The organism is Paenibacillus thermotolerans (assembly GCF_028745515.1).
GTDB lineage: Bacteria > Bacillota > Bacilli > Paenibacillales > YIM-B00363 > Paenibacillus_AE > Paenibacillus_AE thermotolerans.
Genome location: NZ_JAQZSG010000019.1, coordinates 57,672 through 102,268, shown reverse-complemented (window position 1 = coordinate 102,268; position 44,597 = coordinate 57,672). Strand labels below are relative to the sequence as shown.

General features: G+C 53.1%; 44 protein-coding genes. 37 read left to right on the top strand and 7 right to left on the bottom strand.

Annotated elements, in window-relative coordinates; translation table 11 throughout:
• The first annotated feature begins 331 nt into the window (after positions 1–331).
• The 6 genes from PT964_RS16255 to PT964_RS16230 all read left to right on the top strand — a co-directional run bounded on the left by PT964_RS16255 (position 332) and on the right by PT964_RS16230 (position 6,355).
• On the top strand, positions 332–1,516 hold the full coding sequence (locus PT964_RS16255; RefSeq protein ID WP_274364415.1) for an MFS transporter: 1,185 nt from the start codon (positions 332–334) through the stop codon (positions 1,514–1,516).
• A gap of 131 nt (positions 1,517–1,647) precedes the next feature.
• Entirely contained in the window at positions 1,648–3,072 is a 1,425-nt protein-coding gene (locus PT964_RS16250) for a DUF7125 family protein (protein ID WP_274364414.1), read from the top strand.
• Between the two features lie 15 nt (positions 3,073–3,087).
• Positions 3,088–3,324 (top strand): hypothetical protein, encoded by a 237-nt coding sequence (locus PT964_RS16245; RefSeq protein WP_274364413.1) that lies wholly within the window; start codon positions 3,088–3,090, stop codon positions 3,322–3,324.
• Positions 3,324–5,396, top strand: coding sequence for a LuxR C-terminal-related transcriptional regulator (locus PT964_RS16240; protein ID WP_274364412.1), 2,073 nt, complete (start codon positions 3,324–3,326; stop codon positions 5,394–5,396). Before PT964_RS16245 ends, PT964_RS16240 begins: the two co-directional genes overlap by 1 nt.
• A 141-nt stretch (positions 5,397–5,537) precedes the next feature.
• The gene (locus PT964_RS16235) at positions 5,538–6,197 is read left to right on the top strand and encodes an HD-GYP domain-containing protein (RefSeq protein ID WP_274364411.1); all 660 of its coding nucleotides are present in this window, start codon (positions 5,538–5,540) and stop codon (positions 6,195–6,197) included.
• Positions 6,197–6,355 (top strand): Spo0E family sporulation regulatory protein-aspartic acid phosphatase, encoded by a 159-nt coding sequence (locus tag PT964_RS16230; RefSeq protein ID WP_274364410.1) that lies wholly within the window; start codon positions 6,197–6,199, stop codon positions 6,353–6,355. Before PT964_RS16235 ends, PT964_RS16230 begins: the two co-directional genes overlap by 1 nt.
• A gap of 56 nt (positions 6,356–6,411) precedes the next feature.
• Here PT964_RS16230 and PT964_RS16225 read toward each other — a convergent pair whose 3' ends face one another.
• The gene (locus PT964_RS16225; protein WP_274364409.1) at positions 6,412–7,320 is read right to left on the bottom strand and encodes an ArsR/SmtB family transcription factor; all 909 of its coding nucleotides are present in this window, start codon (positions 7,318–7,320) and stop codon (positions 6,412–6,414) included.
• A 375-nt stretch (positions 7,321–7,695) separates the two neighbouring features.
• Here PT964_RS16225 and PT964_RS16220 point away from each other — a divergent pair, with 375 nt between their 5' ends.
• The gene (locus tag PT964_RS16220) at positions 7,696–8,277 is read left to right on the top strand and encodes a hypothetical protein (RefSeq protein ID WP_274364408.1); all 582 of its coding nucleotides are present in this window, start codon (positions 7,696–7,698) and stop codon (positions 8,275–8,277) included.
• 118 nt (positions 8,278–8,395) lie between these two features.
• Positions 8,396–8,749 (top strand): carboxymuconolactone decarboxylase family protein, encoded by a 354-nt coding sequence (locus tag PT964_RS16215; RefSeq protein ID WP_274364407.1) that lies wholly within the window; start codon positions 8,396–8,398, stop codon positions 8,747–8,749.
• 41 nt (positions 8,750–8,790) lie between these two features.
• On the opposite strand, the gene PT964_RS16210 is transcribed toward PT964_RS16215, so the two are convergent.
• On the bottom strand, positions 8,791–9,141 hold the full coding sequence (locus PT964_RS16210) for a LapA family protein (RefSeq protein WP_274364406.1): 351 nt from the start codon (positions 9,139–9,141) through the stop codon (positions 8,791–8,793).
• 125 nt (positions 9,142–9,266) lie between these two features.
• On the opposite strand from PT964_RS16210, the gene PT964_RS16205 reads away from it, so the two are divergent.
• The 4 genes from PT964_RS16205 (at position 9,267) to PT964_RS16190 (ending at position 12,880) form a co-directional block, all read left to right on the top strand.
• Positions 9,267–9,635 carry a VOC family protein gene (locus tag PT964_RS16205; RefSeq protein WP_274364405.1) on the top strand — a complete coding sequence of 123 codons (369 nt, stop codon included), beginning with the start codon at positions 9,267–9,269 and terminating at the stop codon, positions 9,633–9,635.
• Complete coding sequence (locus tag PT964_RS16200) at positions 9,632–10,909, top strand: MFS transporter (protein WP_274364404.1); 1,278 nt, start codon at positions 9,632–9,634, stop codon at positions 10,907–10,909. Before PT964_RS16205 ends, PT964_RS16200 begins: the two co-directional genes overlap by 4 nt.
• Before the next feature lie 55 nt (positions 10,910–10,964).
• Entirely contained in the window at positions 10,965–11,849 is an 885-nt protein-coding gene (locus tag PT964_RS16195) for an MBL fold metallo-hydrolase (RefSeq protein ID WP_274364421.1), read from the top strand.
• A 65-nt stretch (positions 11,850–11,914) separates the two neighbouring features.
• Positions 11,915–12,880: an aldolase catalytic domain-containing protein gene (locus PT964_RS16190; RefSeq protein ID WP_274364403.1), complete on the top strand. Its 966-nt coding sequence runs from the start codon at positions 11,915–11,917 to the stop codon at positions 12,878–12,880.
• Between the two features lie 825 nt (positions 12,881–13,705).
• Here PT964_RS16190 and PT964_RS16185 read toward each other — a convergent pair.
• Positions 13,706–14,479 (bottom strand): PDDEXK family nuclease, encoded by a 774-nt coding sequence (locus tag PT964_RS16185; RefSeq protein ID WP_274364402.1) that lies wholly within the window; start codon positions 14,477–14,479, stop codon positions 13,706–13,708.
• Positions 14,480–14,638: 159 nt separating this feature from the next.
• Positions 14,639–15,829: a conserved virulence factor C family protein gene (locus PT964_RS16180; RefSeq protein WP_274364401.1), complete on the bottom strand. Its 1,191-nt coding sequence runs from the start codon at positions 15,827–15,829 to the stop codon at positions 14,639–14,641.
• A gap of 189 nt (positions 15,830–16,018) precedes the next feature.
• Between PT964_RS16180 and PT964_RS16175 the strand changes: the two genes are divergently transcribed.
• From PT964_RS16175 to PT964_RS16085, 19 genes are all read left to right on the top strand, one after another.
• Entirely contained in the window at positions 16,019–17,644 is a 1,626-nt protein-coding gene (locus PT964_RS16175; RefSeq protein ID WP_274364400.1) for an ABC-F family ATP-binding cassette domain-containing protein, read from the top strand.
• A 247-nt stretch (positions 17,645–17,891) separates the two neighbouring features.
• Positions 17,892–18,905, top strand: a complete 1,014-nt coding sequence (gene coxB / locus PT964_RS16170; protein WP_274364399.1) for a cytochrome c oxidase subunit II — start codon at positions 17,892–17,894, stop codon at positions 18,903–18,905.
• 33 nt (positions 18,906–18,938) lie between these two features.
• Positions 18,939–20,816 carry a cytochrome c oxidase subunit I gene (gene ctaD, locus PT964_RS16165; RefSeq protein ID WP_425262756.1) on the top strand — a complete coding sequence of 626 codons (1,878 nt, stop codon included), beginning with the start codon at positions 18,939–18,941 and terminating at the stop codon, positions 20,814–20,816.
• Entirely contained in the window at positions 20,813–21,454 is a 642-nt protein-coding gene (locus PT964_RS16160; protein ID WP_274364397.1) for a cytochrome (ubi)quinol oxidase subunit III, read from the top strand. The genes ctaD and PT964_RS16160 overlap by 4 nt, the downstream gene beginning before the upstream one ends.
• Before the next feature lie 8 nt (positions 21,455–21,462).
• Positions 21,463–21,780: a cytochrome C oxidase subunit IV family protein gene (locus PT964_RS16155; RefSeq protein ID WP_274364396.1), complete on the top strand. Its 318-nt coding sequence runs from the start codon at positions 21,463–21,465 to the stop codon at positions 21,778–21,780.
• A gap of 102 nt (positions 21,781–21,882) precedes the next feature.
• Positions 21,883–22,824: a cytochrome c oxidase assembly factor CtaG gene (gene ctaG, locus PT964_RS16150; RefSeq protein ID WP_274364395.1), complete on the top strand. Its 942-nt coding sequence runs from the start codon at positions 21,883–21,885 to the stop codon at positions 22,822–22,824.
• Between the two features lie 139 nt (positions 22,825–22,963).
• Entirely contained in the window at positions 22,964–24,544 is a 1,581-nt protein-coding gene (locus PT964_RS16145; RefSeq protein ID WP_274364394.1) for a spore germination protein, read from the top strand.
• A 4-nt stretch (positions 24,545–24,548) separates the two neighbouring features.
• A complete protein-coding gene (locus PT964_RS16140) occupies positions 24,549–25,667 on the top strand; it encodes a GerAB/ArcD/ProY family transporter (RefSeq protein ID WP_274364393.1) in 1,119 nt (372 codons plus the stop codon).
• Positions 25,648–26,862, top strand: coding sequence for a Ger(x)C family spore germination protein (locus PT964_RS16135; protein WP_274364392.1), 1,215 nt, complete (start codon positions 25,648–25,650; stop codon positions 26,860–26,862). Before PT964_RS16140 ends, PT964_RS16135 begins: the two co-directional genes overlap by 20 nt.
• Positions 26,859–27,002 carry a hypothetical protein gene (locus PT964_RS16130; RefSeq protein WP_274364391.1) on the top strand — a complete coding sequence of 48 codons (144 nt, stop codon included), beginning with the start codon at positions 26,859–26,861 and terminating at the stop codon, positions 27,000–27,002. The genes PT964_RS16135 and PT964_RS16130 overlap by 4 nt, the downstream gene beginning before the upstream one ends.
• Before the next feature lie 140 nt (positions 27,003–27,142).
• On the top strand, positions 27,143–27,880 hold the full coding sequence (locus PT964_RS16125) for a hypothetical protein (protein ID WP_274364390.1): 738 nt from the start codon (positions 27,143–27,145) through the stop codon (positions 27,878–27,880).
• Between the two features lie 20 nt (positions 27,881–27,900).
• Complete coding sequence (locus tag PT964_RS16120; protein WP_274364389.1) at positions 27,901–28,299, top strand: GntR family transcriptional regulator; 399 nt, start codon at positions 27,901–27,903, stop codon at positions 28,297–28,299.
• Positions 28,296–29,171, top strand: coding sequence for an ABC transporter ATP-binding protein (locus PT964_RS16115; RefSeq protein WP_274364388.1), 876 nt, complete (start codon positions 28,296–28,298; stop codon positions 29,169–29,171). The genes PT964_RS16120 and PT964_RS16115 overlap by 4 nt, the downstream gene beginning before the upstream one ends.
• Positions 29,172–29,193: 22 nt before the next feature.
• Positions 29,194–30,096: an ABC transporter ATP-binding protein gene (locus tag PT964_RS16110; protein ID WP_274364387.1), complete on the top strand. Its 903-nt coding sequence runs from the start codon at positions 29,194–29,196 to the stop codon at positions 30,094–30,096.
• The gene (locus tag PT964_RS16105) at positions 30,089–31,360 is read left to right on the top strand and encodes an ABC transporter permease (protein ID WP_274364386.1); all 1,272 of its coding nucleotides are present in this window, start codon (positions 30,089–30,091) and stop codon (positions 31,358–31,360) included. Before PT964_RS16110 ends, PT964_RS16105 begins: the two co-directional genes overlap by 8 nt.
• Before the next feature lie 395 nt (positions 31,361–31,755).
• Positions 31,756–31,977 carry a GTP-binding protein gene (locus PT964_RS16100; RefSeq protein WP_274364385.1) on the top strand — a complete coding sequence of 74 codons (222 nt, stop codon included), beginning with the start codon at positions 31,756–31,758 and terminating at the stop codon, positions 31,975–31,977.
• A 154-nt stretch (positions 31,978–32,131) separates the two neighbouring features.
• Positions 32,132–32,782, top strand: coding sequence for an SGNH/GDSL hydrolase family protein (locus PT964_RS16095; RefSeq protein ID WP_274364384.1), 651 nt, complete (start codon positions 32,132–32,134; stop codon positions 32,780–32,782).
• A 97-nt stretch (positions 32,783–32,879) separates the two neighbouring features.
• Entirely contained in the window at positions 32,880–34,745 is a 1,866-nt protein-coding gene (gene shc / locus PT964_RS16090; RefSeq protein ID WP_274364383.1) for a squalene--hopene cyclase, read from the top strand.
• A 50-nt stretch (positions 34,746–34,795) separates the two neighbouring features.
• Positions 34,796–36,211 (top strand): LysM peptidoglycan-binding domain-containing protein, encoded by a 1,416-nt coding sequence (locus PT964_RS16085; protein WP_274364382.1) that lies wholly within the window; start codon positions 34,796–34,798, stop codon positions 36,209–36,211.
• A gap of 95 nt (positions 36,212–36,306) precedes the next feature.
• Here the strand turns inward: PT964_RS16085 and PT964_RS16080 are convergent, their stop codons facing one another.
• On the bottom strand, positions 36,307–36,660 hold the full coding sequence (locus PT964_RS16080; RefSeq protein ID WP_274364381.1) for a helix-turn-helix transcriptional regulator: 354 nt from the start codon (positions 36,658–36,660) through the stop codon (positions 36,307–36,309).
• A gap of 560 nt (positions 36,661–37,220) precedes the next feature.
• Here PT964_RS16080 and PT964_RS16075 point away from each other — a divergent pair.
• Positions 37,221–38,666 (top strand): sulfatase family protein, encoded by a 1,446-nt coding sequence (locus PT964_RS16075; protein ID WP_274364380.1) that lies wholly within the window; start codon positions 37,221–37,223, stop codon positions 38,664–38,666.
• An 85-nt stretch (positions 38,667–38,751) separates the two neighbouring features.
• Here the strand turns inward: PT964_RS16075 and PT964_RS16070 are convergent, their stop codons facing one another.
• Positions 38,752–38,886 (bottom strand): hypothetical protein, encoded by a 135-nt coding sequence (locus PT964_RS16070; protein ID WP_274364379.1) that lies wholly within the window; start codon positions 38,884–38,886, stop codon positions 38,752–38,754.
• Positions 38,887–38,983: 97 nt separating this feature from the next.
• On the opposite strand from PT964_RS16070, the gene PT964_RS16065 reads away from it, so the two are divergent.
• From PT964_RS16065 to PT964_RS16050, 4 genes are all read left to right on the top strand, one after another.
• Positions 38,984–39,772, top strand: a complete 789-nt coding sequence (locus tag PT964_RS16065) for a sensor histidine kinase (RefSeq protein WP_274364420.1) — start codon at positions 38,984–38,986, stop codon at positions 39,770–39,772.
• A 5-nt stretch (positions 39,773–39,777) separates the two neighbouring features.
• Positions 39,778–40,449, top strand: a complete 672-nt coding sequence (locus PT964_RS16060; RefSeq protein ID WP_274364378.1) for a response regulator — start codon at positions 39,778–39,780, stop codon at positions 40,447–40,449.
• A gap of 69 nt (positions 40,450–40,518) precedes the next feature.
• Positions 40,519–42,111: a copper resistance CopC/CopD family protein gene (locus PT964_RS16055; RefSeq protein WP_274364377.1), complete on the top strand. Its 1,593-nt coding sequence runs from the start codon at positions 40,519–40,521 to the stop codon at positions 42,109–42,111.
• Positions 42,112–42,145: 34 nt separating this feature from the next.
• Complete coding sequence (locus tag PT964_RS16050) at positions 42,146–42,766, top strand: YcnI family copper-binding membrane protein (RefSeq protein ID WP_274364376.1); 621 nt, start codon at positions 42,146–42,148, stop codon at positions 42,764–42,766.
• A gap of 117 nt (positions 42,767–42,883) precedes the next feature.
• Here PT964_RS16050 and PT964_RS16045 read toward each other — a convergent pair whose 3' ends face one another.
• Positions 42,884–44,086 (bottom strand): MFS transporter, encoded by a 1,203-nt coding sequence (locus PT964_RS16045; protein WP_274364375.1) that lies wholly within the window; start codon positions 44,084–44,086, stop codon positions 42,884–42,886.
• A 97-nt stretch (positions 44,087–44,183) separates the two neighbouring features.
• Between PT964_RS16045 and PT964_RS16040 the strand changes: the two genes are divergently transcribed.
• Positions 44,184–44,495, top strand: coding sequence for an ArsR/SmtB family transcription factor (locus PT964_RS16040; RefSeq protein WP_274364374.1), 312 nt, complete (start codon positions 44,184–44,186; stop codon positions 44,493–44,495).
• The last annotated feature ends 102 nt before the right edge of the window (positions 44,496–44,597 follow it).

Sequence of the window (44,597 nt, the reverse complement as noted above, 5' to 3'; positions counted from 1 at the left end):
GAGTATTCGAGAGCATTCCCCTTAAATACGAGGGACGGACACCACAGACGCTAATCCCCGATTTTTAGCTCTGATTCTTGCATTTTCGAGGCAATAACTGCAGTGACGTCCGTTACATCTTCAATCGTCATTCAAATCGCCGAATAACTGCATGCCTGTCCGTTAGAGCGAGCCGACATGGGGAAACGTATCCAGAGTGGAACGGGTGAAGGTGCGGGAGACGCGTCAGGCGGTTTTCTTTGCGTTTCCTGTATTGACTTAAACGTCAATATCGCCGACTATTTGTGATATTAGAAATAAACGAGATAAACCATGGGAGATGGAGCATCCGATGAATCGCTTGTTGAACGTCACGGGCTGGACATACTTGTTGAACGGCTGCTTGAACGTGCTGCTTGGCGCGTTGCTGATCAATTTGCTGGGGCATTACGGCAGAGGCTATTCGGAAGGCGGAGCGCTTGTGACGCTGCAATTTCTCGGCTTCCTGACGGGCGTGCTGACGATGCCTTGGTGGAACCGCAGGTTCGGAAGAAGAAGAACGCTGACCGCGGCCGCGGCGGCCATATGCGCTGCCGAGGCCGTAATCGGGCTGCTCCCGCCGTGGATTGCGCTCTTTGCGCTGGCGCCGGTTGCGGGACTCGGCTTCGGCCTGCTGGAATCGACCGCAGGGACGATGCTTCTGGATGCCGCAGGGGACAAAAAAGCGTCGGCCATGAGCAAAATCGAAGTGTTTTTCGGCGTCGGGTCGTTCGCGATGCCGTTCGCGGTATCGTTCTTTATCGCGAAGCAAATATGGACCGCTTCCTTCTTTCTCATGGCGGCGGCGGCGCTCGTATTGGCGCTCGTCTGGGGCTTGCTGTCGTTCCGGGAATTCAACGGCCTGCTGGAACGGCGGCCGTCCGGTGAGGAAGCGCCGCCGGCGAAATACACGGGATCGGAGCGGGGCGTGCTGGCCGTCATGGCATTGCTGTTTTTCGTCTATGTCGGCGTGGAAGTTTGCGTCATTAGCTTTTTTCCTTCCGTGTTTACAGAGTCTTACCGGTGGGACAGCGCCTCCGCGGCGCTCACGGTCACGGGCTTTTGGGGAACGATGGTGCTCGGCCGCGTCTTAATGAGCATTGCCGGGGCGAAGGTTCGCTATCTTCCCTTCTTGTACGCGACGAGCGGCATCGGCGCCGTTTCGTTCGGATTGCTCGCGGCGGGGGTTCCGGCTTGGGGGGCGTATGCGGTAGTGCTGCTGCTCGGCCTCGTGCTGGCCGGAATTTTCGCAATCGCGCTCATTTACGCGAATGAATTGCTTCCCGGCCGAACGGAGCGAACGTCCAGTCTGTGCATCGCGGCCGGCGGGCTCGGCGGATCGGTCATGCCTTCGGTGGCCGGCTTTTTGATTGAGGACGGCTCGCCGGCCATCATGCTGGCGTTTCTAGCCGTCTGCTCCGTATTGATGGTGCTGCTTGCCGCGGCGGCCAAACGAATTCACGCGGCGGTAACTCGGGAGGCGAACTCTCCCGCGTAAAACACGGCACGCTCCGATGTCGGGCAACGGACAATCGGTGCGTGCTTTTTTCTTGAAAACGGTTGCCAACCCCTAATTTTTCCTTAATACTTAATGTTATATCCATTCCATACATAATAAGGAGGCAGATGATGGATTACACAAAGACCGGCATTTCGGGTCTGGACGACATATTGCATGGAGGCATACCTTCCGGCAACACCGTCATCCTGGAAGGGGCGCCCGGCACCGGCAAAACGACGATCGGCGTCCAGTTTTTGGTCCATGGCGCAACGCACGCCAACGAACCGGGAATCTACATTACGTTCGAGGAGCTCCCGGATCAAATATATGCCGATATGCAGACGGCTTTCGGTTGGGATTTGCGCGCATTGGAGAGGCAAAATTTGCTTCGGATCGTCTGTCTGTCGCCGGAAACGTTTCTTCGCCAGATGACCGAGCCGAACGGGCTGATCGAGCAGCTGATCGGCCAAATCGGCAGCAAGCGGCTGGTGATCGACAGCATCAGCTTATTCAGACTCGTTGCGCCGACCGGCGACCAGCTCAGGAAAAGCTTCTATACCGTGCGGAACATCATGCGAAAATATGCGCAAACCGCTTTGCTGCTGCAGGAGAGGGGCGGCGGCGATTCGGGGGACATTCCGTTTGAAAATTATGTCGCCGACGGCGTGATCCGGTTGTCCTTAAAGGAGCACATGCAAAAATACCGGGTCAGAGCGCTCGAGGTGCTGAAGATGAGAGGAACGCGAATTGTCGAAGGAGAGCACCTGTATAAATTTCTGGACCATGGAATCCATCTCATTCCGGCTTTGTCCATGGTTGAAGACAAGGCGGTGCCTGCGGGGAATCGAACGTCGACCGGCATTGCTAGATTGGATCGCATTTTGCAGGGAGGAATTCCGGATGGGGTGTCCTTCCTGGTGGATACGAACAGCAAGGCGAATCACAAATATTTAATTGCGAGCATTTTCGCCCAACAAATTTATTCCGGCAAAAGGGTGATATCGCTCAACTCCAGCCTAAGCACCGTTCGAGACACGATCCTGAACTTGTCGCTGTTCGGCGTCCCGGTGGACGAGCATCTTCGGAATCATGAATTTTTTATTATAGAGCACTATAAGAGACCTTACCCTCAGGAGTTCGAGCATGCGATCATCGATGTGAGCGATTTGGATAACGACGATTACCGGAAAGCTTTGCGCGAAAAGCTGGGTCCGATCATGCAGGAAAGTTTGCTGAAAGGCGAGAAGTGGTTTATTTATTACGATTTGAATACGATATTTTCCCAGCGCGGCTCCAAGTTCGTCAGCCGTTTTTTTGCGGAGGAAGTGGCGCGGGCGAAGGCGTATGGCCTTACGATGCTCGTATTGTGCAACTTTGCCGAGATGGATCCGGAAATTGCGTCCTATTTGGAAAGATCGAGCCAAGGCGCCATAAAAACTTGGGTGGACGGAAACTACCAATATTTGCAGGTGACGAAATCGTCCGACGGATTCGTATCCGAGCCGTTGATCGTTGAAAGCACGAACCAATTGCCTTACATTCATTTGGTTTAAGGAGGCAAGGTACGTATGAATGAGAACGAGCTGTTGTCATTAAGACTTGAGTGTACCCTGTTCTTCCAGGGGAACCCATATGCATTCGAAACGGAGGAAGGTTTGGCCGTCCGGCTCGGTCGAAGGGTCGAGCATATCAAGCCCGTGCTGATTGAGCTGGTGAATTCATCGATTTTGGAGAAGACGGGCGACGGCGATTTGGCGATCTACCGTTATGTCGAGCCGTACTTCGCGAGCGGGATGGAAGTGTGATGCTTAGGACTGTCCCCGGCTTGCTGCCCGGACTTCTGGAACTGCTGGCTTCAGCTTATTCCACGGCGCTGCAGATGACGGACGAGACCGGCCAACCTTGCTCGGAGCCCATCTACAACGGAGAACTGTCCCGTCTTTTATTCGCACAGATCAAGAAGCTTCATGAAGCGGCGGCGCTTCGGCTCCGGGAAGCGGAAGGAAGGGCGGTGCTGATCGACTCTTCCATTCCGGGGATTCGGGCAGCCGCGGTGTCCGTGCACGCTTCCGCTCGGGAAGCATATACATTATTTTGCGGTCCGATCGCCGAATCGGAAAGCATGCAGTCCCACGAGACGGAAAGACTGCTTCAAGGAATGGAGCGGTTTGCCCAAGTCGTTACGTATATGGCGGCATCGGGTCGGGACGTGCCCCTGTACCGCAGCCTGGCCGACTGGATTGCGCAAGCCCGATTACCGGACGATGCGGCGGCCGGCCGAATGGTGGAGGCGATATGCAATATGTCCGCGCACGTCGATTTTGCGGGCTATGCGGTTTCGGCGGGGCCGCATCGATACCGGATCGTGGAATACAGCGGTCCGAACCGGGACGAATGGCTGCATGCGGCGTTCGATTACGGCGAAGGCTTTCTGGGGCAAGCCTGCATGCTTGGACAAGCCAGAACCTGGAAAAACATAGAAGGCGATCCCCGCGCGGATTATTTCCAGAGGAGAGGTCTTCCCATTCATCAGCTGTTCGGTTACCCGATCGTAGCGGATTCGGAAACGCCGGCGCTCCTATTCGGAGGGTCGTTGTCCGGTCACGAATTGGGCGAAGACTTTGGCGTATTCCTGCAAATTTTGTCTTATTTACTGAGCATGCGGCTGCGGCTGAGGAAGCTTTCAATGAAAGAGCAGCGTCACAATACGCAGCTTGCCGCTTTAGTCGAAATATCCAAAATTATGAATACGGCGGCCGATTTGAAGAAGGTGCTTTATGTATTTGTCGACGTAAGCCTGATTTTGATAAACGGAGCTTCCTCCAGCCATCTTCTGCTGCAGCTTCCGGGAACGTCGAAGGCGCATATCGTCTCCAGAGGGATCAAACAGGAGCAGGTGCAGCATTTCAGCAAAACGATCGTCGAGCGATTTTTTGCTAAGGGAGGCGGCGTGCAGATCGATCCGGCTTTGGAGCAAACCGCGGACGGAGACTATGTTCTGAGCTGCCCGATCCGTGTCGCATCCGAGCTGGGCGGCGTTCTGAGCTTGCGGCTGAAGCATTCGGAGCCGTACGAAGAAATGAAGGACATCTTTTCGACGTTTCTTGTGCTGGCCGGCATTACGCTGGAGCGCATCTTGCACTCCGGCGGTCCGGAGAGCCATTCCGGAAAGGCCGAGCTTCTGCACCAAGCGGCCAAGGTGTGGAATCGGGAGGCTTATGAGCGCGGGGAAACCGTCAAACGGCTTGCGCTTGAGTTTGCGGATTATATAAGTATGCCTCCGCAGGAAAAGGCTCGCCTTGCCGCTGCAGGTCCGTTGTGCATTTATCCGGTATCGTTCCTTCATGAGCAATTGGCGGGAGATCCGCTGCTTACGATCATCGAACGGTTTCATGCATTGAAAGGCGGAAGCGCTCCGCCGCTGGCGGAAGATCAATCGGAGGCCGGCCTGATGTTAAGCCAAATCCTGCTGTTAGTCCATGGCTACGCGGAAAGCGGCGGCCAGCCGCCTTCGGCGAACGGGCCGGTTTCCGTTGATGAGCGGCTTCGAACCGAGTTTTCCTCCTTTGCTTTGCAAAAGCTAACCGTCGAGATGGAAATCGAGATGAAGCCCGGAGGCGGGGAGGAGAGAGCGTCTTTAGGCGGCGGCAGGCTGGATTTCGATCGAGTCGGGAATAGCATGAACATCTCCCCCAGAGAGCGCGACGTATTGAGACTGATGATGAAAGGCTCGAACAACCGCGAAATTGCCGATGAGCTGTTCATCAGCGAGCATACGGTGAAAAATCACGTGACGAGCCTGTTTCATAAGCTTGAAGTGAGCGACCGCGCGCAAGCCATCGCCAAAATCTATAGCTTAGTAGGAAACCAATCCTAACGGTTACTAACCCCCTTCTTGCCGGAGGGGGTTTTCCTAATGGCTAGGAGCCCATTCCTATTTTCGGACAAACCGGGGCGAATGGGAGTGCAGGGCGATACGCTTCCCCGTTTCCATCATGCACAATGGCAGTAATAAGACATGAATGGAAACGAAAGGGAACGCGATATGACTCCTGTTCAATTGATGGACTTCAAAACCGTCCTGTATCAGGACGTTGTGGATTTTATCGGCAGCGACATTTGCTCCTTCTTCATGAAACGGTTGTCGGCATACCATTTGCCGACCTTCCAGCATTCCGTCAGGGTGGCGCTTTACAGTATGACGATTGCGGATCGCATGGGGATCGTTCCCGCGGAGGGCATCGTATTTTTACGATCGATGCTGCTTCACGATATTGGGAAGCTTTCCGTCCCGAAAGCCGTGTTGGACAAGCAAAGCCCGCTTGCCTCCGAAGAGTGGGACATGATCGGCAGACACACGGTTACGGGGTTTGAGATGTTGAAGGATTTTATCAAAAAAGGGTGGGTTGATCCGGAGATTATCCTCTATCACCATGAAAATATGGACGGTACCGGGTATCCGTTCGGTTTGATGGCTAAAGATCTCACTTTGTTTGTTCGGATCCTGAGGGTAGCGGACAGCTACGATGCGATGACCGGGGGGAGAGGGTACCGGCCGGCGATCTCGCACGATGAAGCCATGGAGGAGCTATACCGCTGGAGCGGCGTCACTTACGATTCCGAAATTGTCGACTGCTTCCATACGGCGTTATCTTTGACCGGAGGGGGGGAGCATTGATGAAATCGGAGGAAATGAGAGAGCTGCAGGCGCTGCTGGCGTCTCTTTATGAAAAATATAAAGTGTTGACCCACCCCTGCGTCGTAGCGGCAAGCAAATTGTTGGACCAAAAAATTGCGGAATATTATGCGCAGCAGCATAAAGTGCGGAAAATATAGCAAACGAAAAAGCACGCCCGATGTCGATGCACCGACATGCGGAGCGTGCTTTTTTGCTAAAAGCCTGCGTATTCGCGTAAAAATGCGGTAAATTCGCTCACTCCGTCGGGACGAATGCTGAACCGCTCATGGCTTTGCTGCCCCCGATTGATATGCGTTCGAATGAGGCCGGCAGCCCTTAGCGCCATCATGTGATGATGAACGGTGCCCTTGGACAGCTTCGTATGGGCGACGACCTCCGTAAAGCTGCGGGGAGACGGAGCGAGGTAGCGCAGAATGCGGATTCTGCTCTCGTCCGACAGCGCTCTCGTTACCCGCATGAGCTGAACGGGAGGATTGTCGCCGTGCTCGGGCGGGTCGACGGGATACAGAATGATGCCGAGCGTTTTATAAAGAGCATACGTATTCAAGGGCCGGAAGTGAACGACCGGCGCGAGCACGATGTCAATCAGTCCTTCCGCCTCGAGCACGACACCGCCGGTGGCGGCCTCGATCAGCTTCAGCGGATCGGACACCGATTGGACGGCTTGTCTTTGTGCCGCATCGTTCCGGGCGATCGCCAGCCACTCTCGATTTACCCCGTTGAAATAAATATCGTTCCATGTCGACAACAACCGCCCGGCTTCCTGCATCGTATCTCCGAGATCGCTCGGAAGAGATCCGGCCGTCTGCTGCGAGAGAAGCTCGTAAAGCCGCCCCGGGCTTTGCGCTCCCAGCCACTGAAGGAATTCCGGTATTTCCTTACTGTTGGGGCTTACATAGGTAAGCAGGAACAAATATTCGAACGTATCCTCTCCGAATTTGCCGGAGTCCGTACGAAACTTGGGAGATGCGGCTTCGTCCACCTTCTTTAGCCAGGCGCTCCCGATGTCGAGATTGCGGGTCCATTTGCGCCGGCTGTAAATCATGAAGCTGAGAATAAGCTCGTACACCGGAGAATGGTCAAAATGTACGCGAAACGACATACCGTTTGCCTCCGTCCATAGATTCCTTCCTATCATAAACGAACCCGAACGCTGCAATCAAATTCCGAATGGGCCGGAGTTCACAAACTGTCCATATTTTGTTCGGAAAAACATGTAACTTTAGAAACGGCTGATCCGTTTTTAGAGGAAGGAAATGGTTGCGGACGAGCCGGACGTCTATTATAATTAACAAATGCAGAACGTTCTGTATTTATAAAATATTCTGTTGTCATTTAACCAACGGATAATTATAATAGGGACTTGTGAGCTGTTTGACATCGATGAAGCATAGAGAAAAGGCCGTGTCGGCATAACATGTTCGGTTCGGACAGCCCATTTCCAATATATATATAAGCATGGGGGAGTAGGAGAACTATGTTGAAAAAATGGTTGATCGGTTTCTTTGCGCTTAGCATGGCATTGAGTATGGCTGCTTGCGGCCAAACGAATAACGACGATGCGGACAAGGCTGCCGTATCGGGCTCCGTTTCCGAGGAAGCCCCGGCGGATGAGCCGGCGGAAGAAGCCTCTGCCGAGGATCCGGCTCTGGAATTGCAAAAAGCGTTTAACGCTGCGGCAATGGCGGAAGGCAAAGTGCACACGCTGTTTGCAAAAGACACGTACGAAGACGAAGCGACGGGGGAAACGACGCCTCTGTTGAATCTCACGACAGGCACGCCGGAAGCGGCTCGCGAATTGCTGCTCAAGTACTTTGACGCGGCGCTTGCAGACCAAATCATGACGCACTACATTACCGACAAAACGATCGATGCCGGTATCGTCGTGAACGCGGAACCGTTCTTCACGTCCACGCTTCAAGGCTTGAAGTTTGAGGACGTTACGGTGGAAGGCACGAAGGAAGCTGCGACAATCACTACGAAAGACAACGTTGTATACACGGTTAGCTGGAACGAGGAAGCCGGCAAATACATCGTGATGAGCGTTGAGAAGAAATAATCGGTTATTATCGGAAAGCACCGTCGATTCATTCGGCGGTGCTTTTTTCGCTTCGAATACGGCATGCGGAGGGAGGGAAGTCTAACGAACGAAATAAATGGAAGGGATGGGTCAAGCAATGGTTACCGGAATAGCGGACAGCAAAGTGGATGCATATAAGCTTGGTGTCGGGGTCATGACGGATTCGATGCCCGGAATCGTTGAGGCGTATCACCGGTTTACCGGGGAATGCTTCGCGGATGGGGCGTTAAGCGCAAAGGAAAAACAGCTCATTGCACTGGGGATCGCGCTAGCCGCAAACAACGAGGTATGCACGTTCTACCACGTCAGCGAGGCGCAGGCGAAGGGGGCAAGCGCACAGGAGATCGCGGAGGCGTGCGCGGTTGCCGCTGCGGTCGGCGCGGGACACGCCATGAGCCAGGGCGTCACGCGCGTGCAGCAGGCGCTCCAAGGGAAGATGCCGGTGTCGTAACCGGAAGAGGAAGGCCGGGACTAAAGATAAAGTCCCGGTCTTTATTGTTTGTCCTCGCCGGCGGCTTGTTCTTGCGGGTCGGCTGCGGAGGAGGCGCTTGGGGCTTCGGACGGATCGGGGCTCGCTTTGGCGTCCGCGGCTTCTTCTTTGGCCGCTTGCAGCTCTTTCTGCAGTCCGCGAATTTGGCGGGACATCCGCACCATGCGGAACGTGCCGAATAACGACGCGGCTAGGCCTCCTGCCAGCGCGGAGCCGAGGATGACCATAATAAGCGGAAACTGGGCCTCTCCGAACACGAAATCGACAGGCACGGACTCTACGTTCACAACGGAAAAGATGGCGATGACGATCGCAAATACCAATGAAAAGATCAATGTCCACTGCTGCTTCATTTTTATTTTCACTCCTAAACTTCAACCTGATGAAATGATAACATACATAAATTGCGTCTCACCACATATCTATTTCAACCGCAATTATAGTAATATAAGTATTCGTAAAGCTTGGTCATAAAGGAATGGTGAAACTAGTGTATCGCGTCGTTCATTTTGAATTGTTGTCGGAGCATCCCGAGCGGACGGCGGCCTTTTACAGCGAAGTGTTCGGCTGGCGCGCGGAGCGGGGCGAAGGCGGCTATTATCGTTTGGTGACGGGCGGCGCCGGGGAGAAGGGCATTAATGGGGCGACGGTCAGGCCGCTCAACGATTCGCTGCCTCGCCAGGCGGTGAATACGGTGCAGGTGCCGGATGTGGAGCAGGCGCTTGCCAAGGTGCTTTCCTGCGGAGGAAAGACTCTGTCGGAGCCGATCGAGCTGCCGGGCGCCGGCACGTTCGTATATTGCGCCGATCCGGAGGGCATTCCGTTCGGAATGATCGAATACCGATGAAACGCCCTTTTTCGTTGCTGCTGCTGAATCATACGGCCGGGCATTTGGGGGACATTTTATATATAGCGGTAGTTGTTTTATATATTTATCGCTCCACCGGCTCTGTGCTGGCATCCGCGTTGTTTCCTTTCGTTCGCGTCATCGGGTTGTTTTTGAGCTCGGCAGCGTCCCCGCTGCTGATTGAACGTATGCCTTTGCGGAGAATGATGCTGCTGACTCGAGCCGGGGAAATGCTGGCTATGGTTGCCTTGGCGTTGTTTATGTATTTCGGCGGGACGTCGGTCGTTCTGATCCTGTTCCTTGTGTTCGCCGTTTCCTTCATACAAGGCTGGACCGATCCGGTGACGTACTCGCTTGTGCCGCGGCTGGTGGAACCTTCGGGACTGTCCAAGGCGAACGGGGCGCTCGGCACCGCGCGCGAGCTGACCGGCGTCGTCGGCTGGCTGGTCGGCGGGGTCGGCGCTTTGTCGTTCGGCGTGCCCGTCATGCTGGCGTGCTCGGCGGCGCTGTTTGCCGCAGGCGTTGCGGCGATGAGGCTGCTTCGCGGTGCGGACCTCGGGAAGGCGGCCGCGGAGGGAGGGGTTGATGGCGGAGAGACCGGGACCAAGACAAGTAAGTGGGCCGCGATCCGTTTAGGTTGGATGGAGCTGATCCGTAACCGAACGGCACGTTTCATTACGATAATGGACGTGATCGAAGGCTGGGGCTACTCGATTTATCTCGGCTCGTTCACCATTTTGTTCGTTGAGACGCAGCTGAAGCGGGGGCCGGAATGGTGGGGCTACATTAACGCTTCCTACTTTATCGGAATGATTGCGGGCGGCTTGCTCGTGACGGCGGCGTCGCGCCGGCTGAACGGGCGGCTTCCTTCAGCCATGGCTTTGGGCTCGCTGGGCTACGGCGGGGCGACGCTTGCTTATGCGTACACGGAATCCGCCCTGGCGGCGCTGCTGCTTGTGCTGATCATGGGCATACCGATGATGGTCAGAGATACGGCGCAGCGTACGCTGTTTCAGCTGAATGTGGATGCGGAGAAGCTTCCCAACACGTTGGTGGCTCACGGCGCGCTCAATTCGGCGGTGTTTGCGCTCTCGATCGTGCTCGTCGGGTGGCTGGCGGAGCGGTTTGGGCCTTCCGCGATTTATGTATTCGGCGGCGGACTCAGCTGCATGTCCGCTGTCGTCGGCATTGTCATGTTTGTGCGGTTCCGCGGAGATGTGAAGCTTCCGGAATCCGCGGAGAAGAGCGGCAAGGAGAGTGTGCGAATTGAGTAAGCGGCGGCGCTTTGATAATCCGGACGGGCCATTTGTTGCGAAAACGTTCGGCGATATGCGGAAATGGATGAAGGAGCGGCGAAGCAAGACGAAGGATTTGTCGTTTCGCGTGCCTCGGGCGGAGCCGAATTTGGAGCTGCTTCGGGGGAACCGTATCGAATGTACGGTGACTGCGGTCGGCCATTCGACGTTCTTGATTCAAGCGGGCGGTTTGAACATTGTGACCGACCCGGTTTGGGCGGAACGGATGGGCTTTGGCCGGCGTTTGTCGGCCCCCGGGCTGCGGATCGAGGATGTGCCGCCCGTAGATGTTGTGCTGATTTCGCACGGACATTACGATCATTTGGACGCCGGGAGCTTGCGCAGGCTGCCTGGGGATTGGACCGCACTTGTGCCGGAAGGGCTCGGGCGCTGGTTTCGGCGGCGCGGCTATCGGCGCGTGACGGAACTGTCCTGGTGGGAGGAGACGGCGATCGGGGGCGTGCGGTTTGCCTTTGTCCCGGCGAAGCATTGGACCAGACGCACTCCTTGGGATACGAATACGTCGCATTGGGGCGGATGGGTCGTTAGTCCGGAGACGGGCGGCCGGTTATATTTTGCGGGGGATAGCGGCTATTGGCCGGGCTTTGGCGAAATCGGGGAACGTTATCCCGGGATTGACGTCGCGCTGCTGCCGATCGGCGCGTATGAGCCCGAGTGGTTTATGAGCTCCTCGCATATGACGCCTGAGGAAGCGGTTCGCGTCTTTACGGAGATCGGGGCTGCGACTTTCGTGCCGATGCATTACGATACGTTTCATCTTGCGGACGATACCCCTCGGGAGGCGCTTGACCGGTTGTTTGCGGAATGGGCGCGGCGCGGGCTGGCTTCCGAACGGCTAAAGGTTCCGGCGCTTGGAGAAACCCTGTTGTGGTATTCGCGCGATGAATCTATAATGTAGTGAAAAATATAAAAATTTGGACATGCTGAATGTGCTGTGTGCCCGGTAGGAGGAGTTACGTTTTGATGAAGAACGCAAATTGCAAAATTCTCGATTGTACGGTTCGTGACGGCGGCTTGGTGAACAATTGGGAGTTCAGCGTTGATTTCGTGCGGGACCTGTACTACGGATTAAGCGAGGCCGGCGTAGAGTATATGGAAGTCGGCTACAAAAACTCTCCGAAGCTGCTGAAGGGCGCCGATGCGGGGCCGTGGCGGTTTTTGGACGAAGGGTTTTTGCGGGAAGTCATCCCTCATAAGACGGAGACGAAGCTTTCGGCGCTTGTAGATATCGGGCGGGTGGACGAGAACGATATTTTGCCGCGTGAGCAAAGCATGCTGGACTTGATCCGCGTGGCTTGCTACATAAAGGATGTAGATAAAGCGATCGAGCTTGTAAACAAGTTTCATTCGCTCGGCTATGAGACGTCGATCAACATTATGGCGTTGTCGCACGTCATCGAGACGGACTTGATCGAGGCGCTGAATGCCATCGGCCAAAGCCCGGTGGATGTTGTTTACGTCGTCGACTCGTACGGCAGCTTGGACAGCAAGGATATTTCCTATATGACGCAGAAGTTCGCGCGGCAGCTGCCTGAAAAGATGCTCGGCATCCATACGCACAACAACATGCAGCTGGCGTTCTCGAACACGATCTCGGCAATCGAGAACGGCGTGACGTTCCTTGATTCGTCGTTGTACGGCATGGGGCGCGCCGCCGGCAACTGCACGACGGAGCTGCTGGTCAGCTACCTGCAAAATCCGCGCTACGAGGTGCGGCCGCTGCTCGGCGTGATTGAGCGCCACATGGTCGCGATGCGCGAGAAGTGGGAATGGGGCTACAACATTCCTTACATGATTACGGGCTTGCTCAACGAGCATCCGCGTTCCGCGATGGCGCTGCGCGCAAGCGACGATCGGGACAAGTACGTCGACTACTACGACCGTTTGACGACACCCGAGACCGTTATTGGCCCCGGCAAGGGCGAGTAAGGTCGTTCGGGCCTGGAGAGCTTGTCACACACTGCAGTGTGTGAGAGTGCTTGACCCCCCGACTCACACTACAGTGTGTGAGCCGGGGGTTTTTGTTTGTTTGGGGTGTGGGGGAGAAAACTCCCATTGTTGCGTCTGAGAGTGTGGGAGCGCCGAAGTAAGTGGAGAAACTCCATTAGTTGCGCCTGAGGTGTGTGGCGAATGGTAGAGTAAGTGGAGAAACTCCATTAGTTGCGCCTGAAGTGTGTGGCCAGTGGCTGAGTAAGTGGAGAAACTCCATTAGTTGCGCCTAAAGTGTGTGGCCAATGGCTGAGTAAGTGTAGAAACTCCATTTGTTGAGCCTGAAGTGTGTGGTCAGTGGCTGAGTAAGTGGAGAAACTCCATTAGTTGCGCCTGAAGTGTGTGGTCAGTGGCTGAGTAAGTGGAGAAACTCCAGTTGTTGCGCCTGGGGAGCGTGGCACGTGGCTGAGTAAGTGGAGAAACTCCATGAGTTGCGCCTGAAGTGTGTGGTCAGTGGCTGAGTAAGTGGAGACACTCCAGTTGTTGCGCCTGGGGAGCGTGGCAGGTGGCTGAGTCAGTGGAGAAACTCCAGTTGTTGCGCCTGGGGAGCGTGGCAAGTGGTTGAGTAAGTGGAGAAACTCCAGTTGTTGCGCCTGAAGTGTGTGGCCAATGGCTGAGTAAGTGGAGAAACTCCATTAATTGCGCCTAAAGTGTTTGGTGGGTGGCTGAGTAAGTGCAGAAACTCCCTCCATTGTGAGACCTTAAATAAGTGGGGAGAGGCTGACGTAAGAATGTAATTCCTTTCGGTCAGCCTGAGGCAGCGCGTTAAAGAATAAACTTCTCCTTTGTAAGCATTTTGCTTGATGTCTGCAGGGACTCTTCGCGTGATCGATTCATTTGGAGTAATTCATTAACGGGAATATTGCGATTGACCTTATAGGAAAAAATCCGTGACTGTCCGCCTGACGCAGGTACAAGGATATTGGAAGCAACTAATTGGGATAAAAGAGATTTGGCAGGCTTGAACGTAATGTTAAGCAGATTGGTTACATCTTTAATACGTATTGGCGCATTTGAAGCTACTGCGAGCTTTACAATCTCGTAAAGCTGCAACTCCACCGATGTTCGAGGTGCACTGCCGCTCCAACGCCGCAACCAGTGACGCAGGATATGCTGGCAATCGCGAGGGTTATTTTTCACGTCATCATAGGAGAAACGGATCACGTTCCAACCCAAAATTTCGAGGCACGGATCCCGGCGGCGTTCATCGCTGCAGGCTCGCCGCGATATGTCCCTAAGATGGGAGCCGTAGCCGTCAACTTCAAGGTTACAAAGAAGCGGAACCGGGCGGTATGCTATGTCCAGGAAACGAGTTCGACCCATAAAGTCGACGACTTCATATTCAGGATATAGATGATCCAAATTTCCGAACAACGGCCACCACACATTGCGGAGAAGCAGCTTAGCAGGGCAATCCTCCCCGTCCTCTTCCGATTTCTTTCGCTGCTCCTCCAGCATACGCCTGCGTTCGCCCTTGCTCTCCGCTAAATGCTTCCGAAACCAAGCCTCATAAGCTTCTTCAAACGTAACCATAACCAAAAACCATCCTCCCATACATCAAGCGCCGAAAAACAAAAGCGCCGCCCAACCCGGCAATATAAGGGTGAGCGGCGCATGCTTTGCGCTTAAGATTTAGTTAGTTTCACGATAACACGGCTTCGGCGGATCTGACAATATGCGGATGGAGGATCAAAGCGATCAACCGTCCCGGCGGCGGGCGGCCATCTGCTGCCAGACGGTGCCGGCGGCCTCTTCGCCGGAGGCGATCCGCTCGACGGCCATGCGGGCTTGCAGCGCGACCTCGAACTCGGGATCGTCCGAGGCGGCCCGCAGCGCATCCAGAGCGGCCTCGTCGCCGCAATCGTAGAGGAAGCGAGCCGCCCGCCAGCGGACGATCTTGCTCGGGTCGCGCAGCGCATCGATCATGGCCGGCTGCGCCGACGGGTCGCCGATGTCCGACAGCGCATCCCCGGCGGTGCGTCGAACCGGAGGCGAGGAGTCCTTCAATGCGCGGCACAACAGCTCGACAGCCTCCGGCCCTTTGATGTCGCCCAAATATACGACGGCCAACCGGCGCACGGAGAAATTCACATCGGCAAGAGCCTTCTTAATTACCGGAAGCAGCTCCGGCGATGGCTTCAGCTGATCCATCACGGCGTACCGTTTTTTCCAATCCGGGGAATCCAGCTCCGCTAAGAGCTCGTCAACCGGAACGATCTCGTCGGGAGCTTTGGTAACGGTTGCTTCCGCGGATGCGGCATCCCCCTCCATCGCCATCGCCTGCTTCACAAGCTCCTCCAGCCGGGCGCCATCGAACGCCGCGTCCAGCTCCGCCGCCACCTGCGCCGCAATCTCGGGCAGCTCGCCGTACCGTACGCCGTGCTCCACCAGCCGCCGCTCCATGATCAGGTTCGGCGAAGCGGAGCCTGCCGTGACCGCCGCTGCAGCAAACTTCTCAGGCAGCGCCACCCGGGACTCCTCGTCCCCGGCACGGACCCGCACCTGCATCGGAATGCCTCGGAAATACTGCACAAAAACAGTCGCCTCACCGAAACCGGATCCGTTCGAATGCTCTTCCGCCGCCGCCCCGCGGGACACTGCCCCGCCGCCGGCCTCGCCTTCGCTGCTTCCGACCGCTTCCCGAACCGCCGCCAAAATCGAGCGCCAATCCGCGCCGTTCTCACGCTCGACGGAAATAAAGTCAGCCGCTTGATACACGCCTTTCACGCCTTCAATCGCAAGCAGCCTACGCAAATAATCGGGCATAATACGGCCGGCCGGCGCATCCCCCGCGCTAAACGAATATTTCACGCCCGGCGCCAATTTCTCGTTCATGTTCAGCTTCATGGCGTTCGGGCTCGGCGTCGGTTCTATCGATAATATTTTCATATTTCATGTCCCCTCCGTTCAAAGATTGTTGCTTACGCAGTTACCTTTATCATATCAGTTCGCGGCATAAGGTAAAAATAGTTGCGGCAAACCTCACAACTTCCGCGTATTCCCCCACAAAACAATGGCAAATATGCTATAATGGCTCAGTTGCATTTAATGCAAGGAAAGGTAGGTTGAGCATTACTCATGATCAGCACGACGGATATAACGCTTCGATTCGGCAAAAGAGCGCTGTTCGAGGACGTTAACATCAAATTTACTCCGGGCAATTGCTATGGTCTCATCGGAGCGAACGGGGCGGGCAAATCCACCTTCCTCAAAATTCTTTCCGGAGATGTGGAGCCCTCCAAGGGAGAGGTTCATATTACTCCGGGGGAACGGCTTGCGGTGCTCAAGCAGAACCATTTTGAGTATGATCAATTCCCGGTGCTTGAAACCGTTATTATGGGCCATAAGCGGCTCTATGACATTATGCAGGAAAAGAACGCAATCTACGCAAAGCCCGATTTTTCGGACGAGGACGGCATGCGCGCGGCGGAGCTTGAAGGGGAGTTCGGCGAGCTGAACGGCTGGGAAGCGGAATCGGAAGCGGCGGAGCTGTTGATCGGCCTCGGCATTCCGACGGATCTTCACGACAAACAGATGGCGGAGCTTGAAGGCAACCAGAAGGTGCGCGTACTTCTCGCCCAAGCGTTGTTCGGCAACCCGAACATTCTGCTGCTTGACGAGCCTACGAACCACTTGGACATCGAATCGATTCGCTGGTTGATCAATTTCCTCGGCAGATTCCAAGGAACCGTTATCGTCGTTTCTCACGACCGTCACTTTTTAAATGAAGTTTGCACGCATATTGCGGATATAGACTTTGGCAAAATACAATTATACGTCGGCAACTACGATTTCTGGTACGAGTCGAGCCAGCTGGCGCAAAAGTTGATGAGAGACGCCAATAAGAAGAAGGAAGACAGAATTAAAGAGCTCCAAGAGTTCATTCAGCGCTTCTCTGCGAACAAGTCGAAGTCGAAGCAGGCTACTTCCCGCAAGAAGCTGCTGGAGAAAATTACGCTCGACGACATTCGCCCGTCCAACCGCAAATATCCGTACATTCACTTCAAGCCGGAGCGCGAGGCGGGCAAGCAAATGCTGTCGATCGAAGGCCTGAGCAAGACGATCGACGGCGAGCAGGTGCTCAAGGATTTGAACCTGATGATCAATACGGGCGACAAGATCGCCTTCGTCGGACCGAACTCGCTAGCCAAAACGACGCTCTTCAACATCGTTTCGGGCAACATGGAGGCGGACAGCGGCGAGTATACTTGGGGCATTACGACGACGCAGGCGTACTTCCCGAAGGATAACTCCTCGTTCTTCGACGGGGTTGAATTGTCCTTGGTCGACTGGCTTCGCCAATATTCGAAGGATCAGGACGAGTCGTTCATTCGCGGCTTCCTGGGCCGCATGCTGTTCTCGGGCGACGAGGCGCTGAAGAAGGCGAGCGTGCTTTCCGGGGGCGAGAAGGTGCGCTGCATGCTCTCCCGCATGATGCTGGCCGGCGCGAACGTGCTCATTCTAGACGAGCCTACGAACCACCTCGATTTGGAATCGATCACGGCGCTGAACAACGGGCTGACCGATTTCGACGGCACGATCCTATTCACGTCCCATGACCATCAGTTCGTGAACACGATCGCCAACCGGATTATCGAGATTACGCCGAACGGCATTATCGACCGGCAGATGACTTACGACGAATATTTGGATAATGAAGATGTCAAACGATTGCAAGCAGAAATGTACCCGGTAACCGTATAAGGTGCCTAGGGGAGCGTCCGGTTTACTTAGGATGCTCCCCATACATTTGACTCGAAATCAAGGCGCTGTGACACAAATGGCTTGCGAACGATTCCGTTTTAGAACATTTTGTGAAGCTTTCGTGACTAAATTGACAACGCGCGTTGCCGAAATTATAGTTGAATAAGGCATTTAACGCCCAAAAATGTTGTATTTACGCGGTTTTAAGCCGCGGAAATTAATAAAAAAAGCGGGGTTGATTAACCAGATGTTGCAGCAACTGTTGAAGGGGAAGCGAATTCTTCTCTTGATTGCGGCGCTTGCGCTTATGCTTTCGGGATGCTCCGAAGTAGCGTCTCCGCTCAACCCGAAAGGCGTCGAGGGTCAAGAGCAGCTTAACCTGATGATTTTGTCGATCGTGATCATGGTCGTAGTCGTCATTGTCGTATTTGCGATTTCGATCTACGTATTGGTTCGTTTTCGCAAACGTCCAGGCGACAACAGTATTCCGAAGCAGGTGGAAGGAAATCATAAGCTTGAGATCATTTGGACGGTTATTCCAATTATCTTGCTTACGATTTTGGCCGTACCTACGGTAGGGTACACCTTTAAACACGATCAAGTAAACGCTTGGAACGATCCGAATACGGTGAAGGTTCAAGTCGTCGCTCATCAATTCTGGTGGGAGTTCAACTACCCGGACCTCGGCATCGCCTCTTCTCAGGATTTGGTCATGCCGGTCGGTAAAAAAATCGCGTTCGAGCTTTCGTCCGCGGACGTCAACCACTCCTTCTGGATCCCCGGCATCGGCGGCAAGAAGGACACGAACCCGGGTCAAAAAACATACTATCAATTGGAACCTACAGAGGTTGGTACTTATAAAGGGAAGTGTGCGGAGCTTTGCGGACAATCCCACGCATATATGGACTTTAAAGCAATCGTTAAGTCGGAAGACGATTTTAACGCATGGGTAGCCGATATGAAGGAGCCGGTTACGGTTTCCGGCGATGCGGCTGCGGGTGCGGAAGTATTTAAGAACAATTGTATTCAGTGCCACGCGGTTGACCCTGAAGCGAAGAGCTTTGCGGCGCCTCATTTGAACGGCTTTGCCGACCGCGAGCTTATCGCCGGCATTCTTCCGCATAACGAGCAGCAACTGAAAGAGTGGATCCGCGATCCGCAAAGCAAGAAGCCCGGGACGCTGATGCCGAAGTTCGCCGAGAACAAAATTTCCGAGGAAGAGCTCGATCAGCTTACGAAATACTTGCTTGAATTGAAATAACGCTCACAGTGAATGAATGAGGAGGAAAGATCGGTGGCTAACGCACATGCACACGGGCACGCCCCCAAACGCTACAGCGGACTGCTCGATTGGTTGACTACGGTAGACCATAAGAAAATCGGCATTCTGTATTTGATGGGCGGCGGCTTGTTCTTCTTGATCGGCGGCATCGAAGCGATTCTGATTCGCCTTCAGCTGATGGCGCCGGGATTGGCTACGCTCGACGCACAAACTTACAACGAAATGATTACGATGCACGGCACGACGATGATCTTTATCGCGGTAATGCCGGTAATCTTCGGATTTATGAACGCCATCGTGCCGCTGCAAATCGGGGCGCGCGACGTCGCGTTCCCGTTCCTTAACGCGCTTGGATTTTGGACGTTCTTCCTGGGAGCCTTGCTCCTGAACCTGAGCTGGATTTTCGGCGAGGTTCCGGACGCAGGCTGGACGGCTTACGTGCCGCTCTCCGGCGAAACGTTCAGCATGCACCGCGGTGTCGACTTTTACTTGATGGGCTTGCAGATCGCCGGTATCGGTACGCTGATCGGCGGCATCAACTTCCTGGTAACGATCATCAATATGCGTGCGCCGGGGATGTCCTTCATGCGCCTGCCGATGTTCACATGGACGTCTTTCATTACGTCGGCGCTTATTTTGTTCGCGTTTCCGGCGTTGACGGTCGGTCTCGTATTACTCACATTCGACCGTTTGTTCGGCGGCAACATCTTTGACCCGAACGGCGGCGGAAACCCGGTATTGTGGCAGCACATTTTCTGGATTTTCGGTCACCCCGAGGTTTACATTCTTGTGCTTCCGGCCTTCGGTATTATTTCCGAAGTCATCCCGACCTTCTCGCGCAAGCGGCTGTTCGGTTACAGCGCGATGGTATTTGCGACCGTGCTGATCGGTTTCTTGGGCTTCATGGTTTGGGTTCACCACATGTTTACGACGGGTATGGGGCCGGTAGTTAACGCGTTGTTTGCAATTGCGACAATGTTGATTGCGATCCCGACCGGTATTAAGATCTTTAACTGGCTCTTCACGATGTGGGGCGGGCAAATTACGTTCAACACCGCCAGCTTGTTCTCGATCGGCTTCGTGCCAACGTTCGTCATGGGCGGCGTAACCGGCGTCATGCTGGCCGTACCGCCGGCCGACTTCCAGTTCCACGATTCGTATTTCGTAGTCGCGCACTTCCACTACATTATCGTGGGCGGTATCGCATTCGGCTTGCTGTCGGGTCTTTTCTACTGGTGGCCGAAGATGTTCGGACGCCAGCTGAACGAAACGCTCGGCAAATGGTTTTTCTGGCTGTTCATGATCGGTTTCCACCTTACGTTCTTCATTCAGCACTTCCTTGGCTTGCTGGGCATGCCGCGCCGCGTATTTACGTACCTCGGCGAAGAGCAAAACCCCGGCTGGGGCTGGATGAACATGGTTTCCACAATCGGTGCGCTGTTGATGGGCGTTGCGGTTCTTCTGCTGCTGATCAATATCGTTATTACGCAGTCGAAGCCGAAGAAAATGGCGAACGACCCGTGGGACGGCCGTACGCTGGAGTGGTCCATTTCCTCTCCTGCGCCTGAGTACAACTTCGCGCAAACGCCGCTTGTCCGCGGATTGGATGCGTTCTGGATCGAAAAGATGCAAGGCAATAAAGAGATGACGCCGGCGGAGCCGCTCGGACCGATTCATATGCCTTCGCCGTCGATTCTGCCGCTGGTCATGTCGATCGGATTGTTTATCGCCGCGTTCGGCTTTATGTATCACGATAAGTTCGATACGTTCCTGGTGGCGATCGCAGGCTTGGCCATCACATTCATATGCATGATCTTGCGTTCGGTCTTTGACGATCACGGCTTCCATATCGACCCGAACGACTCGTCCGATAAGGGGGTTCAAGCATGAGTAGCCACGCTGACGTTCATGCGCACCACGGACACGGTGTGGGCGCGCTGCCGCACGACCCGGAGAAAGCAACGCTTGAGGGTCGCAATAAAATATTAGGTTTCTGGCTGTTCCTCGGCGGAGAGTGCGTTCTGTTCGGCACGTTGTTCGCGACGTTCCTTACGCTACGCAACAGCACCTTGGGCGGTCCGACCGGCACGGAATTGTTCGATTTGAAGCTTGTTGCGTGGGCGACGTTCCTGCTTCTTACCAGCTCCTTGACAAGCGTATTCGCGGTTCAAGCTATGCATATTAAGAAGAGCGTGCCGCAGATGGCGCTCTGGCTGGGAATTACGGTACTGCTGGGCGCAGGTTTCTTGGCCCTTGAAATTTACGAGTTCATGCACTACGTGCACGAAGGCCACCGCTTCAACTCGAGCGCCTTCGGAACGTCGTTCTACTCGCTCGTCGGTTTCCACGGCGCGCACGTCGCACTCGGCATTTGCTGGATTACGCTGCTCATCCTTCAGCTGTTCAAGAAGGGACTTACGGTCGTAACCGCGCCGAAAGTAATGGTAGCCTCGTTGTACTGGCACTTTATTGACGTCGTGTGGGTATTCATCTTCACGTTCGTATATCTCATGGGGAAAATGGGGTGAGGAGCGAAATGTCGAATATGGAACACTCCAATGCGGAACAACCGAGAAAGCACCGTCATGAAGGTCCGCGCAACCATTTGCTGGCCTTCGCGCTTTCGATTTTGCTGACGGCATTCGCCTTCATTGCGGTAATGAACACGGAAATCGAACCGTGGTGGGTCATCGTATTTATATTGACGCTCGCTATTTTCCAAGCGGTCATCCAATTGGCGTACTGGATGCATATGAAGGATCGGGGACACTTCCTGCCGATTATCGGCATCGCCTTCGGTTTTATCGTAGCGTTGACAGCCGTAGCATCCGGCTTGTTGATGTCCTGGCTGTAAGGTGAAATAACAAAGGTTTTGTCGTTTATGGGGGAGGCAGGCACGTCGTCGACGGGGTGTCTGCCCCTTTTGCTTTAGTTCATCATTAAGGAGGCTTGCGATATGTTCGGGTTGAACGGCTTTTCTTGGGCGGCGATGTGGAGCCCTTGGGCCATCTTGTCGTTTGCCGCAGTCGCGGTGCTTTACTTATATATTACCGGCCCGGGGCGGAAATTTTTCCCGTCGTCGGAACCGGTTCCCGTTTTAAAGAAGGCATGGTTCGTGTCGGGGGTATTTTTCCTTTACGTCGCCTTCGGCAGCCCGATCGATCTGCTCGGTCACCTGATGTTTACGTTTCATATGCTGGGCATGGCGTTCGCTTATATTATTGCGACGCCGATGCTGCTGGCGGGCACACCGGGGTGGCTGCTTGAGCCGATTGCCCGCATTCCTGGGATAAAGCACGCCAAATGGCTGATGAAACCGATCGTGACGATTCTGCTCTTCAACGCCGCTTTTTCGGTCTATCACATCCCTGTCGTACATGACTATGTCATGACTCACTATACGGTCCATACCTTGTACTACATCTTGCTCATGATTACTAGTTTGCTCATGTGGTTTCCGATTATTTGTCCGATCAAATCGATGGACCGGCTGGAAGGCTTTAAAAAGATGGGGTATATATTCGCCGACAGCGTGCTGCTCATGCCCGCATGCGCCTTAATCATTTTCTCGGGAACGGCAATGTATTCCACCTACACCGATCCGAAGCTTTGGGCCATCGCAATGGGTTACTGCTTGCCGCAAAATTCCACGATCATTCTCGACATGTTCCAAGGGCCCGGCTTGCTGCAATGGATGGACCCTCTTGAAGATCAGCAAACGGGCGGCGTCGTTATGAAGCTGATCCAAGAGGTTGTTTACGGATCCATCTTGATATACGTATTTCTTCAGTGGTATCGCAAAGAAAATCCGAAAGATTCGGATTTGTCCCACGAACCGTCCGAAGCGGTGCTGGAACAGCTTCGGCGCAGCGCCTCCGAGCCGCTTCCGACCAAATAAAATACCGATCGAAACGAAAGCCTCCCGTTGAAGTCATCTCGGATGACTTCAACGGGAGGCTTTTTTTGTTTTGGCATATTTTCCATGAACTGTGGGGAAAGTATGTGAGTAACTATTCAGCAAACGAGTTGAAGCTTATATGAGAAAGCCGTGGTACAAGCGAATTCAAAAACAGGCGGCGGTTCCGCTAAAGAAGTCTGCGGTTCAGCAAAAGCAGCACATACCGATTCCGTTAACGGAAAGCTTATCGGAAAATATTGACCATATCAAAAAGGTGCTGAATAACCCGGGCGATCTTCTCATCCGCAATTTTGTCGTCGGGCCGAATCAGCATCCGTGCGCCATCGTATGCATTGACGGACTAGTGGAAAAAGCGGTCATTAACGATCAAATCCTGCGAAATCTGCTTCATCTATCGGAAACGATCAAGCAGTCCGATCCGGCGCTGTCTTCTCCGGATTCCCTTTTATCGTTTATCAGGAGCGAGGCGCTTCCTGTTAACGAGCTTAAAGCGATTCAAGGGCTGGACGAGCTGTTGTTTGAAATATTGGCGGGGGAAACCGCTTTACTTGTGGACGGCTGTGCTCAAGCGCTGATCGGCGGAACGAGAGGCTGGAAGTCGAGACAAGTCGGCGAACCGACGTCGGAGCAGGTCGTGCGCGGACCGAAGGAAAGCTTCACCGAAGATATCCGCACAAACACGGCGCTTATCCGCAGAAGAATCCGCGATCCGAACTTAAGATTCGATACGTATTTGATCGGGCGAAGATCGAGGAAGGAGGTTGTCTGCGCATACATTGAAGGGATCGCTCATCCCGCGCTTGTCGAAGAAGTGAAGCGAAGGCTGAGCTCCATCGATATTGACGATATCGAAGGATCGGGTCCGATCGAGCATTGGATTTCGGACAGCGCCATGTCGCCGTTTCCGCAAATATTAAGCACGGAAAGACCGGATCGTGTGTCTTCATCCTTGCTCCAAGGAAGAATCGCCGTCATTGTGGACGGGACTCCCTTTCAAATCGTCATGCCGCTTACGCTGGCAGCGGCGTTCCAGTCGCCGGAGGATTATTATCAAAACTGGCTGATCGCGACGCTGATTCGATTGCTGCGATTGACGGCTGCCTTCTTCGCAACATTTTTGCCCGCGCTTTATATTGCTCTCGTCGAATATCATCACGGGATGATCCCGTCCAAGCTGGCGTTCTCGATCGCCGGTTCCCGGGAAGGCGTGCCGTTTCCTGCCGTAGTCGAGGCGCTTATGATGGAAGCGACGCTGGAGCTGCTGCGGGAGGCGGGAATCCGGCTGCCGAAGCCGATTGGCCAGACGATCGGCATCGTAGGAGGCTTAGTCATCGGGGAAGCGGCGGTGCAGGCGGGAATAGTGAGCCCGATTATGGTTATCGTCGTTGCCATTACGGCCATTTCTTCTTTCGCTCTGCCTTCTTATTCGTTCGCCGTATCGCTTCGCATCATTCGATTCGGGATTATGATCTCAACCGCCGTGTTCGGCCTGTACGGCCTTGTCATGGTGTACATCATGATCAATATTCACATCGTGAATTTGCGAAGCTTCGGAATTCCGTACTCCGCTCCGTTCTCACCCGGACTGGGCAACGATTGGAAAGACCTCATTCTCCGCGCACCGATAACGATGATGGACGAAAGGCCGCGCATCTTGCAACCGGTCGATAAAGACCGCATGCCTGGATCAGGGGGGTAGAGGAATGAAGTATTTCGAATACGGCGACCAAGAAATCGGCTTAAGAGAGATGATATTTACCGTCACAACTATGATCGTCGGGGTCGGCATATTAACGCTGCCGCGGACGCTCGCCGAATCGGTCAATTATTCGGACGGCTGGATGTCTATCCTCCTGGCCGGCGGATTCGCCTGCATATTGGCATGGATGCTTGGAAAGCTAGCCGTAAAAGCGGGCAAAAGAAGTACGATCGATTATTTCGCGTATTTGACGACGAAGCCGGTCGCACTTGCTTTAACTGCGGTCATAGGCTTGTATTATTTGAGTTTTACGGCATTTGAAATTATGATGCTGGCTGCAATAGCAAAGCAGTATTTATTTTATCGGACGCCTATCGAATACATAGCGCTGTTTTTTCAGCTGGTGGTCATTTATGCGGTGTTTGGGCAGAGAGTCGGTCTTCTAAGGTTGAATGTACTTTTTTTGCCCCTGGTTATCGTGATTGTGCTGACGGTATTGTCTTTTACATCCCAGTTGCTTGTCCCGGCAGACCTCCTGCCGGTGTTTACAACGGATTGGACTAAGGTTCTCAAAGGGTCGAACGATACGATCTTAGCGCTGCTTGGGTTCGATGTGATTTTGTTTTACACAAGCTTCATGAATAAACCGAAGGATGCGCCGAAGGCTGCCATAATCGGCGTCGCCGCGTCCACGATCCTGTATTTGATTATTTATTTGTTTGCAATTGGAGTTTTCACGTCCGTTGCAACGAAACAGATTATGTTTCCGACGGTCGAGCTTGCCAAAGAGGTGCAAATTCCGGGAGAATTTTTCGAACGGTTCGAATCGATATTTTTCATCGTGTGGATCATGACGATTTTCAATACGACGTGTATGGGCATGGATATCGCGGTCACGCTGGTCAATTCATTGAAGGGCTCCATGAAGAGGGATACCGCCATCTATATACTGAGTCCGATCATTTTTTTCATAGCCATGACGCCGAGAGATTTGGACGAGCTTTTTACATTTTCCAGTATTGTCAGTTACCTCGGACTCGCGATAAGCGTATCGGTCCCCACCGTCATGCTGCTGCTGTCGTTCATAAAGGAAGGGAAAAAGAATGCTGCGCAGAGGGGTTAAGCTCATTTGCTGTATGACGGTTCTTGCGGTTGCCAGCGGGTGTTGGGATCGCATTGAAATCGATGAGAGAGGGTTCGTGGTGGGGATTGCCATAGATGCCGCTACTTCAAAGGAGTCCGCGAAACGGGAGCAAGAAGAGGCCGGAAAGAAGGAAGGCGGCAAGAACAACTTCGAGGTCACCTATCAAATTGTGAATGTGGAAGGCTTTTCGGGAAATAACGGTGGAGGAACGGCCAACCAGAAAGCATTCCTGAACGTCACCTCTGTGGAGGATTCGATGTTTACCGTTTCGGCCCAGATGACAACCAAGCTAAGCCGCGGCCCGTTCTTCGAGCATTTGAAGGTGATCGTCATATCGGAGGAAGTTGCCGAAAAAAATTTCGGAAAGGTGCTCGATTTTTTTTTACGGGACAGCGAAACGCGGCGCAACGTGAAAATCATGGTCGCTAAGGGAAAGGCGCGCAAAGCGCTGGAAATCTTGCCATATAACGAAAAAATGCCCGCCATTCATTTAAATACGCTGGCTGAAAATATTATACGAAGCGCGAGGATGACGCCTGCCTCCAGGATGGGGGACGTGCACGAAAAGCTGCTGAAGCATGAAAGCTTCGTCATTCAGCATATTAAAGTGAATAATAAGGAAGCCTCAATCGCTGGGGCTGCGGTATTCGACGGGAATACGAATAAAATCGCAGGCTTCTTAAATGAAGTGGAAACCGAGGGCTTGAACTTCATTACCGGCAATATCCAAGGAGGGATGGTGGAATTTCAGGCGGGGAAAGAAAAGGTCGGCTTTGAAATCGAGGAATCGAAAAAACGGTTGAAGCTTGATTACGGCGACGAACACTTTGTGAAGATCACCGTCTATATCGAGGCAGCCGGTATCATTGCGGAAACTTTTAAGCAACGGGATTTCCTGAAGGAGAGTACTTTTACGCAATTAGAGCCTTTAGTGGCGAAAAAAATAGAGGAGGATGCGAGGGCTTGCATCGAAAAGCTCCAGAACGATTACAAAAAGGATGTGCTAGGTATAAATTCCTATTTAAACCAAAGCCATTACAGGTTATGGAAGAAAATAATTCGGAATTGGGAAAAGGGGGAACATGTTTTTTCAAAAAGTAAAATTGAAGTGAAGGCAAAGGTTACGATTAAAAGAACGGGAACGATTAACGAATCCAGGAGGGAGTTTCGATGATCTATGAGATCATGAACCGGATTCCGTCCGCAAGCGTGTTTTTCGGTGCGTTTTTAAGCTTCGCCATCCCATTCGCCGTTAACACCATCAACCGAAAAATTCATCAAGTATCGGATCCGCCTTGGAAAAGACAGCAATGAGCGGAGCAATCCCCGTCAACGAAGCTATTTGTTCGTTACAGGGGATTTTTTGTTTTTAGGTCCGTTGACATGGTTCGCAGGTGTGATTATACTGTGTATATAAATATATACAGAATCACACTGATCGGAGGTCTGTTGGCGTGAAGAGCGACGCGGCATGGCTGGCAAGGGAAGAACTGCGAAGAAGTAAATTTTCCATAGCTTTTACGGCGGTATTTTTTCTGATTTATGGGGGGATTACCGGATTCATAACCGGCGAAATTCCCGCAGAAGAGCTTCAAGGTGAGAGCGCGGAAAGTATGAAGTTTGTTGTCGACTTCATCCTTTTGGCCTTGATCTCGTGTATCGGCTTCGGAATGTCGAAGGGGTACTTATCGACGCCGTACTGGCGAACCGATTATTTTACCGTTCGGTTATCCATCTTGCGATCGCTTCCGATCCCGGTCCATACGGTCGTAAAGCAGCGGCTTTTGCAAATGGTTTTTTACACCGCAATGTCCGTCATTTGCTTCTTCGCTATTTTTTATACGGTGAGCGGGTGGTCGCGCGATACGTTTTCTTTGCCCGAATACTTGTTGTTCGTCCTGTGCTGGGCGTCCTACGGATTTACGGCGGGCATACTGTTTCTTTGCTTGGAGTGGGGGGGCAGCGGCAAAAGATATTTAGCTTTAAGCTTTGTTGCGCTCTTGATACTTATAGCTGTGGTGGCCTTGATTTATTTCATTGCCGGTATACATATTACTTTCTGGCTGGCAGAGACGATTACCGGCCCGATCGGGTGGGCGTTCACATTGCTTTGCATGGTTGTTGCGGCATGTACGGTCCGGTTCGGATACAAGCGGTTACTTTATATTGTCCAAAACCGCGACTTTCGTTGATAGAGAAAGCAGGTGAAAGCATGCAGCTGCCGATTCGAGTGTCTCAGGAAAGCGCCGAACCGATGTACCATCAAATTGAAACCCAACTGAGAGCATTGATCCTTAGCGGTCAGTTGGCGGAGGGCACGCTTCTGCCTTCCATTCGCGAGTTTGCGCAAGGGGTGTCATGCAGCGTGATTACGATTCGGAGAGTATATCAGGATTTAGAGAACGAAGGGCTGCTTCGTACCCGCCAAGGTACGGGGACGTTCGTGGCGAAGGTGGACATCGAGGATCAGTCGAAATTTCGCAATCAGGCCGTATATGAGGCATTGAAAGATGCGGTGTCCCGCGGGAAGGCGGTTAACTGCGGAAGCGGGCTTCTGCGCGAGCTGTTTGAGAAGGCGCTTATCGAAGTATACGGGGAGGGAAAGCGATGAACGCGGTATTGCAGACGGCGGGGCTTGTGAAACGGTCGGGGAACTTTCAGCTTGGGCCGATCGACTTGGTCCTGGAGCCGGGGCTCGTCGTGGCGCTGGTCGGCCCGAACGGGGCGGGGAAGAGCACACTGTTCTCTCTTCTTGTAAACCAGCTCCATCCCGATCAAGGGGAAGTGCAATGGTTCGGCGGATTGACGCATTCGGCCGACGAGGTGGAAGTGAAGCGGCGGGTCGGGTACGTGCCGGAGGAGTTCCGCGCCTATGACGCTTCGATGACGGCAGGCGAGTGGCTGAGCTTTGCAGCCCGTTGGTACCCTTCCTGGAATGAGGGGCAATGCAAGCTTCGGCTGGAGAAGTACAACGTTGCACCGGAGAAGAAGCTGAAGGAGCTGTCCAAAGGGATGCAGCGCAAATTGTCGTTCATTCAAGCGGTATCCGCCGAGCCGGATGTGCTGCTGCTGGACGAACCGTCGTCGGGACTGGATCCGTTCGCTTGGAAAGCGATGACGGAAGACATTCGAGCCTTTATGGAAGAGAGAGAACGAACGGTTTTCTTTGCGACGCATGTGATGGATGAGGTAAGGAAGCTGGCGGATTGCATCGCATTTTTGAATGAGGGGAAGCTGCTCGGCTTTTATGAGAAGGACCGTCTGCTCGACGATTGGAAGACGTTCTGGGTGGAGACGGACCCGGAGGCTGCGGCGGCGACGGCCGGAGTCGTTCACTCGGTTGGAGGGGAAGGCCGCGCGATGCGGCTCGTTTCCAGTAACGCTGCAGCTACGGAGCAAGCTCTGAAGCAAGCGGGCTGCCGCATCGTCAGCGTCGCGGCGGTCGAGCTCGAGGATATTCTTATGTATTTAATGAAGCGTTAAAGGATTACGAGGAGGAGCGGGCATGGGAGTTTTGCAATTAGAACATGTGACGAAACGGTTCGGGGACAAGACGGCGGTGAACGGCATCGGCTTTAGCGTGGGGAAGGGCGAAATTTTCGGATTAATCGGAGCGAACGGCGCCGGCAAGACGACGACGATGCGGATGGTGCTCGGTCTCATTTATCCCGATGAAGGAACGATTTTGTACAGCGGCAAGCGGTATTCGAAAGACGTGAAAAGCTTGTTCGGCTATTTGCCGGAGGAGCGGGGGCTGTATCCGAAAGTAAAGGTCAGCGATCAATTGCTCTATTTGGCGGAGCTTCGCGGCATGAAGCGCACCGCCGCGGACCGCGAATTGAAAGCTTGGCTCGAGCGTTTCGGCGTGCCGGAGAACTACGGCAAGAAGGTGGAGGAGCTGTCCAAGGGGAACCAGCAAAAAATCCAATTCATCGCGGCCGTTCTCCATAAACCGGAATATTTGATTCTTGACGAGGTGTTCAGCGGCTTGGACCCCGTCAATGTCGAACTGCTGAAGGAGACGATCCTGTCGCTTCGGGACGAAGGCACGACGATTTTGTTTTCCAGCCACCGGATGGAGCATATCGAGGAGCTGTGCCAGCACGTTTGCATTTTGCAGCGGTCGAATGCGGTGCTTCAGGGCAACCTTCGCGAAATTAAGCGGCGTTTCCCGAGGGAGCAAGTGCTGCTCGAAACCGAAACGCCTGTAGACGGGTTGGAGAATGTGCCCGGGGTCGTGTCGGTGAAGAAGCGGGAGAACGGCTACGAAATCGCGATCAAGGAAGAGGCGGCGGCGCAGCGTCTGCTGCAAACGGCTATGGGGCAATCGGCGGTAAACCGGTTTGCATTGAAGGAGCCGACGCTTCACGATATTTTTATTCGAACGGTGGGTGGGGCCAATGAGTAAATTGTGGACTGTCATTCGTTTTACGTACGGCAATCGGCTGAAGCAGAAATCGTTTTTAATTACGACGCTTATTTTCGCGTTATTATTGTCCGTTATGATTCATTTGCCGACGATTATTTCTTCGTTTACCTCGGACGGTCCGGACAAGGTCGGTGTTTTGGGTGCGCCGCCGGAGGTTGCGCAGTCGCTGAAGCAGTATTACGGCGCGCAGCCGGAGCCCAAGCTGGAAGTGATTGTGCTCGAAGGCGATGAGGAAGCGGCGAGGTCGATGGTGAAGGAAGGCGCCTTGAAAGGTTACCTCGTGCCGGCGGAGGGCGGCTCCTCGGCCGATGCTGCGGGCTCGTTCCCGGCTCTCGAATACCGGTCAAAGGATTCTATGCCTATGGGCGTCATGTCCGAGCTTGAGACGGGGCTGCGGACGATCAGCCAACAGATGGCCAAGGAGGAAATCGGTCTGACCGCCGAGCAGGCGCAGCGTCTGTTTGCGCCGATCCGGCTCGTGCCGGTGCAAATTACCGACGCGAAGGAAGGCAAGAGCGAAGCGGACATTCAGCTTGCATTCGCGCTCGTATACGTGCTGTTGTTTATGCTGTATATCGGCGTCATCGGATACGGTAACATGGTCGCGACGGAAATTACGTCGGAGAAAAGCTCGCGCGTCATGGAGGTGCTCGTATCCAGCGTGTCCCCATTGACGCAAATGTTCGGCAAAATTATCGGCATCTGCCTGCTCGGGTTGACGCAAATTGCGGTGTTCATTACCGTAGGCGCCGTCAATATCGCGAACTCGAAGGGCAACGCGATCGTCGAGCAGTTCCATTTGAATTTGAACGATGTCGATCCGATGCTGCTGGTATACTTCGTCGTGTTTTATTTGCTCGGCTATTTCATCTATGGCACGATCTTCGCGGCGGTCGGCTCGCTCGTCAGCCGCACGGAGGAGGTCGGGCAGGTCATTATGCCCGTGACGCTGCTGATCGTCGCCGCGTTCATGCTCGCCATGTACGGCCTTACGAACCCGAACGCGCCGATCGTCGTAGCGATGTCGTTCGTGCCGTTCTTCTCGCCGATGCTCATGTTCCTCCGCATCGGGATGACGAGCCCGGCCGTATGGGAGATTGCGCTGTCGCTGGCGATTCTGGTTGCGTCGATTTTCGCGCTCGGCTGGCTGGCGGCGAAAATTTACCGCACCGGCGTGCTGCTGTACGGCAAGCGCCCGTCCTTCCGCGAGCTGCGCAAGGCGATGAAGGCGTATGACGTGTAGTGGTGTTTGGTAAGTTTCAGCTTTTGCAGACTTGATATCCTCCGAATACACCTTACCCAAGTAAAAAAGGGGCTGTCCCCAAAAGTCATCATAGATGACTTTTAGGGGCAACCCTTTTTTGCAATGATACCGAATGTTACAGGGGGCTGAGGTGTTAACGGACACCACAGACGTTATATAGTCGATTTGCCCGCCGCCAAGCCGCTAACGGACACCAAAGACGCTAAACCTTTATTTTTGGCGCTAATTCCTGCTTTTTCGAGCCAATAACTGCGGTGGTGTCCGTTAAAACGGAAACCTCCGTTAAAAACGCCGAATAACTGCAGCCATGTCCGTTAGAAACGGTTAGAGCGAGCTGCAAGCGATCCGTGACGCAGGTGGTCATTATAAAGGACATGTCCAGGCAAAACTCGGCGAACTTCCTGTTGCTACTCGCTGCGGGGTGGGATGAGTCGTGGGGAGACCGTTCTACGAAAATTGTGTTTATCGGCATTGAAATGGATAAAGAACAAATTGTTCAAGCTTTGGACGATTGTCTTTTGACCGGGGAAGAAATGAACGCGGATTGGCGGCAGTTTCGAGACACGTTGCCTGCTATTCAAACGGATGAAATATAATGTTTCCCCATAAAAGAGATAGCCTTGGTTCGCAAGAAATGTCGCGGATCAAGGCTTTTTTTAGGTCTTCGTCCACACAACATGTACATTCGTGCCGTACTATTTCTATAAGTTCATGAGAAAGTCAACCTATCCGGAGGAGTTGATCGGACCGGTGATTTATACAGCGCTCGGGGATTCCATTACGTTCGGAGAAAACGCCTCCTCTTGGGAGAAGGCTTATCCGCAGCTTGTCGTATCTTCTTTCAATGCCGGCTCTCACACCCGGAAGGTTCGCGGGTATGTGTTGGCTCATCCCGGCTGGAGCAGCGCCGATCTGCTGGATGCCGTCATCTGGAAGGGGGGCGCTTTCATAAGTCGCTCTGACGTTGTATCCGTATGGATCGGAGGCGTGGATATAGCGAACGCGGCGCTGGTTTCCTTGCGAAACCGTCAACCGTTCGCAGCCGACCAAGTTATAGCAAACTACAGAAGAAACTTAGACGCCATTCTCGCTCGAATAAAGAAGGGAGGCCGAGCCCGAATCGTTTGCTGCACGCAGTACAACCCATTTCCGAATAGCCCTGTGTCATACGGATGGATCGACAAACTAAACCGTACGACGAGCGAGCTGGCACAAAGCCGCAACGTCATTGTCGCTCCCGTCCATACTTGGTTTGAAGGCAAGCAAGCCGAATGGATTTATGGCTATCGAAATGGAAAGCTCGAGGATGCATTGAGCGGTTTTCTTCCGATTCACCCGAACGATCGGGGGCATCGGGCGATTGTTTCGCGGCTGGCCCCGTATCTTTTTCCTCGGGAATAATCTCATATAAGGCAGCAACAATCCTTTTCGCATTCAACCGTCCGCCATGGAGTATGTATAAAGAAATTGTACGTTCACCGGAAGGGGATGGTTGCCCATGATCGATACGACGGCAGGAACGGAGTGGATCATAAATAGGCTTAGAGCGGATCAATCTCCCGACGGCTCATGGAATTATCCGTTTGAAGCCGGCATTACAACGGATGCTTATACGATCGTTTTGTTGAGAACCTTGGAGATCGATCATGAACCGTTAATAAGGGGACTTGCGGCCAAAATGTTATCGAAACAGGAACCGAACGGGGCGTGGAAGCTTTTTTACGACGAGGAAGAGGGGAATCTTTCTGCCACGGTTGATGCCTACTATGCATTGCTTTACTCAGGGTATTATCGGAACGACGATGCGCGGATATTAAAGGCGAAACGGTTTATTACGGCCAACGGAGGATTGGAGGAAGCAGGCATATTTACGAAAATCGTGCTGGCGATCACGGGACAATTGCCTTATCCGCGGTCCTCCCCCCTGCCGATCGAAATCATGCTGCTCCCGCCGCATTTTCCCATCAATATTTATATGTTCTCCGTATATGGTAGAGTGAATCTGATTCCGATTATGCTGTTAGCGGATAAAGCCTATTCCGTTAGAACCGCTAAAAGCCCCGATCTTTCGGATATTAGGGCAATGCGGAAGCAAGAGGTTTTCTGGTTTAAAACAAAGCGGTCGCAGCCATCGGTTTCAATGCTGCTAAGCGGTATTCGCGGCCTGCCGGGTTTACCCGAACAGCTCCACCGTTCGGCGGTCGAACGAGCCGTAACATATATGCTGGACCATCTGGAAGCGGACGGAACGTTTTACAGCTATTTCAGCAGTACGTTCTTTATGATTTTCGCGCTCCTGTCCCTCGGATACCGGAAGACGGACCCGATTATTGTGAACGCTATTTCCGGATTGTTGTCGATGAAAACGGAAATCAAAGGTTTGCCCCATATGCAATACACAACGGCGGACGTGTGGAACACTTCGTTAATCGGCTATGCGCTGCAGTCTGCAGGAGTATCGGCGCAAGACCCGATGATCCGGAGGGCGAATCGGTATTTGCTTGGAAGACAGCAATACAAGTTCGGAGATTGGGCGATTCATAATCGGCATCCGCTGCCCGGCGGCTGGGGCTTTTCCGACGTCAACACCTTTAATCCGGATATCGACGATACTTGCGCCGCGCTCCGTTCGATTTCAACCATCGCGTTTTCCCATTCCGATGCTTGGAATAGGGGAGTCGGGTGGCTGTTGTCCATGCAAAACGACGACGGAGGCTGGGCGGCGTTCGAAAAAAATACTAACTCGGAACTGTTGGAGCTGCTGCCGATTGAAAAGAGCGGATTTATTTTGACGGACCCATCCTGCGCGGATATTACGGGACGAACGTTAGAGCTGCTGGGAAACTTCACTACGCTGAAGGCGGATCGGGAATCGGTGCGGAAGGCTGTGAGTTGGCTTGCAAAGCATCAGGAGCCGGACGGTTCATGGTATGGAAGATGGGGTATCTGTTATGTGTACGGAACGTGGGCGGCGGTTACGGGATTGCGGGCCGTCGGAATCTCAAACCGCGACGTCGCTATAGCGAGAGCCGTCGATTGGTTAAAGCGCATCCAAAATAAGGACGGAGGCTGGGGGGAGTCCTGCCGCAGCGATCAACAAGGGAAGTATGTTCCGCTCGGGGAAAGCACGCTTACGCATACGGCTTGGGCGTTGGATGCGCTCATCTCCGCTTCGGATCGGACGACGCCCGAGATTGAAAGGGGGGTTTCCTTCTTGCTCGAGTCGTTGCGGCGCGAAGATCGGACGACGGCGTATCCCGGCGGGCAAGGAATACCGGGGGCGTTTTATATTCATTACCACAGCTACCGGTATATTTTTCCGCTGCTTGCTTTGTCCCATTACCGCCGTTTATTTAACACATAGGCATTTGATGCATACATTGAAAAGGAGGTTAAGGTTAGGAGCGATTTTATATGCAAATTCATGTCGTGAGCAGCGGAGAGACGTTATGGCTGATCGCCCGTAAATATCAAACGGCCATCGCTCAAATCGCTGCGGCGAACCAGCTGCAAAACCCGAATGCATTGGTAATAGGTCAATCTCTTGTCATCCCGGAGCCTTTTCGGGATTATGTCGTACAGCCGGGAGATAACCTCGGGACGATCGCCCGGCGTAACGGAACAACGGTTCAAGCGCTCGTCGAGGCGAATCAAATAACCGATCCGTCTCTTATTTTCGTTGGAGACATGCTTACGATTCCGTATCGGCTCCATACGGTACAACGAGGAGAAACGCTATGGCAGATCGCCCGGCGCTATGGCTCTACGGTAGAGGCGATCGTTCGGGAAAACAGCATCGCAAACCCGTCCTCGATCTTTCCGGGGCAAACGCTTCGAATACCGTCACCGGCCAGGCCGGTATTGGAAGTGAACGCTTATAACACTAGAACGGACGAAGCCGGGCGGCAGGAAGTTCTTTATTGGGGACGGCATTTTACGTACTTAAGCATGTTTGAGTATTCGGTCAGGCCGGACGGAACGATTTCAACAATGAATGAAGCGCCGGTGCTCGAAGCGGCCGCAACCAATCATGTGTTGCCGCTTCTCGTATTGACGAATTTCGCCGGCGGGAAATTCGACTCCCAGCTTGCCGCAACGATTCTTCGGAATCCCGACCTGCAAAATACGCTGATTACGAATGTGCTCGCGACGATCCGTTCCAAAAATTACGGAGGACTCAACATCGATTTTGAATACGTATACCCCGAGGACCGGGAAAATTACAATGCGTTCCTTCGCAGAGTCGTGGAACGGCTTCGCCCGGAAGGGCTGCTCGTCTCGACTGCCGTCGCTCCGAAAATCCGGGCGGATCAGCCAGGCTTGCTGTACGAAGCGCACGACTATGCCGCACATGGGGAAATCGTCGATTTCGTCGTGCTCATGACTTACGAATGGGGCTGGGCGGGGGGCAGACCTTGGGCCATTGCGCCGATTAACGAGGTGAGGCGCGTTCTGGACTATGCGGTCACCGCCATTCCGCGCAATAAAATCATGATGGGCGTCCCGCTGTACGGAAGGGATTGGAAAATCCCTTGGGTACAAGGAACGTTCGCCCGAACGGTCAGTCCGCAAGAAGCGGTCGGTTTGGCCGTTCGATACGGCGTCCCCATTCAATATCATGAAACGTACCAGTCGCCGTTCTTCCGTTATACCGACGAAACCGGACAGCAGCACGAGGTTTGGTTTGAGGATGCCCGCAGCGCTCAAGCGAAATTCGATACGGCGAAGGCATACGGACTTCGCGGCGTCAGCTATTGGGTGCTTGGCAGCCCCTTCCCGCAAAATTGGCACGTGCAGCAAAGCAACATCATCCCGAGAAAGCTCATATAGCTGTTACGATTAATCCCTGACGAAGCTCGGGGATTTTTTTGTTCCATTCAAGCGGGAAAATCGCATTCCGCGTTGCCGCGGACGTTTGAGAGGTCTTACGTTTTTGCAAATATCGGAGCCGTTCCCATCCATTTTTTGAACATCCGATTAAAATAGGCTTGATCGCAATAACCGAGGTATTCGGCAATTTCACCGATGGACATTTGAGTATTTTGAAGCAAATGCAGTGCATTGTTGATCCGGATATGATGCATGTACTGGATCGGGGTGATGCCGACCACTTTTTTAAACAGAACGGTTACGTAGCTCGGAGTGATTTCCGCAATGGAAGCCAATTCGTCAATCGTAATATTCCGCCGATAATGATTTAATATATACTCCTGCAGCTTTCTGACCGTTCGTTCCTTTGAAGAAGCTGCGCCCGCTTCTTGGTTCTCTTGTGTAATCAATAGGAGGAGCTCCTGAAGAACGTTGTTTGACAACGGTTCGGACAACGTTCTTATACTCGACCATTGCACGAAAAGATAAGAAAACCGCTGTTTGAAGTAAACGGCATTACGTATGCGACTCTGAAATAGGTTCTCCTTGTTCGGAAACAATAGCGAGCTTTGGGACAAAGGCTCCTCCCATGAAAAAACAGCCGTGAACTTTGTGTGAGGCTCATCGGGATGGCTTGTCCAAGCTCGATAATGATGATAGGGAATATACAATGTATCCCCTTTCTCCAGCACTATTCTTCTATCTTCTACAAAATAGATGACCTTACCCTCCGTTACGTAAACAAGCGTATTTAACCCCTTTGATTTCTGCGTACACCAGTGCGGATTTACGTCGTGATAAACCCCTTTAATAGCCGGCATATGAATTGCCCCCATGAATATTTATTAAAGAATTATACAAACGGATCGGTTTTATTCATTTATTTTTGCAATGCCATTGTATACTATAAAACTATCATTCAGAGTTGTTGCTTTAATGAATTATACAAAAAGAAAAGAGGAAAAGGAAAATGCGCATTCTTTATATCGATATCGATTCCTTGCGTCCGGATCATTTAGGATGTTACGGGTACCACCGCAATACGTCGCCTCATATCGACAGCATTGCTGCAAGAGGAACGCAATTTACGAATTACTATGCTTCGGATGCGCCTTGCGCCCCTTCACGCACAGCGATGTTCAGCTCCCGATTCGGCATACATAATGGTGTCATTAACCACGGCGGATTAGAAGCCGACATGCGACCGATCGGAGCAGGCCGTCCGTTTAACTATCATCATACGCAGTATCAGGCATGGGTCGATGTGTTGAGATTCCATGGTCTGCACACGGCTATGATCAGCCCGTTCCCGGGACGTCATGCGGCATGGCACGTATTGGAAGGCTTTCTTGAGACGCATGATACCGGGAAACACGCGGGCGAGACTGCGGGGGACGTGTCTTCCGCCGCACTGCGCTGGATTAAAGAGAGGGGGACCGAGAAAGAAAATTGGTTCCTGTATTTAAATTTTTGGGATCCGCATACGCCTTACAGAACGCCGGCGGATTACGGAAATCCATTCGAGAACGATCCCGCTCCGGAGTGGCTGACGGACGAAATGATCGCCCGGCATCGAGAGAGCTACGGGCCCATGAGCGCCCGCGACATTCCCGTAAGCAACCAATGGCCCGGATTACCGAAAGAAATTACTAACCGTGACGATTTCAAAAAATGGATTGACGGCTACGATACCGCGATTCGTCACGTAGACGACCATGTAGGACTGATTCTTAAGGCGCTTGAAGAGGAAGGATTGTTGGAAGAGACTCTCATCATTATCTCCGCGGACCACGGTGAAAATCAGGGTGAGCTTAACGTTTACGGCGATCATCAAACGGCGGATCATATTACGAGCCGTATTCCGCTTATTATGGCGGGTCCAAGCATATGTCAAGGGCATATCGATGAAGATTTCCACTATAATATCGATCTGGGGCCGACAATCACCGAGCTTGCCGGCGGAACTCAGCGCAAAAGATGGGACGGCGTGAGCTTCTTGCCCGCTGTGACGGAAGGAAAGCCATCGGGGCGGCCATATCTTGTAGTCAGCCAAGCCGCATGGAGCTGTCAGCGTGCGGTGCGTTTTGACAATTGGATGTTGATTCGGACGTATCATGACGGTCTTAAAGAGTTCCCGGATCTTATGTTATTCGATATTGACAACGATCCGCATGAAACGATAAATTTGGCGGAGGAACGCCCGGAAGCGGTGGGGAAAGGTTTGAAGCTCCTGGATGCATGGGTGGCGGAGCAAATGGCCTCATCCGATTCTCCGGTCGATCCGATGTGGCATGTTATCCATGAAGGGGGTCCGTTCCATACTAGAGGCAGCTTGGGCAACTACTTGGAAAGACTGCGGAAAGCAGGCCGGCACGAGGCGGCAGAACGGCTGGAAGCCCGGTACCGTAAAGTGTAACTGAATCATGGTGAATGGCGCATCAATAAGTTTGATTGACAATTAGGAATCCTCCACAGGTTATACCGTGGAGGATTCATTTTGATTATTTGTTGTTGAGGTTTCTTAGAACCTGAGCCGGCATTTCTTTGTTATCTTTCTTCGCCTTATTTTCCTTGCCCTTATGATCCGGATTTCCCGATGCGAACCGGGAAGCGTCCATTCCGTCCATAATATTCATAAGCTCACCTCCTACGGTGTATCTTCCCCAATTGATGGTACAATGAATGAATAAATACGTGACGCTACCTATTTAAGCCGGAGGTTGAACTTTTTTGCTGTCATACCGTGTACTGAAATTGCTGACAATCCTGATCCCGACATTCATTATCGGAGGCTTCGAGTTTGTTCGGCATGAGTTTTTAACGCATTTGTTTTCCATGGAGGCCGGAAATGTCATTATCACGCTCCTCACCTTGATGTTTTCTTATTTATTTTCGCTGTGGATGTTTCGAACGATCGAACAAAAAAACCGGCAATTGGCGGACGAGAAGGCGAGAAGCGCCGTATACGAGGAGCGGGAACGGCTGGCAAGAGAATTGCACGACAATATCGCGCAAATCGTGTTTTTCATGAATGTGAAGATGAAGCAAGGGAAGATGGAAGAGGCCAGCGCCGCCTTGTCCGACATCGATCATCATCTGCGGCAGGCGATCTTTAATCTTCGCTCCTCCCCGGAGGAGAGCCTTTCTTTCGAGGACCGTATTGCGAAATGGCTGAATGAGTGGAGCGCCACAGCCGGTATCGATGTTTCAACGGAAATTCGGCTGCCGCCCCGTTGCTTTTCGACAAGCGAAGAAGTCCAACTGTTTGCGATTGTTCAAGAAGCTTTCATGAATATAAGAAAACATTCGCAAGCGAACAACGCGGCTATCCGTTTCCGTGCCGACTCTGAAAGTTGGTCGATGGAGATCGAGGACGACGGGATCGGAATTACGAATATATCGAATGAGAACAAATACGGATTGCTGATGATGAAAAAACGTGCAAGCGATCTCCACGCCGCGTTCGATATGATGAACCGAAATGGCGGCGGGACGATGCTGCGCCTGGAATCGAGGAGATAACGGCCATGATGAGGTATAGGGTTTTAATTGCGGACGACCATCCGATGGCGCGAAAGGCGATTCAAAGCTTGCTGGAAAGCGATGCGTCCTTCGAGTTGATCGGCGAAGCGGCGGACGGGCTGCAAGCCGTCGAGCTTTGCGGAAAGCTGCAGCCGGAAGTCGTATTGATGGATATTAACATGCCTCATTTGCACGGGCTGGAAGCGACGCGTAGAATCAAAACGATGTATCCGTACATCAAAGTCGTCATGTTGACCGTTTCGGACGACGTGGCCGATTTGTTTACCGCGCTTCAGTTCGGTGCACAAGGGTATTTATTGAAAAATATGGATCCGATCGATTGGACCGCTTATTTGCAAGCGCTGCTCGACGAAAACTCCGAAGTGTCCAGAAAGCTGGCGGACCGTCTCTTCCATCAATTTAAAAGCGCCGGAAAAACCAAAGAGGACCCGGAACCTAGTGTTTTAACTTTACGAGAACAGGAAATAATATATTATGTCGCGAAGGGAGAAACGAACAGGCAAATTGCCGACCGTCTCACGATCTCTGAAAATACGGTGAAAAATCACTTGAAAAATATTTTGGATAAATTATCGCTCGATAACAGAGTTCAACTAACCTCATATGCCGTCAGAAACGGATTGACACAGTTTGTCCAAAACAACAATGGAAGATAGCCCGATCGGGTCATTCTCATTGTTGTTTTTTTTGGCTATGTTGATAAAGAGAGGGAGGTGACGGAATCAATGCTGAAATATTTGTCGGTTTTGCTGGTTGTCGCGTCTCTCCTTATCCCGCAAACGGCGTTTGCCCATGCATCGCTCGTAAGCGCAACTCCCGAACCGGACTCCCAATTGGATCAATCTCCCGGCCGGATCGTGCTGGCCTTTAACGAAAGGCTTGAAAACAAGCTTTTCTACTTGAAGGTACTGAACCAAAACGGGGAATCCGTAACGGCGAACAAGGCGGCGATGAGCGAGCGGCAAACGGAAATCGAGCTTTCGCTGCCCGCACTCAAGGACGGCTTATATACGGTTTCGTATCAAGTGATTTCGGCGGACGGACATCCGGTTGCGGAGTCATATGTATTTACTGTCGGGGAACGAATCGGCGCTCCGCAGCCTTCGGATCATCTGAATCAGCAGCATGAAATTTCAAGCGACATCGATTTGAAGCAGCTGATTACGTTCGTTTCCAGGATACTGTATTTTCTCGCTTTGCTCTTGTTGGCGGGATGGACGCTCCGGAACATTCTCATTCCCGTCGGAACGCAGCAACTAGAGCAGAGTTACCTGAATTGGTCTTTGAATCTGCAGCGGTTATTCCTGTTTTCGGTCATCCTAATGATCGCCGCTCATCTTCCGGAGTACTTGAGCAATTTTGTGTATAAAGATATTAAGTCGTTGTTTATCGGCACGTTCGTCGGGATATCGTGGATGAGCAGTCTGTTCCTTGCCTTATTCGGTTTTGTCGTACTCAACCGTTCCAAATGGCTCGATACGATCTACGTTCTCTTATTGCTGATCGCCAAAAGCATCAGCGGACATGCCATGGCGTTCCAGCCGGTCATTCGAACGGCGGCTCTTGACGTCGTTCATCTGTTTGCGGCTTCGATCTGGGCCGGGGGATTGCTGTATATTGTCGTTCACTGGAGAAAGCACAAGGAATCGATGGCGGACTTCCTGCTCAGATTTTCCAATCTTGCACTTATAAGTTTGATTGTTCTTGCCGCATCCGGAACGATTTCAACGATGATCTTCCTGCCGAGATTGAAATATGTCCTCTATACGCAGTGGGGACTGCTATGGATTGCAAAAGTTTCGTTGGTTGGATTGGTCATCGCAGTCGGTGCCGTTCTTCGGGTTTGGATGAGAAGAAACCGGCGGCCGCTCGGTATGATGTTGAAAGCCGATTTCGGCCTGATGCTGCTCATTGTCGGGATTGCGAGCATTTTTACGTATTTGAATCCTTTGCCGGTCAATCAACCGCTGTACTGGCATGAGATGGGCGAAACGATTCATATGACATCGAAGATTACGCCGAATGCGCCGGGGGAAAATACGTTCTCGGTTTCCGTATGGCTGCCGGAAGGAGCGGGAAAGCCGAAAGCCGTCCGACTGATCTTAAGATATATGGACGATAAAAGCGTTGCCCCGATTGCCGTTCCGCTGGACGTGGACTCTGCGAATGAAGCGCTGTACTTTGCGGAGTTCGAGCAATACAACTTCAAGGCGGAGGGGTCGTATCTTCCATTTGCAGGAGATTGGACGGTAGAAGTAAGAGTGATGGACGCAGCCGACAACGAAACCGTGTACGAAAGAGAAATTAGGATTTACTAGATGTACCATATAAACTCGAAGGGGAGTATGTTTCATGAAAAAGTTTGCGAGTTTACTGACTGCCGGCGTATTAAGTATGGTTTTGTTTGCCGGAGTCGCCGGCGCTCATGTGACGGTTCAGCCGAAAGCAACGACTCAAGGCGCGTATGAAGTGTTCACGGTTCGGGTGCCGACGGAGGGGGATGCGCCGACCGTTAAGGTCGAGGTGAAAATACCGGAGGAGGTAAACATTACTCGATTCGAGCCGAAGCCGGATTGGAGCTACGAGCTGACCAAAGACTCTACCGGAAAAATTACTAGCGTCGTATGGACCGCAACAGGAAACGGGCTATCCAGCACGGAATTCGGCGAGTTTAAAATGAACGGCAAAGTGGCGGACGATGCGGCTCAAATTTCTTGGAAAGCGTATCAGACGTATCAAGACGGAACGGTCGTCGAATGGGTAGGGGCCGAAGGGTCGGATCACCCGGCATCCGTCACAACCGTTAACGCAAAGCCGGCCGGCGCGGATTCGGACAGTCATGGGGATACGTCTGCGGCTGCTCCTGCGGACGGAAGAACGACTCAATCGAATCTATCTCTTTATATTTCGATTGCGGCTCTAGCATTCGGCATATTGGCTTTCGTAATTTCGCTGCGCAGAAAAGCAAAATAAATCATATACGACAAAAACTCCTCCACGGCTGATAGAGCTGCGGAGGAGTTTTTGTTACCGGTTCGGCAAGGCAGGCAGGCACCGGCAAACGGCAAACGGCAAACAGCTAACGAATCGTTAGTGCACCGGAATATTATGCACGTTCTCGCTGCCGCCGGCCGACGCCTTCCGGCCGGAGCCGGCGGTCGCCCGAAGCATGACGAGGGCAACCAGCTGGAAGGCTCCGCCAACCAGACCGAGCGCCGGCAATGACCCCAGCTGCACAATCAGCCCGCCGACCAGCGAACCGACGCCCATACCTAAATAGATCGCGGAGCTGTTCAGCGACAGTACGATCCCCGCGGAAGGGCCGGCCAAGGCGAGCAGACGGTGCTGCTGCGGAGGAGTAAGCACCCAGCCCGCGGCGCCCCAAACGATTACCGCGCCTAGCGCGACAGGCAAGGACCAACGGGAAGGGGAAAACATGACGGCCGCCCCCAGCGCCGCAAGAGCGACGCACAACGCGATCAGTCCGAAGGTCAGCGTGCGCACCGCGCCGATCCGGTCCGCTCCAGCCCCGCCTAACGAGCTGCCCGCTACCGATGCAATGCCGAATAGAAACAGCGCAGGGCTTAGCCAGCTCACGGGAAGCCCGGCGGCGGAGAGTAACTCGGACAGGTACGTGTATACGGTAAAGCCGCCCACAGTCCAAACGCTAGTCAAAAGCAGAGCGAGCAATACCGGGCGCTGCCCGGCCAGCTGCAGCCGTTCGCTCAGCGATGCGGCTCCTGGCGATGCAACTGGCTTGAACATCGCAGCAATGCACAGCGCTGCGATTACGCCCAACGCTCCGACAAGCACGAACGGCGCCCGCCAGCTCCAGAAGCCGGAAATCCAAGTGCCGAGCGGGACCCCGACGACGATGGCGACCGTCAGCCCGCCGATGACCGTGCCGAGCGCCCGGCCCCGCCGCTCGGGCGGAGCAAGCAGTGCCGCCGTTGTCGTGGCCGTCGGAGTAAACAGCGCTGCGCCTAATGCCGCGATCACGCGTGTGGCCATCAGCAGAGCGTAGGACGGGGCGAGCGCCGAGGCAAAGTTGGCTGCGGAAAATAAGACGATGGAGACGAGCAGAACGGATTTTCGGTTCAATCGGCCGGTAACGGCGCCCAGGGCCGGTGCGGCGGCTGCATAAACGAGTGAAAAGACTGTCATCAGCTGCCCCGCAACGGACAGCGAAACGCCGAGCGACGAGGCTACCGCAGGCAGTACCCCGGCAATGACGAAGCCATCCGTACCGATGGCAAAAGTTCCTAAGGCAAGAATGAATAAACGCGCTTTCATATGAGTCATTCCCCCAAACCTATGTATTTTTATAGTTCTAAAGTTCGAATATATTCGAACAATGGAATAATAACACGATCGGTGCTACAATACAACTATGAGAACTTTACATCATCCGTCGACCGAGGAAATGAAGCTGTCGAGCGTGTTTTATGCGTTAAGCGATCCGATTCGCCTTTCGATCGTCATGCAACTTCGCGGGGGGGCCGAAAAATTTTGCGGAGAGTTTATCATGGAGGACAAGGCGAAATCCACCATATCGCACCATTTTAAGGTGCTTCGCGAATGCGGCGTCGTTTACACGCGGGTACAAGGGACACAGCGCTTTATTTCTTTGCGGGAGAGCGAGCTGAACCTTCGTTTTCCGGGTTTGCTCGATGCGTTGTTTGCCGCTACGGAGCCTTTTTAGGCCGAATAAGGACAATGTTGAAGGGGCTGCTCCTAAGAGTCATCTACGATGAATTTTGGGACAGCCTCTTTTTTTCGCTCCCGCGGTGCTAACGGACAACAC

Excerpts from the sequence above, each read along its gene's own strand:
- PT964_RS16255 (WP_274364415.1), top strand. The coding sequence starts at position 332 with ATGAATCGCTTGTTGAACGTCACGGGCTGGACATACTTGTTGAACGGC.
- PT964_RS16250 (WP_274364414.1), top strand. The coding sequence starts at position 1,648 with ATGGATTACACAAAGACCGGCATTTCGGGTCTGGACGACATATTGCAT.
- PT964_RS16245 (WP_274364413.1), top strand. The coding sequence starts at position 3,088 with ATGAATGAGAACGAGCTGTTGTCATTAAGACTTGAGTGTACCCTGTTC.
- PT964_RS16240 (WP_274364412.1), top strand. The coding sequence starts at position 3,324 with ATGCTTAGGACTGTCCCCGGCTTGCTGCCCGGACTTCTGGAACTGCTG.
- PT964_RS16235 (WP_274364411.1), top strand. The coding sequence starts at position 5,538 with ATGAATGGAAACGAAAGGGAACGCGATATGACTCCTGTTCAATTGATG.
- PT964_RS16230 (WP_274364410.1), top strand. The coding sequence starts at position 6,197 with ATGAAATCGGAGGAAATGAGAGAGCTGCAGGCGCTGCTGGCGTCTCTT.
- PT964_RS16225 (WP_274364409.1), bottom strand. The coding sequence starts at position 7,320 with ATGTCGTTTCGCGTACATTTTGACCATTCTCCGGTGTACGAGCTTATT.
- PT964_RS16220 (WP_274364408.1), top strand. The coding sequence starts at position 7,696 with ATGTTGAAAAAATGGTTGATCGGTTTCTTTGCGCTTAGCATGGCATTG.
- PT964_RS16215 (WP_274364407.1), top strand. The coding sequence starts at position 8,396 with ATGGTTACCGGAATAGCGGACAGCAAAGTGGATGCATATAAGCTTGGT.
- PT964_RS16210 (WP_274364406.1), bottom strand. The coding sequence starts at position 9,141 with ATGAAGCAGCAGTGGACATTGATCTTTTCATTGGTATTTGCGATCGTC.
- PT964_RS16205 (WP_274364405.1), top strand. The coding sequence starts at position 9,267 with ATGGTGAAACTAGTGTATCGCGTCGTTCATTTTGAATTGTTGTCGGAG.
- PT964_RS16200 (WP_274364404.1), top strand. The coding sequence starts at position 9,632 with ATGAAACGCCCTTTTTCGTTGCTGCTGCTGAATCATACGGCCGGGCAT.
- PT964_RS16195 (WP_274364421.1), top strand. The coding sequence starts at position 10,965 with ATGCGGAAATGGATGAAGGAGCGGCGAAGCAAGACGAAGGATTTGTCG.
- PT964_RS16190 (WP_274364403.1), top strand. The coding sequence starts at position 11,915 with ATGAAGAACGCAAATTGCAAAATTCTCGATTGTACGGTTCGTGACGGC.
- PT964_RS16180 (WP_274364401.1), bottom strand. The coding sequence starts at position 15,829 with ATGAAAATATTATCGATAGAACCGACGCCGAGCCCGAACGCCATGAAG.
- PT964_RS16175 (WP_274364400.1), top strand. The coding sequence starts at position 16,019 with ATGATCAGCACGACGGATATAACGCTTCGATTCGGCAAAAGAGCGCTG.
- coxB (WP_274364399.1), top strand. The coding sequence starts at position 17,892 with ATGTTGCAGCAACTGTTGAAGGGGAAGCGAATTCTTCTCTTGATTGCG.
- PT964_RS16160 (WP_274364397.1), top strand. The coding sequence starts at position 20,813 with ATGAGTAGCCACGCTGACGTTCATGCGCACCACGGACACGGTGTGGGC.
- PT964_RS16155 (WP_274364396.1), top strand. The coding sequence starts at position 21,463 with ATGTCGAATATGGAACACTCCAATGCGGAACAACCGAGAAAGCACCGT.
- ctaG (WP_274364395.1), top strand. The coding sequence starts at position 21,883 with ATGTTCGGGTTGAACGGCTTTTCTTGGGCGGCGATGTGGAGCCCTTGG.
- PT964_RS16145 (WP_274364394.1), top strand. The coding sequence starts at position 22,964 with ATGAGAAAGCCGTGGTACAAGCGAATTCAAAAACAGGCGGCGGTTCCG.
- PT964_RS16140 (WP_274364393.1), top strand. The coding sequence starts at position 24,549 with ATGAAGTATTTCGAATACGGCGACCAAGAAATCGGCTTAAGAGAGATG.
- PT964_RS16135 (WP_274364392.1), top strand. The coding sequence starts at position 25,648 with ATGCTGCGCAGAGGGGTTAAGCTCATTTGCTGTATGACGGTTCTTGCG.
- PT964_RS16130 (WP_274364391.1), top strand. The coding sequence starts at position 26,859 with ATGATCTATGAGATCATGAACCGGATTCCGTCCGCAAGCGTGTTTTTC.
- PT964_RS16120 (WP_274364389.1), top strand. The coding sequence starts at position 27,901 with ATGCAGCTGCCGATTCGAGTGTCTCAGGAAAGCGCCGAACCGATGTAC.
- PT964_RS16115 (WP_274364388.1), top strand. The coding sequence starts at position 28,296 with ATGAACGCGGTATTGCAGACGGCGGGGCTTGTGAAACGGTCGGGGAAC.
- PT964_RS16110 (WP_274364387.1), top strand. The coding sequence starts at position 29,194 with ATGGGAGTTTTGCAATTAGAACATGTGACGAAACGGTTCGGGGACAAG.
- PT964_RS16105 (WP_274364386.1), top strand. The coding sequence starts at position 30,089 with ATGAGTAAATTGTGGACTGTCATTCGTTTTACGTACGGCAATCGGCTG.
- PT964_RS16100 (WP_274364385.1), top strand. The coding sequence starts at position 31,756 with ATGTCCAGGCAAAACTCGGCGAACTTCCTGTTGCTACTCGCTGCGGGG.
- shc (WP_274364383.1), top strand. The coding sequence starts at position 32,880 with ATGATCGATACGACGGCAGGAACGGAGTGGATCATAAATAGGCTTAGA.
- PT964_RS16085 (WP_274364382.1), top strand. The coding sequence starts at position 34,796 with ATGCAAATTCATGTCGTGAGCAGCGGAGAGACGTTATGGCTGATCGCC.
- PT964_RS16075 (WP_274364380.1), top strand. The coding sequence starts at position 37,221 with ATGCGCATTCTTTATATCGATATCGATTCCTTGCGTCCGGATCATTTA.
- PT964_RS16070 (WP_274364379.1), bottom strand. The coding sequence starts at position 38,886 with ATGAATATTATGGACGGAATGGACGCTTCCCGGTTCGCATCGGGAAAT.
- PT964_RS16060 (WP_274364378.1), top strand. The coding sequence starts at position 39,778 with ATGATGAGGTATAGGGTTTTAATTGCGGACGACCATCCGATGGCGCGA.
- PT964_RS16055 (WP_274364377.1), top strand. The coding sequence starts at position 40,519 with ATGCTGAAATATTTGTCGGTTTTGCTGGTTGTCGCGTCTCTCCTTATC.
- PT964_RS16050 (WP_274364376.1), top strand. The coding sequence starts at position 42,146 with ATGAAAAAGTTTGCGAGTTTACTGACTGCCGGCGTATTAAGTATGGTT.
- PT964_RS16045 (WP_274364375.1), bottom strand. The coding sequence starts at position 44,086 with ATGAAAGCGCGTTTATTCATTCTTGCCTTAGGAACTTTTGCCATCGGT.
- PT964_RS16040 (WP_274364374.1), top strand. The coding sequence starts at position 44,184 with ATGAGAACTTTACATCATCCGTCGACCGAGGAAATGAAGCTGTCGAGC.